Below are 56986 nucleotides of genomic sequence, written 5' to 3'. Positions count from 1 at the left end.
GGTGGTGCAGCTCGACCGGGCCCAGCCCGAGTTCACGCGCCCGCCCTGGGCCTATCTGGATAGCGCCGTCTCCCCCCAGCGCGTGGCGCAGGGGCGCGAGCAGCGCCGCCTGCACGCCGCCGCTCTGGACGCCGCCGCGCAGCGCTACGGCGTGCCGGCCAGCGTGATCACGGCCATCTGGGGCATGGAGAGCAACTACGGCCGCAACTTCGGCAGCTTTCGCACCGTGGATGCGCTGGCCACGCTGGCCTACGACGGCCGGCGCCGCGACTGGGCGCGCGGCGAGCTGCTGGCGGCGCTGCGCATCGTGGACCGGGGCGACATTGCGGCCGACGCGCTGCTGGGCTCCTGGGCCGGCGCCATGGGGCACACGCAGTTCCTGCCCTCGGTGTTCCTGGGCTATGCGGTCGATGCCGACGGCGACGGCCGGCGCGACATCTGGGGCAGCGTGCCCGACGTGACGGCATCCACGGCACATTTCCTCGCGCAGTCGGGCTGGCGCGAGGGCGAGCCCTGGGGCGCCGAGGTGCGGCTGCCCGCGGGCTTCGACTACGCGCGCGCCGAGCTGGGCGTGCGCCAGAGCAGCGAGGCCTGGGCCGCCGAGGGCGTGCGCGGCATCGACGGTGCGGCCCTGCCGGCGCTGCAGGCGGCCTCCATCCTCACGCCGGCGGGCGCGCGCGGCCCGGCCGTTCTGGTGGGGCCCAACTTCCGCGCCCTGCTGCGCTACAACAATTCGGTCAGCTACGCCCTGGGCGTCGGCCTGCTGGCGCGCCAGATCGACGGCGGCGCGGGCCTTGCCGCCGCCTGGCCACGCGAGCTGGAACCCCTGTCGCGCACCGAGGTGCGGGCGCTGCAGGAAGGGCTGAACGCCCTGGGCATGGACACGGGCACGCCCGACGGCGTGGCCGGCCCCGCCACGCGCGCGGGCGTGCGGCGCTACCAGCAGAGCCTGGGCCTGCCGGCCGACGGCTTTGCCACACGCGAGCTGCTGCAGCGGCTGCAGGCGCCCCGATGAGGCACAGAAATGCTATTATTTTTATAGCTTATTGCGCTTGATGGACGGGCGGTAGAGGCTTATTTCACCTCAAATCCTGCCTTCCACCCCCCGCCGAAAAGAGAAAAACCCCGCAGCCAAACGCTGCGGGGTTTTTCATGGTGGGTCCAGTCAGGCCGTTCAGTCCGCCGTGGCTTCCTCCGGCTCGGCGGGCTCGGACTTGGCACCGCGCTCCTTCTTGGGCAGCGGCTGAATGTCCAGCAGCACCTCGGAAGTTTCTGCGCCCTTCTCATCCGTCTTGAGCTCGATGTCCACCGTCAGGCGCCCGCCCTCGGTGAGGCGGCCGAACAGCAGCTCGTCGGCCAGCGCCTTGCGGATCATGTCCTGGATCAGGCGCTGCATCGGGCGCGCGCCCATGAGCGGGTCGAAGCCCTTCTTGGCCAAGTACTTGCGCAGTGCGTCGGTGAAGGTGACCTCCACCTTCTTCTCGGCGAGCTGGGTTTCGAGCTGCAGCAGGAACTTGTCCACCACGCGCAGGATGATCTGCTCGTCCAGCGCCTTGAAGCTCACGATGGCATCCAGCCGGTTGCGGAATTCGGGCGTGAACAGGCGCTTGATGTCGCCCATCTCGTCGCCCGCCTGGCGCGGGTTGGTGAAGCCGATGGTGGCCTTGTTCATGGTCTCGGCGCCCGCGTTCGTCGTCATGATGATGATGACGTTGCGGAAGTCGGCCTTGCGCCCGTTGTTGTCCGTCAGCGTGCCGTGGTCCATGACCTGCAGCAGCACGTTGAAGATGTCCGGGTGCGCCTTCTCGATCTCGTCGAGCAGCAGCACCGCATGCGGCTTCTTGGTGACAGCCTCGGTCAGCAGGCCACCCTGGTCGAAGCCCACGTAGCCGGGAGGCGCGCCGATCAGGCGGCTCACGGCGTGGCGCTCCATGTACTCCGACATGTCGAAGCGGATCAGGTCCACGCCCATGATGAAGGCCAGCTGCTTGGCCGCCTCGGTCTTGCCCACGCCCGTGGGGCCGCTGAACAGGAAGGAGCCAATCGGCTTGTCACCCTTGCCCAGGCCCGAGCGCGCCATCTTGACGCTGGACGCCAGCACCTCCAGCGCCTTGTCCTGGCCGAACACCACGCTCTTGAGGTCGCGCTCCAGCGTCTGCAGCTTGCCGCGGTCGTCGTTGCTGACGTTGGCCGGGGGAATGCGGGCGATCTTCGCCACGATTTCCTCGATCTCGCTCTTGCCGATGGTCTTCTTGCGCTTGGACGGCGTCAGGATGCGCTGCGCCGCGCCGGCCTCGTCGATCACGTCAATGGCCTTGTCGGGCAGATGGCGGTCGTTGATGTACTTGGCCGACAGCTCGGCCGCTGCCTGCAGCGCGGCGGCGGCGTACTTGACGCTGTGGTGCTCCTCGAAGCGGCTCTTGAGGCCCTTGAGGATCTCGATGGTCTCGGCCACCGTGGGCTCCACCACGTCCACCTTCTGGAAGCGCCGCGACAGCGCCGCGTCCTTCTCGAAGATGCCGCGGTACTCGGTGAACGTGGTCGCGCCAATGCACTTGAGCTGGCCGCTGGAGAGCGCCGGCTTGAGCAGGTTGGACGCGTCCAGCGTGCCGCCCGACGCGGCGCCCGCGCCGATCAGCGTGTGGATCTCGTCGATGAACAGGATGGCGTTGGGCTTGTCCTTGAGCGACTTGAGCACGCCCTTCAAGCGCTGCTCGAAATCGCCCCGGTACTTGGTGCCCGCCAGCAACGCGCCCATGTCGAGCGAGTACACCGTGGCCTCGGCCAGGATCTCGGGCACCTCGTTTTGCGTGATGCGCCAGGCAAGACCCTCGGCGATGGCGGTCTTGCCCACTCCGGCCTCGCCCACCAGCAGCGGGTTGTTCTTGCGGCGGCGGCACAGGATCTGGATGGTGCGCTCGACCTCGTAGTTGCGGCCGATCAGCGGATCGATCTTGCCATCCTTGGCGGCCTGGTTGAGGTTGAGCGTGTACTGCTCCAGCGGCGACGCCTTTTCGCTGCGCTCGCCCTGCGCGCCCTCCTCGCCCTCGGCCTGGCCCTCGGCCTTGGCGGGCTCGGGCGGCTCGCCCTTCTTGATGCCGTGGGCGATGTAGTTCACCACGTCCAGGCGCGTCACGCCCTGCTGGTGCAGGTAGTACACGGCATGCGAATCCTTCTCGCCGAAGATGGCCACGAGCACGTTGGCGCCCGTGACTTCCTTCTTGCCATTGCCTGTGGACTGCACGTGCATGATGGCGCGCTGAATCACGCGCTGGAAGCCCAGCGTGGGCTGCGTGTCGACCTCATCGGTGCCGGCCACCTGGGGGGTGTTGTCCTTGATGAAGTTCGTCAGCGATGCGCGCAGATCGTCGATATTGGCCGCGCATGCGCGCAGCACCTCGGCAGCGCTGGGGTTATCGAGCAGCGCAAGCAGCAGGTGTTCCACGGTGATGAATTCGTGGCGCTGCTGGCGGGCCTCCACGAAGGCCATGTGCAAGCTGACTTCCAGTTCTTGGGCAATCATGTGAGAACTCCTTTGTGCTTGCGTATTGGTGATAACTGTAGTTCGGGGGCAAAGGCCATTTATTCAACAGGCTCACTGAGGCATTGCAGCGGGTGCCCCGCCTTGTGCGCCGCGTCCAGTACCTGTTCCACCTTGGTGGCCGCCACATCCCGCGTATAGACGCCGCAGACGCCCTTTCCGTCCAGGTGGATCTTGAGCATGATTTGCGTGGCAGCCTCGCGATCCTTGTTGAAGAACTCCTGCAGCACGACGACCACGAACTCCATGGGCGTGTAGTCGTCATTGAGCATCACCACCTGGTACATCTGGGGTGGCTTGGTTTTCTGGGTGCGCCGCTCCAGCACGACCGTCCCGCCGTCGTCCCAGGAAGGGGAACGAGGCGCGGGCACTGGTGCCGGTGTGGGAGGGTTGGTTGCCATGAATTTCATTCTAGCGAGCCACGACGCAGCACGGCTTGTCAGCAGCTGGTGGTGTTGCGGCTTTTTTCAAGCGCTGCCGTCCGTGGGGCCTTATTCGTAGATCACGTTCACGCTGCCGCTGCCGGCCCGCGCGCTCCAGGCGGCCAGGGCCGCGTCGCTAGGGAAGAAGCGGCTGGCTTCGCCCAGCTGCAGTTCGGCCGTGGCCGCGCCCTCGGGCGCCGTACAACGCACGCCCATGCGCACGCGCAGGCCATGCGCCAAGACCTCGCCCTGCTCGGTCTCCTCGCGCCGGGGCGGGAACTCGCGCACGATGCCCGCCACATCGGGCGGCGAGCCATTCACCTGCACCTGCAGATAGCGCCCGAAGCGCGCACGCGCAGCCGCCAAGTCCCAAACCTGCTGCACCTTCACGCGCAGCCCGCCGCTGAAGTGGTCGAGCTGCAGCCGCCCGCTCACGACGACGAATTCGTCGTCCTTGAGCATGCCACCGCTGGCGTTGATCACCGCCTCGTCGGCTGACGCCTCAATCGCCCTGGATTTGTCGTCCAGTTTGAACAGAGCCAGCTTGCCGCGCTGCCCGCTGATCACGCGGCAGTCGCTCACGATGCCGGCAAGCACCTGGGTTTCACGGCTGTCGGCCAGCTCGTCGATGGGGGTGCGCACGAAGCGGCGAACCTCCTGCTGCACCTCATCGAACAGGTGGCCCGACAGGTAGAAGCCCACGGCGGTCTTCTCCTGCATCAGGCGCTCCTTGATACCCCAGGGCGTGGCCTCCACCAGGTCGGGCTCCTGCGTGCTGGAGCCATGCGCATCGTCGCCCATCATGTCGAACAGCCCGCCCTGATTGGCATTGGCAATCGTGGCATTGGCAAAGTCGAAGGCCCTGTCGATGGAGGCCACGAGCGCGGCGCGGTTCAGGTGCAAGGCATCGAAGGCGCCGGCCTTGATCAGCGCCTCCACCGTGCGCTTGTTGATGCGCGCACGGTCCACGCGCACGCAGAAATCGAACAGGCTCTTGAATGGCCCGCTGGTATCGCCCTGCGGCCCGGCTCCCCGCCCCGCCCGCGCGGCGATGATGGCCTCGATGGCCTGCTGGCCCGTGCCCTTGACGGCACCCAAGCCGTAGCGGATGACCTTGTCCGTCACCGGCTCGAAACGGTAGTTGCCGCGGTTGATGTCCGGCGGCTCGAAGGTGATGCCGAAGTGCTTGACCGCATCTTCGTAGAGCACTTTGAGCTTGTCGGTGTCGTCCATTTCCACGGTCATGTTGGCGCAGTAAAACTCGGCCGTGTAGTGCACCTTGAGCCAGCCCGTGTGGTAGGCCAGCAGCGAGTAGGCGGCGGCGTGCGACTTGTTGAAGCCGTAGCCCGCGAACTTCTCCATCAGGTCGAACACCTCGTCCGCCTTGTCCTGGCTGATGCCCTTCTCGGCCGCGCCCTTGCGGAAGATGGTGCGGTGCTCGGCCATCTCCTCGGCCTTCTTCTTGCCCATCGCGCGGCGCAGCATGTCGGCGCCGCCCAGGCTGTAGCCGCCCAGCACCTGGGCAGTCTGCATCACCTGCTCCTGGTAGACCATGATGCCGTAGGTTTCGGCCAGCACCGGCTCCACCAAGGGGTGCGGGTACTCCACCACTTCCTTGCCGTGCTTGCGGTTCACGAAGCTGGGGATCAGGTCCATGGGCCCCGGACGGTACAACGCGTTCAGGGCGATCAGGTCTTCCAGCCGGCTGGGTTTGGCCTCCTTCAGCATGCCCTGCATGCCGCGGCTTTCAAACTGGAACACGGCCTCGGTCTTGCCTTCGGAGAACAGCCGGTAGGTGGGCGCGTCGTCCAGCGGGATGTTCTCGAACGCGAAGTTCTCCCGGCCCTTGTGGCGCTTCATGATGAATTCGCGCGCGATTTCCAGGATGGTCAGCGTGGCCAGGCCCAGGAAGTCGAACTTCACCAGGCCGATGGCCTCCACGTCGTCCTTGTCGTACTGGCTCACGGCCGACTCGCTGCCGGGCTGCTGATACAGCGGGCAGAAGTCGGTGAGCTTGCCCGGCGCGATCAGCACGCCACCGGCGTGCATGCCGATGTTGCGCGTCATGCCTTCGAGCTTTTGCGCCATCTCGATGATGGTGCGCACGTCCTCTTCCTTGCGCACGCGCTCGTAGAGCATGGGCTCCAGCTCCAGGGCGTAATTGTTCTTGTCGCCTTCCTTCTTGGGTTCGGGCGGATAGGCCAGCGTATAGGTCTGGCCGGGCTTGCCGGGAACGAGCTTGGAGATACCGTCGCAGAACATGTAGCTCATATCCATCACGCGGCCCACGTCGCGGATGGCGGCCTTGGCGGCCATGGTGCCGAAGGTGGCGATCTGGCTCACCGCATCCTTGCCGTACTTCTCCTTCACATAGTCGATCACGCGGTCGCGGTTGGACTGGCAGAAGTCGATGTCGAAGTCGGGCATCGAAACCCGCTCGGGGTTCAAGAAACGCTCGAACAGCAGGTTGTATTGCAGCGGATCCAGATCGGTGATCTTGAGTGCATAGGCCACCAGCGAGCCGGCGCCCGACCCCCGTCCAGGCCCCACGGGGCAGCCGTTGTTCTTGGCCCACTGGATGAAATCGCCCACGATGAGGAAGTAGCCCGGAAACCCCATCTTCAGGATGGTGGCCAGCTCGAACTCCAGCCGCTCCACATAGCCCGGGCGCTTGCGGTCGCGCTCCGCCTCGTTGGGGAACAGGTGCCGCAGTCGCTCCTCCAGCCCCTCGTAGGATGCGAAGCGGAAGTACTCCTCGATGGGCATGCCATTGGGCGTGGGAAAGTCCGGCAGGCGGGGTTTTCCCAGTACCAGCGTGAGATTGCAGCGCTTGGCGATCTCCAGCGTATTGGCAATGGCCGATGGCAGGTCGGCAAACAGCGCCTCCATCTCGGCGCTGCTCTTGAAATACTGCTCGCGCGTGAAGCGGCGCACCCTGCGCTGATTGCCGAGGATCTCCCCTTCGGCGATGCACACCCGCGCCTCATGCGACTCGTAATCGTCCGGCGTAGAGAACTGCACCGGATGCGTGGCCACCACCGGCAGATTGAGCCGCGCAGCCAGCTGAACGGCGCCGACGACATGCGCCTCGTCATCGGCACGGCCCGCGCGCTGGAGTTCGATGTAGAAACGGTGCGGGAACAGGCCAGCCAACCGCAGAGCCAGGGCCGCCGCGCCAGCCTCGTCGCCCTTCATAAGCGCCTGCCCCACGGGGCCCATCTGGGCGCCCGCCAGGGCAATCAAGCCCTCGCCCAGTTCCTGCAGCCAATCCCAGGTGCACAGCGGCTGATTTTTGACCACATTGCGCGTCCATGCGCGCGCCAGCAGTTCGGACAGATTCAGGTAGCCCTGGCGGCTTTGCACCAGCAGGAGCATGCGCGAGGGCGGTGCGCCGGCCTCCCCCTCCAGGAAAATCTCCGCTCCCAGGATAGGTTTGACCCCCTTGCCGCGCCCTTCCTTGTAGAACTTGATGCCGCCGAACAGGTTGCTCAGGTCCGTGATGGCCAGGGCCGGCTGTCCATCCCGGGCGGCGGCCTTGACGACTTCATCGATACGGGTGGTTCCGTCCACGACGGAAAATTCGGTGTGCAGGCGCAGGTGGACAAACATCCCGGCATTGTAGGAACGCAGGCTTGTCCCTCGCTGCTGGTCGGCAGCCCGGTCCGCTTACATACAATGTCGCGTTGCGAAACGGCTGGGCCTACAGGCCGGGCCGTCGCCGTTGCCACCCCTATTCCTTGTCCGAGAGCCGCCGCCATGCCGCGTTATCCCTTGCCTCTGATCCCCGCCCTGCTGGCCGCCAGCCTGCTGGCCGCCTGCTCCAGCACGCCCGAAGACAAGACCGCCGGCTGGAGTACCGACAAGATCTATTCTGAAGCGCGCGAGGAACTCAACGGCGGCGCCTATGACAAGGCCGTGCCACTGCTGGAAAAGCTTGAGGGCCGCGCCGCCGGCACGCCGCTGGCCCAGCAGGCGCAACTGGAAAAAGCCTACGCCCAGTACAAGGGCGGCGAAAAGGCCCAGGCGATTTCGACGCTGGACCGCTTCATGAAGCTGCATCCGGCCAGCCCCGCCTACGACTATGCGCTGTATCTCAAGGGCCTGGTGAACTTCAACGACAACCTGGGCCTGTTCTCCTGGATCGCGCGCCAGGATCTCTCCGAGCGGGACCAGAAGGCGGCCAAGGACTCCTTCGAGTCCTTCCGCGAGCTGGTGACGCGCTTTCCCGAGTCCCGCTACGCACAGGACGCGCGCCAGCGCATGACCTACATCGTCAACTCGCTGGCGCAGTACGAAGTGCACGTGGCCCGCTACTACTACGAACGTGGAGCCTATGTGGCAGCCGTGAGCCGCGCGCAGAGTGCGCTGGCCGACTACAAGGAGGTGCCCGCCACCGAGGAGGCGCTGTATATCCTGGTGCGCTCCTACGATGCCCTGGGCATGACGCAGCTGCGCGACGACGCCCGCCGCGTGATGGAGACCTCGTACCCGCAGAGCACGATGCTGCAAAGCGGCTTCAAGACCAAGGACAATCCGTGGTGGAAGTTCTGGTGAGCGCGTCCAGCGCCTCATCGAACGCTTCCTGAGACTCCAGCCTGCGCATCGCGGGCAAGGCCCGCAGCAGGCGTTTTCCGTACCCCATGCGTACCAGGCGGGTGTCGGCCACCACCAGCACGCCGGCATCGCTTTCGCGCCGTATCAGGCGCCCAGCCCCCTGTTTGAGGGCTACGGCCGCGGACGGCAGGGCGTGGTCGCGAAAGGCGCTGCGGCCCTTTTGAACCAGTTGCCGGCCACGGGCCTGTACGACCGGATCCCCCGGCGAAGGAAACGGCAGCTTGTCAATCACGACGAGTTGCAGCGCATCGCCGGGTGCATCGAAGCCCTCCCAGAACGTGGCGGAGCCCACCAGCACATGGCCCACGGCATTGGCCTGCGTGCGAAAGCGTTCCATGATCTGCCGCTTGGGAGCCTGCCCCTGCACCAGCACCTCAATGCCACATCCCAGCGCAAAGCGCAGGCGCAGAGTGCAGGCGATCGCCTCCAGCGCCCGCAGGCTGGTGGTCAGCACCAGCGTGCGCCCACCCAAGCGCGCCACGGCATCGGCCACCCAATGCGCCAGCTGCTCGCTGTGGGCGGCATCCGTCGGCGGTGGCAGCTGCTCGGGCACGAAGAGCGCTGCCTGGCGCGCATAGTCGAACGGGCTTTCCACCCGCAGCGTACGGGCATCTTCCAGGCCGCAGGCCTCGGTGAACCAGCGCAGATCGGCTGCATCGCCCAGCGTGGCCGATGTGAAGACCCATGCGCGCCCATCCGTACCCGAAGAGGCCTGGGGCGTGGCGGGTTCGGGTGCCTCATCCCATGCGCCGGGCTCCGCGGGGAGGCCCTGCCACAGCGCGCGCAGTGCGGGCGCCACGTCCAGCGGTGACTCGGTCATGCGCAACTGCCCCCCCACATCCAGCCAGCGCACGCTCCCCTCTTCCTCTTCTGCGGAGAACCGCGCAAGGCACCCCAGCAACGCCACCACCCGTCCATGCAAATGCGCCAAGTCGGGGGCGAGCACCGTCACGCCATCCAGCCCTGCCAGGGTTGCGCGCAGCGCATCCACGGCGCCCTGCAGCGCGCCCGCCCATCGTGCGGCATCCACGCCATCGGGAGCCCGGCCCACCCAGGCCACGCGCCGCGGTATGGCGGTACCCACAGCGGCATCGCCGGGGCTGGCAGCGACCAGCCGCAAATCACGCGCCGCCTGGCGCAACCGCTCCCGCAAGCCACTCCAATCCGCCAGGCCACACGCACACCGCATGCCCGTGCTCAGCAAATCCTGCCCCAGGTCCAGCAACTGCCCCGTGCCGAACTGCGTGCCGAAGAACTGCATTCCCGTTTCGGCCAATTGATGCGCCTCGTCGAATATCACCACGCGCGCGCTGGGCAGCAACTGGGCCGAGCCCGATTCGCGCACGGCCAGATCGGCGAAGAACAGGTGGTGGTTGATGACTACCACATCGGCCGACAGCGCCTCGCGCCGGGCCTGGTACAGGTGGCATTGGCGAAAGTGCGGGCACTCCTGGCCCAGGCAGTTGTCCCGCGTGGACGTGACGAGCGGCACGACGGGGGAATGCTCATCCAGCTCGGGCAACTCCGCCAGATCGCCCGTACGGGTGGCCTGCGCCCAGAGTTCGATTCCTGCCAGCACCTGCGCAAGATCGTCCCTTCCGGCCATGCCGCCCTGGCGGGTCTGTTCCAGGCGCAAACGGCACAGGTAGCTGGCACGCCCCTTGAGCAGCGCCAAACGCAAAGGAAGCGCCAGGGCGCGCTGCAGCAACGGCAGATCACGGCCGTACAACTGATCCTGCAAGGCCTTGGTGGCCGTGGAAATCACCACCCGCTCGCCGCTGTGCAGTGCCGGAACCAGGTAGGCAAAGGTCTTGCCCACGCCGGTGCCCGCCTCCACCACCAGGCGCTCGCGCGCACCTATGGCGCCCGCCACCGCCAGAGCCATGTCCACCTGGCCTTGCCGGGGACGGAAATGCGGCAGTGCGCGGGCCAGCGGCCCATCATCGGCAAACGCCTGGGCGACAAGATCGTTCAGCAGCATGCAATGCCACCGCAGGCAACGGGGATGGGCGGAAGAAACAGCACGGCTAGCGCTTGGGGGACGTTGGCACGCATGGCAGTAGAGACGCCGCGGCGCGCTTGATCATAATAGGCGCTTCATTCATGCCCCTGCCGTTGCGGGGCAGCAGCCTGCCTACCTACCAGCCCATGACCAAAGCGTTCCGCCTCATTGCTTCGACCGGCATCCACAGGGGTGACCGTGAGTACCAGCAAGACCAGGTCGCCCTGCTCTCCCATCCCCGTTTCAACGGCTGCGTGCTGGGCGTGGTGGCCGACGGCATGGGTGGGCGCAGCGGCGGGCGCAAGGCCTCGGACCAGGTCATGCTCACGGCGCGCCAGCTGTTCGAGCGCTATTCGCCCGAGACGGACGATGCCACGGCGCTGCTCAAGCACATCGTGGAAGAGGCGCATATCGTGATCCGCCTCACAGCGATCTCGGCCGAGCAGGAACCCCACAGCACGATTGCGGCGTTCGTGATCAACCCGCGTGGCGACTGCCACTGGGCGCATGCCGGCGACTCCCGCATCTACCACTTCCAGGGCGGGCGCCAGATCTTTCGCACCAGCGACCATTCCTATGTGCAGGCCCTGGTGGACCGTGGTGAACTCACCGAGGCCGAGGCCAACAACCACCCGCATTCCAACATCCTGGTGGGCTGCCTGGGCACGGAAAGCGACCCGCCCATCGCGGCGCACCTGATCCCCCAATTGCAGCCGGGCGACGTGCTGCTGGCCTGCAGCGACGGCGTGTGGCACTACTTCTCGCCCACCGAACTGGCTTCGGTGCTGGACTCCCTCACGCCGCGCGAGGCCACGGAGTTTCTGATCGATAAGGCGCGCAGCCGCGCGCGCGGCGGCGGCGACAACCTCTCGCTGGTGATCGTGAAGATCGAAACCCTGGTCGAGGGGAAAAAGGCGCAGCGCCTGTCCCCGCTCACAACCGCCGGCTGACTCCGCCTGCGTTCAGGGCTTCGGTGCGTCGCCGGCCTCGCCCGGCGCGGGCAGCGATGCCGGCTGCGAGCGGCCCGAGGCGGCCGCCTCTGCCTGCTGGCGCTCATGCCGCTCGCGGCGCTCGCGGGCCTTTTGCTGCTTGGCCTCGTAGCGGGCGCGCGATTCGGAAATGCGCCCAGGCTCTTCCACCTTGCGGCGTTCCGCATCGGCCGCATGTTCTGCCGCACGGCGCCGCTGGTTGTCCGCACGCTGGCGGGCCTCCTGCTCACGCACACGCGCATCGGTGCGCGAGGTAGCGCGCATGGGCGCGGGCCGCTCGCCGGACTCCAGCCGCTCGCGCTGCTCCTGCTGCTTTTCCTCGATGGTGCGCAGGCGCTGCCCGGCCTTTTCACGGCGCTCGGCATCGTTGAGCTGCAACTCCTGGCTGCGCAGCGCCTTGTCGGCCTCGCGGGCCTTGGCGCGCACACTGCGCAGGCAGTCCTCCACGGCGAACTGCTGGTAGCAGGCGGCCTCATCCTTGCCGCGCTGCAGATCGGCAGCCTTGCGCTGCCTCTGGATCTGCTCGCGCGACTCCTGCCGCTGGGCCTGGACCTGGCCTGCCGCGGCATCCTGCGCCGCCGGCTGCTCGGCCCGCAGTGGCACCGATGCGACGCCGCCCAGGAGCAGCGACAGGATCAAGAGAGTGCGTGGCAGTGCAGGCATCAGGTCAACCCGGTATCGACGACGCGCCGCTCCAGCGCCAGGAACTCCTTGGACTGCATCTCATTGAGACGCGAGACCGTGCGCGGAAACTCGTGCGCCAGCGGCCCCTCGGTATAGAGTTGCTCGGGCGGCACGGCGGCGGAGACGATGAGCTTCACGCGCCTATCGTAGAGCACGTCCACCAGCCAGGTGAAACGGCGCGCCGGAGAGGCCATGTTGACCGGCATGTACGGCACGTTGGACAGCAGCACCGTGTGGAACTGCGAGGCGATCTCCAGGTAGTCGTTCTGCGAGCGCGGCCCCATGCACAGCTCGCGGAAGTCGAACCACACCACGCCGCCGGCACGCCGCACCGAACGGATCTCGCGAGCCTCGATGCGCAGCACCGGGTCTTCGTCGCGCACCTCGGCCAGTTGCTCGAAGGCCTGCGCCATGGCCGCCTCCGCGTCTTGCCCGAGTGGCGTGTGATAGAGCTGCACCAGCTCCAGCGCCCGGCGGCGGTAGTCCGTGCCGTTGTCCACGTTCACCACCTCCATGCGCTCGTTGAGCAGCGCGATGGCGGGCAGGATGCGGTCGCGGTGCAGGCCACCGGGGTACAGCTCGTCCGGCTTGAAGTTGGAGGTCGTGACGAAGCCCACGTCGTTGTCGAACAGCGCCACCAGCAGGCGGTGCAGGATCATCGCGTCGGTGATGTCGGCGACGTGGAACTCGTCGAAACAGATCAGCTTGTAGCGCTTGGCGATGCGCGCACCCAGCACGTCCAGCGGGTTCTGCGTGCCCTGCAGGGCTGCCAGCTCGCGGTGCACCTCGCGCATGAACTCATGGAAGTGCAGCCGCACCTTGCGCTTGATCGGCACGGCGTTGAAGAAGCAATCCATCAGAAAGCTCTTGCCCCGCCCCACGCCGCCATACATGTACACGCCGCGCGGCACCGAGGGGCGGTTGATGAGCTTTTTCAGGGCGTTGGAGCGGCGCTGCTTGTAGCCCGCCCATTCCTGCGCGCAACGCTCCAGGGCATCCACCGCACACAGCTGGGCGGGATCGCTCTTGAAACCCTTGGCGGCCAGTTCGGCCTCGTACGCCTGCCTGACATTCACCGGCACTCTCCCTATGCTTCAAAAACAATAGCTTCCAGCGCTTGATACACAAGCGCTGGAAGCTATTTTTACCTCAAACCAATCAGAAATTGAGGGTGCGCTTGTCCACGGCCAGGGCCGCTTCCTTCGTGGCCTCGGACAGCGAGGGGTGGGCATGGCAAATGCGCGCAATGTCTTCGGCGCTGGCCTTGAACTCCATGGCTACCACGGCCTCGGAGATCAGCTCGGAGGCCATCGGGCCCACGATGTGCACGCCCAGGATCTCGTCCGTGGCGGCATCGGCCAGGAACTTGACCATGCCCGTGGTGTCGCCCAGCGCGCGTGCGCGGCCGTTGGCCAGGAACGGGAAGGTGCCGGCCTTGTACTTCACGCCGTCGGCCTTGAGCTGCTGCTCGGTGCGGCCCACCCAGGCTATCTCGGGGCTGGTGTAGATCACCCAGGGAATGGTGTTGAAGTTCACATGGCCGTGCTGGCCGGCGATGCGCTCGGCCACGGCAACGCCCTCTTCCTCGGCCTTGTGCGCCAGCATGGGGCCGCGCACCACGTCGCCCACCGCCCACACGCCGGGCAGGTTGGTCTTGCAGTCGCCGTCCACCACAATGGCGCCGCGCTCGTCCAGCTGCAGGCCCACGGCCTCGGCATTCAGGCCGACGGTGTTGGGCACGCGGCCGATGGAGACGATCAGCTTGTCCACCTCCAGCTGCTGGGCTTCGCCCTTGGCATTGGTATAGGCCACGGACACGCCCTTCTTGCCGTTCTTGATCTCGCCGACCTTCACGCCCAGCTCGATCTTCAGGCCCTGCTTGTCGAAGGCCTTCTTGGCTTCCTTGGCGATCTGCTCGTCCACGGCGCCCAGGAACGTGGGCAGGCCTTCGAGCACCGTCACCTCCGCGCCCAGGCGGCGCCAGACCGAGCCCATTTCCAGGCCGATCACGCCCGAGCCGATCAGGCCCAGCTTCTTGGGCACCGCGCCGACGCGCAGCGCGCCGTCGTTGGAGAGAATGTTCTCCTCATCGAACGCCACGCCGGGCAGCGCGCGGGCGTTGGAGCCCGTGGCGACCACGACCTGCTTGCCCATCAGGGTTTCCTCGGCGGCTCCGGTCACCTTGATCTCGTAGCCGCCTTCGACGGCCTTGGCGAACGAGCCACGGCCATGGAAGAACGTGACCTTGTTCTTCTTGAACAGGTACAGGATGCCGTCGTTGTTCTGCTTCACGACGGTGTCCTTGCGGGCAATCATCTTGGCCACGTCCATCTTCACGTCCTTGGCCGTGATGCCGTGGTCCGCGAAGTGCAGGTTGGCGTGCTCGAAATGCTCGGATGACTGCAGCAGGGCCTTGGACGGGATGCAGCCCACGTTGGTGCAAGTGCCGCCGGGTGCGGGGCCGCCCTTGTCGTTCTTCCACTCGTCGATGCAGGCTACGTTGAAGCCCAGCTGGGCCGCGCGGATGGCGGCGATGTAGCCGCCGGGACCTGCGCCGATCACGATGACGTCGAATTGTTTGCTCATGTTCAGAAATCTCTTGGTAGGGGATGCTGGAAAAAACCCACCACAGGGCCGGGCCGAGGGTGGGTTTTCGTGGATCGAACCCTGTAAGGCTTACAGGTCGAACAGCAGGCGCGACGGGTCTTCCAGCGCATCCTTCATGGCGACCAGACCCAGCACGGCTTCGCGGCCGTCGATGATGCGGTGGTCATAGGACATGGCCAGGTAGTTCATCGGACGCACGACCACTTGGCCGTTCTCGACCACGGCACGGTCCTTGGTGGCGTGCACGCCCAGGATGGCCGACTGGGGCGGGTTGATGATGGGGGTGGACATCATCGAGCCGAAGGTGCCGCCGTTGGAGATGGAGAAGGTGCCACCGGTCATTTCTTCGATGCCCAGCTTGCCTTCTGCCGCCTTCTTGCCGAACTCGGCGATCTTCTTCTCGATGTCGGCGAAGCTCATCTGGTCGGCGTTGCGCAGGATCGGCACCACCAAGCCACGGGGCGAACCCACGGCGATACCGATGTCGAAGTAGCCGTGGTAGACGATGTCATTGCCGTCCACCGAGGCGTTCAGCACCGGGTACTTCTTGAGCGCATGCACGGCGGCCTTCACGAAGAAGGACATGAAGCCCAGCTTGACGCCGTGTTCCTTGGTGAACGCGTCCTGGAACTTCTTGCGCAGGTCCATCACGGGGGCCATGTTCACTTCGTTGAACGTGGTCAGGATGGCGTTGGTGGACTGCGACTGCAGCAGACGCTCGGCCACGCGGGCACGCAGGCGGCTCATGGGCACGCGCTGCTCGGGGCGGTCGCCCAGATCCTGCTTGGACGAGGGTGCCGCCACCTGGGCCAGCGCCTTGGTGGGCACGCCCGTGGGGATCACGGCGGCGGTGGACTTCACGCCACCGGCCACGGCGGCCAGCACGTCACCCTTGGTCACGCGGCCATCTTTGCCTGAGCCGGTCACGTCGCCCACCGACAGGTTGTTGTCAGCCAGCAGCTTGGCGGCGGCGGGCATGGCCACGTCGCCCTTGCTGCCGCCGGCTGCGGCGGGGGCCGCTGCCACGGGCGCTGCCGCGGCAGCGGGAGCTGGTGCGGCAGCGGCAGGAGCGGCGGCGCCGGCCTTGCCTTCGGAGTCGATCTTGGCGATGACCTGGTCGGAGGCCACGGTGCCGCCATCGGCCACCACGATCTCGGCCATAACGCCGGCGGACGGTGCGGGCACTTCCAGCACCACCTTGTCGGTTTCGATCTCGATCAGGATTTCATCGATCGCCACGGCCTCGCCGGGCTTCTTCTTCCATTGCAGCAGCGTGGCCTCGGCCACGGACTCGGACAGCTGGGGGACTTTGACTTCTACGATAGCCATTTGATTCTTTCCAATGAGGTGTTCTGTACTGAAGTTGGGGGTTGCGGCCTTACTTGGTCAGGACAAAACCCTTGAGCTTGGCGAACGCCGCCTCGACCAGCGCCTTCTGCTGGTCCTGGTGCAGGTGCGAGTAGCCCACGGCCGGCGAGGCCGAAGCGGCGCGGCCGGCGTAGCCGAGCTTCTGGCCGTCCAGCATGTTCTCGTGGATGTTGTGCTGGATGAAAAACCAGGCGCCCTGATTCTGCGGCTCGTCCTGGCACCACACGATGTCGGTGGCGTTGGCGTACTTCTTGATCTCAGCGGCGAAGGCCTTGTGCGGGAACGGATAGAGCTGCTCCACGCGGATGATGGCCACGTCGCTCTGCTCCTTCTCGGCACGCTTCTTCACAAGGTCGTAGTACACCTTGCCCGAGCAGGCGATCACGCGCTTGACCTTGTCAGCGTTCTTCACGACAGCCTCGTCCTGCTCCGGAATCACCGTCTGGAAGCCACCCTTGGTGAACTCGGACAGCGGCGAGGTCGCGTCCTTGTTACGCAGCAGCGACTTGGGCGTCATGATGACCAGGGGTTTGCGCAGGTTGCGCACCATCTGGCGGCGCAGCACGTGGAAGATCTGGCTGGCCGTGGTGGGCTGCACGATCTGCATGTTGGTGTCGGCGGCCAACTGCATGAAACGCTCCAGGCGGGCAGAGCTGTGCTCGGGACCTTGGCCTTCGTAGCCGTGCGGCAGCATCAGCGCGATGCCGTTGATGCGGCCCCACTTCACTTCGCCCGAGGCGATGAACTGGTCGATCACCACCTGCGCGCCGTTGGCGAAGTCGCCGAACTGCGCCTCCCAGATCACCAGCGTGTTGGGGTCGTTGGACGCATAGCCGTACTCGAAGGCCAGCACGGCCTCCTCGGACAGGATGGAGTCAATTACTGTGAACGGAGCCTGGTTGTCGGCCACGTTGGACAGCGGGATGTAGGTGCCTTCGCTCCACTTTTCACGCTTCTGGTCGTGGATCACGGCGTGGCGGTGGGTGAAGGTGCCACGGCCACAGTCTTCGCCGGACAGGCGCACGGGATAGCCCGAAGCCACCAGCGAGGCAAAGGCCATGTGCTCGCCCATGCCCCAGTCCACGTTGACTTCGCCACGGCCCATGGCGGCGCGGTCGTCATAGACCTTTTTCACCAGGGCGTGGGGGTTCACGGTCTCGGGCAGCGTGGTGATCTTCTCGGCCAGGCGCTTCCACTCGGCCAGCGGGATGGCGGTGTCACCGGCATCGGTCCACTTCTGGTTCAGGAAGGGGCTCCAGTCCACGGCGTACTGGCTCTTGAAGTTGGTCAGCACCACGTCCTGGGTGTGACGGCCTTCGTCCATCGCGGTGCGGTAGGCCTTGGCCATATCGTCGCCCAGCGACTCGCCCAGGCCCTGCGCTGCCAGCTTGTCGGCATACAACTTGCGTGTACCGGGGTGGGCCGCGATCTTCTTGTACATCAGCGGCTGGGTCAGCGCGGGCGTGTCCTGCTCGTTGTGGCCCAGCTTGCGGAAGCAGACGATGTCCACCACCACGTCCTGCTGGAACTCCATGCGGTATTCCAGGGCCAGTTGCGTGGCCAAGGTCACGGCCTCCGGGTCGTCGCCGTTCACGTGCAGCACGGGGGACTCCACCATCTTCACGATGTCCGTGCAGTAGGTGGTCGAGCCCTTGTCGCGCGGGTCCGACGTGGTGAAGCCGATCTGGTTGTTGATGATGAGGTGCACCGTGCCGCCGGTGGAGTAGCCACGGGTCTGCATCAGTGCCAGCGTTTCCTGGTTCACGCCCTGGCCGGCAAAGGCCGCATCGCCGTGCACCAGCACCGGCAGCACCTGCTTGCCATGGGGGTCGGCACGGCGGTCCATGCGCGAGCGCACCGAGCCCTCGACCACGGGGTTCACGATTTCCAGGTGCGAGGGGTTGAAGGCCAGCGACAGGTGCACGGGGCCGCCTGCGGTGGACACATCGGAGCTGAAGCCCTGGTGGTACTTCACGTCACCGGCGGGCAGGTCTTCGGGCGCCGTGTGGTCGAACTCGGCAAACAGATCCTTGGGCATCTTGCCCAGGGTGTTGACCAGCACGTTCAGGCGGCCGCGGTGGGCCATGCCAATCACCACTTCCTGCACGCCCTTGACGCCGGCGGAGTTGATCAGCTCATCCATGGCGGCGATGAAGGACTCGCCACCTTCCAGAGAGAAGCGCTTCTGGCCCACGTACTTGGTGTGCAGGTAGCGCTCCAGGCCTTCGGCGGCCGTCAGGCGCTCGAGGATGCGCTTTTTCTTCTCGGCCGAGAAATTGGCCTTGCTGCGGATCGACTCGAGCTTTTGCTGCCACCAGCGCTTCTGGTTCTGGTCGGTGGCATACATGTACTCGACGCCGATGGTGCCGCAGTAGGTTTCGCGCAGAGCGTTCATCAGCTCGCGCAGGGGCATCTTGTCCTTGCCGAAGAAGGTGTTGCTGGCATCGAACACCGTTTCCTGGTCGGCATCGCTGAAGCCGTAGAACGAAGGCTCCAGCTCGGGGATCGTGGGGCGCTCGGTGCGCTTGAGGGGATCCAGATCGGCCCAGCGCTGGCCCACGTTGCGGTACGCGGCGATCAGCTGCTGTACGGCGGTGCGCTTGCGGCCCATTTCGGCGTCTGCGCTGGCCACAACGACCTTGGTGCCGCCGGCCTTGGCGCGCTCGGCGAAGGCGTTGATGACGGGAAGGTGGGGAACGTCCTTGGCATTGCTGCCGTCTACCGCGGGCACATGTTGCAGTGCATCAAAGTATTCGCGCCAGGAATCGGGCACGCTGCCGGGGTTGGCAAGATAGTTTTCATACATCTCTTCGACGTAGGGCGCGTTGCCGCCGAAGAGGTAGGTGTTGCCTTGGTAGGCTTGGTAGACGGATGTCGGTTCGCTCATATGTCCGCTGACCTCTGCTTCCCTGGGGGAAACTTTAGCTGGTTGGTAAACCTTCCGCGTCACGGCTGAACCGGTTGGCGGATGCGACTGTGGCAGGGGAAGGGCCTGGTTGCGGGCGTTATTGTGCCATCGAACCCGGCAAGGCGCGGTGGGCCGCCGCATGCCGCAGTCATGTTGTCTGGCTTACATTTGGGCCCTCATCCCCTCTGCGCACCCATGAACCCGCCTTCGCTCCAGAACCGCACACTGCTGCTTTTGCTTTCCGTTGTCACACTGGCCTTCGGCGCCATCCTGTGGCCGCTCAACGGTGCCATCTTCTGGGGCGTGGTGCTGGCCATCCTGTTCACTCCGCTGCACCGCCGGCTGCTGCGGCGTATGCCCCGGCGGCGCAATCTGGCGGCTCTCGCCACGCTGTGCGTGTGCCTGGTGATCGTGATCCTACCCATGACGCTCATCGGCGTCTCCCTGGCGCAGGAGGCCAGCGTGGCCTACGAACGCGTGCGCTCGGGGCAACTGAACTTCGGCGCCTACCTGCGGCAGGTGCTGGCCGCCCTGCCCGACTGGGCTCTGGAGCTGCTCGACCGCTTCCACCTCACCTCCCTGACCGAGCTGCAGGCCCGCCTGACGGCCATCGGCGCCCAGGCCAGCCAGTTCCTGGCCACCAAGGCGCTGGACGTGGGGCAGAACACGCTGCAGTTCATCGTGAGCTTCGGCGTGATGCTGTACCTGCTGTTCTTCCTGCTGCGCGACGGCCCCCAGCTGGCGGCGCGCATGCGCCAGGCCATTCCGCTGGACACCCGGCACAAGGAGCAGCTCTCGCTCAAGTTCACCACCGTGATCCGCGCCACCGTCAAGGGCAACATCGTGGTGGCAGCGGCGCAGGGCGCCCTGGGCGGCTTCATTTTCTGGGCCCTGGGCATCCAGGGCCCGGTAATGTGGGGCGTGCTCATGGCCTTTCTCTCTCTGCTGCCGGCTGTGGGGGCCAGCCTGATCTGGGGCCCCGTAGCCATCTACTTCCTGGCCACGGGCGCCACGTGGCAGGCTGTCACCCTCACCGCCTACGGCATCTGCGTCATCGGGCTGGTGGACAACCTGCTGCGCCCCATACTGGTCGGCAAGGACACCAAGATGCCGGACTACGTGGTGCTGATCTCCACGCTGGGCGGCATGGCCCTGTTCGGTCTCACGGGCTTCGTCATCGGGCCGGCCATCGCGGCCCTGTTCATGGCCACCTGGGACCTGTTCGCACCGCCGGATGCCGAGCCCCCCCCGCCGGGGCCGTAGCGCACGGCCGCCGCACCGCACATGCGCCGCCTCTCGTCCCGCCACCTCATCCTCTGGGCCCTGGTGCTGGCCATCGGGATCGGCGTGCTGTTCGCGCGAGCGGTGCTCACCATACGCGACGACCAGTGGGCGCATGCCAAGGCTACCAACGCCATGCTGGCCCACACCATCGAGCAGAACATCACCCGCACCATCGACGGCTTCGACCACTCCCTGGCCGGCGTGGTCAACAGCCTGGGCAGCTTCGACCTGCCCAGCCTGTCGCCAGAGCTGCGCTCCGCACTGCTGTTCGACCATTCGCTGCGCATGCGCGGACTGGGCACGGTGGCCGTACTTGACCTGCACGGCAACATCCTCATGGAATCCGGCTCGCCGGTGCCGCGCAGCGGCAACTTTGCCGACCGCGACTACTTCCGCGTCCACCTGCGCGATGGCTTCCAGGGCCTGTACATCGACCAGCCCGTGCAGGCCCGGCTGTCCGGTGGCGCGCCCAGCCTGCCGATGAGCCGCGCCTACTACCACAGCGACGGCACCCTGGCCGGCGTGGTGGTGGGCACCATCCGCATCGAATACTTCCAGGAACTCTTCGCCTCGGTGAACCTGGGCCCCAACAGCCGCATCGTGCTGTGGCGCCAGGACGGCACCAGCCTGGCGCATTTCCCGGGCAAGGCCTTCGACGCGGATCCCGAGCGGCTGCCCGCCAGCCAACTGGAGCGCATACGCGCCAGCACCCAGGGCACATTCACCGACACCCATGCCGACAACGGCACGCGCTTCCTGCACGCCTTTCGCCACCTCAACGGCTACCCGCTCATCGTGAGCGTGGACCAGCCGGTGGAGACCGTCGTCGCCCAGTGGCGCAGCAGCGCCCTCAGGCTGGGCGCCTTCGCGCTGCTGCTGATGCTGGCCTGCGTGGGGCTCATGCTGCTGTTCGTGCACGAGCTGGAGCGGCGCCAGTCCGTCAGCGCCCAGCTGCGCGAGGCTGAGCACGACCTGCGCACCATCCTCAACAACCTGCCCTCCCTCGTGGCCTACTGGGACCGGCGGCTGCACAACCGCTTCGCCAACGAAGCCTACCGCCAGTCCCTGGGCGTCACGCCGGAGCAGCTGCGCACCCAGAGCCTGCCCGAGCTGGCCAGTGCCGACACCTACGGGAAGGTGCGCCCCCATGTGGAGCGCGCGCTGCAGGGCCACAAGCAGGTGTTCGAGCGCAGCCTGCTGCTGCCCTCGGGCCAGCGCCGGCATGTGCTCACCTCCTACATCCCCGACCAGGAGGACGGTGTGGTGCAGGGCTTCTTCGTGCAGATCGACGACCTTACCGAGCGCAAGCACATGGAAGACCTGCTGTTCGAGGAAAAGGAGCGCGTGCGGCTCACGCTGCAGGCCATCGGGGACGCGGTGCTGTGCGCCGACGCCGAAGGCCACGTCACCTACATCAATCCGGCGGCCGAGGCCCTGACCGGCTGGCAGGCCTTCCACGCCGCGGGCAGGCCCGCCGCGGAAGTGGCCCCGCTGCAAATGCCGCAGGCCCAGTCCGCCCAACCCCACCCCATCGCGCGCGCGCTGAGCGAGGGCACGGGCCATGGCGCCCAGCGCGGCCTGGTGCTGCAGCGGCGCGACGGGCAACAGGTGGACATCGAGGAATCCTGCCGCGCCATCACCGACCGGCACGGCCAGGTCACGGGCGCGGTGATGGTGCTGCGCGACGTCACCCAGGTCATGGCCCTGTCGCGCCGCATGGCGCACCTGGCGCAGCACGACGCGCTCACCGGCCTGCCCAACCGCGTGCTGCTGCAAGACCGTGCCGAGCAGGCCATCGCCCAGGCCCAGCGCGGCGGCCACCGGCTGGCGCTGCTGTACCTGGACCTTGACGGATTCAAGCAGGTCAACGACACGCTGGGCCATGATGCGGGCGACCTGCTGCTCGTGCAGGTGGCCCAGCGCCTGCGGGCCGCCGTACGCGAGTCCGACACGCTGTCCCGCCAGGGCGGTGACGAGTTCATCGTGCTGCTGCCGATGGTGGCGCGGCCAGCCCAGGCCGCCACGGTGGCCCGCAAGCTCACGGCAGCCTGCGCGAGCGCCTTCGTACTGCCCCATGGCGAGGCCCATGTGGGGCTGAGCGGCGGCATTGCGCTCTACCCCGATCACGGCCGCAGCTTCGAGGAACTGGCGCGCTGCGCCGACACGGCCCTCTACGCCGCCAAGCGCCAGGGACGCAGGCAATTCCGCCTGTATGCCGGCCCCACCCGCCAGCCCGAGCCGCTGCCAGATGCGGACTCGGAAGCCGGCACGGAAGCTGACTCGGAAGCCGCACCCGCCCCAGGCCATCAAAAACAATAGCGCCTCGCGCTTTATACAAGGGCGCTACAGCCCTATTTGGCATCAATCCGACACCCGCAGCCTAGCGGCCGTCGGCACGGCCGGGCATCAGCGCCGCGCCCTCCTTCTGCCCCACCTCCTTCAGAAACCCCCACACCGCCTGCATGCGCGCCAGGTGCTTGGCCTCGGCGGGCATGCTCATCCAGAAGGTGCGCGTGAACTCGGCCTCCTGCGGCAGCACGCGCGCCAGGATGGGGTCGCGGTCGGCCAAAAAAGCCGGCAGCACGGCCAGGCCGGCGCCGGCGCGCACGGCCTCGTACTGCGCGGTGATGCTGGTGCTGCGCAGCGCGAAGCGCTCGGGGGGGTAGAGCTGGTCGATGAACTGCAGCTCCTTGGTGAACAGCAGGTCGTCCACATAGCTGATGAAGGCGTGGTGGCGCAGGTCCTCGCGCGTGGCCACCAGGGGGCGGCGGGCCAGGTACTCGCGCTGGCCGTACAGGCGCAGGGTGTAGTCGGCCAGCTTGGTGACGATGACCGAGCCGCGCTTGGGCCGCTCCAGCGAGATGACGATGTCCGCCTCGCGTCGGCTCAGGTGCAGCATGCGCGGCAGCGCCAGCAGGTCGATGGACAGGTGCGGGTGCTTCTGCGTCAGCCGCGCCAGGTACGGCGCCAGGATCAGCGTACCGAAGCCCTCGGTGGCGCCCACGCGCACCAGCCCGGACGGCCCGCTGGCGGACGAATTGGCGGGCGACGCGCGCTCCACCCCCAGCACGGCAGCCTCCATGGCCTCCACGGCGGGCAGCAGGTGGCGGCCCGCCTCGGTCAGGCGGTGGCCGGCCGCCTCGCGCGCGAACAGGGGCGCGCCCATCTGCTTTTCCAGCGCCTGGATGCGCCGCGCCACCGTGGTGTGCTCCACCCCCGTGCGGCGGGCCGCGGCGGCCAGGGTGCCGGTGCGCGCCAGCTCCAGAAAGTAGCGCAGGTTGTCCCAATCCATGGCGGCGTCGCTCCCTGTGTATGAATGTGCAAATCTGCAAAGCCAAGGTGCATGATTGTCTATTGTCTGAACAATTTCGCACAACTACCATGCGTGTCATGACGGGCTTGCGGCACGCCGCCGCTCCCCAAGCCACTGGAGCCCGGCTTCACCCCACCTCATTGCAGACCATCCAAGGAGACAACCATGGACGCATCCACCTCCCAAGCCGTGCAGGCCCCTACCGTCAAGCTGCTGATCGGCGGCCAGTTCGTCGAGTCCAAGACCACCCAGTGGCGCAACGTGGTGAACCCCGCCACGCAGGAAGTGCTGGCGCGCGTGCCCTTTGCCACGCCCGATGAGATCAACGCCGCCGTGGCCAACGCCAAGGAAGCCTTCAAGACCTGGAAGAAGACGCCCATCGGCGCACGCGCCCGCATCTTCCTGAAGCTGCAGCAGCTGATCCGCGAAAACATGAAGGAACTGGCCGCCATCCTGACCGCCGAGCAGGGCAAGACCCTGCCCGACGCCGAAGGCGACGTGTTCCGCGGCCTGGAGGTGGTGGAGCACGCCAGCGCCATCGGCAACCTGCAGCTGGGCGAGCTGGCCAACAACGTGGCCAACGGCGTGGACACCTACACCGTGATGCAGCCGCTGGGCGTGTGCGCGGGCATCACCCCGTTCAACTTCCCGGCCATGATTCCGCTGTGGATGTTCCCCATGGCCATCGCCACCGGCAACACCTTCGTGCTCAAGCCCTCCGAGCAGGACCCCATGGTCACCATGCGCCTGTGCGAGCTGGCGCTGGAAGCCGGCGTGCCCCCGGGCGTGCTGAACGTGATCCACGGCGGTGAAGACGCCGTGAACGCAATCTGCGACCACCCCGACATCAAGGCCATCAGCTTCGTGGGCTCCACCAAGGTGGGCACCCATGTCTACAACCGCGCCAGCCTGAACGGCAAGCGCGTGCAATGCATGATGGGCGCCAAGAACCACGCCATCGTGCTGCCCGACGCCAACAAAGAGCAGACGCTCAACGCCATCGCCGGCGCCTCGTTCGGCGCGGCCGGCCAGCGCTGCATGGCCCTGCCGGTGGTGATGCTGGTGGGCGAGGCGCAAAAGTGGCTGCCCGACCTGGTCGCCAAGGCCCAGTCGCTGAAGATCAGCGGCGGCAGCGAGCCTGGCACCGACGTGGGCCCCGTGATCTCCTGCGCCGCGCTGTCGCGCATCGAAGGCCTGATCGAGCGCGGCGTGGCCGAAGGCGCCAAGCTGGAGCTGGACGGCCGCAAGCCCACCGTGCCCGGCTATGAAAAGGGCAACTTCGTCGGCCCGACGATCTTCAGCGGCGTCAAGCCCGGCATGACCGTGTACGACCAGGAAATCTTCGGCCCCGTGCTGTGCGTGGTCGGTGCCGCCAACCTGGACGAGGCCATCGAGTTCATCAACGCCAACCCCAACGGCAACGGCACGGCCGTGTTCACCCAGTCGGGCGCCGCCGCGCGCAAGTTCCAGGAAGAGATCGACGTGGGCCAGGTCGGCATCAACGTGCCGGTGCCCGTGCCCGTGCCGCTGTTCTCGTTCACCGGCTCGCGCGCTTCCAAGCTGGGCGACCTGGGCCCCTACGGCAAGCAGGTGGTGCTGTTCTACACGCAGACCAAGACCGTCACGGCCCGCTGGTTCGACGACAGCACGGCCAGCCACGGCGTGAACACCACCATCAGCCTGAAGTAAGCGGCGCCGCGCGGCGCGTGCATGGTGAAATCCAGGGCATGACCCGATGCTTGACTCTCCATGCTGCCCGCCGGGCCACGCGCCTGGGTGCCCTGGCCGCCGCGTGGGCGCTGCTGTCCATTCCGCAGGCCCATGCGCAGGCCGGCGCCGCCTGCCGCCCCGGCGGCACGGTGGATGAAACCAACGCCTGCGCCATCCAGGCCTACCAGGAGGCGGACACCGCCGTCCAGGTACTGTACGGCGACGTGATGCGCGCCCTGTCGGCCCACGAACGCCCCGCCCTGCGCCAGGACCACGCGGCCTGGCAGCGCGCGCGCACCGCGCAGTGCAAGCAGGCGCAGCGCGCGCAAGAGCCCCGGCCCGAATGGCCGCGCCTGTACCACGCGTGCCTCACCGCGCAGACCCAGGCCCGGCGCGACGCCCTGATGCACTGGCTGCACCACGGCGAAGCGCCGCAGCCATCCACAACCCATAAGCAATAAGAGAAGGAGACCGGCCATGGACTTTGAACTCAGCGAAGACCAGCGCGCCTTTGCCGACACCGCGCGCCAATTTGCCGAAGGCCAGTTGGCCCCGCACGCCGCCCACTGGGACGCCGAGGGCATCTTCCCGGTGGAAGCCATCCAGCAGGCGGGCGAGCTGGGCTTTTGCGGCCTGTACGCCCCCGAAAGCGCCGGCGGCCTGGCCCTGCCCCGGCTGGACGCCACCCTGGTGTTCGAGGAACTGGCCGCCGTGGACCCCAGCACCACCGCCTTCATCACCATCCACAACATGGCCACCTGGATGCTGGGCACCTGGGCCACGGATGCAGTGCGCGCCGAATGGGGCGAGCAGCTGACCAGCGGCCGCAAGCTGGCCAGCTACTGCCTGACCGAGCCCGGCAGCGGCTCGGACGCGGCCTCCATCAAGACCCGCGCCGAGCTGGTGGGCCACGAATACGTCATCAACGGCAGCAAGGCCTTCATCAGCGGCGCCGGCAGCACCGATGTGCTGGTGCTCATGGCCCGCACGGGCGACGCGCAGTCGGGCGCGGGCGGCATCAGCGCCTTTGCCGTGCCGGCCCACCTGCCGGGCATCCAGTACGGCAAGAAGGAAGAAAAGATGGGCTGGAACAGCCAGCCCACGCGCACCATCAGCTTCGACAACGTGCGCATTCCCGCCAACCACCTGCTGGGCAAGGAAGGCGAAGGCTTCAAGATCGCCATGAAGGGCCTGGACGGCGGGCGCATCAACATCGCCACCTGCTCGGTGGGCGCCGCGCAGGGCGCCCTGGGCCACGCCCAGCGCTACATGCAGGAGCGCAAGCAGTTCGGCAAGCCCATCGCCAGCTTCCAGGCGCTGCAGTTCAAGCTGGCCGACATGGCCACCGAACTGGTCGCCGCGCGCCAGATGGTGCGCCTGGCCGCCAGCAAACTCGACGCCGGCGCGCCCGACGCGTCCACCTACTGCGCCATGGCCAAGCGCTTTGCCACCGACGTGGGCTTCACCGTGATCAACGAAGCCCTGCAACTGCACGGCGGCTACGGCTACATCCGCGAATACCCGCTGGAGCGCCTGCTGCGCGATGCGCGCGTGCACCAGATCCTCGAGGGCACGAACGAGATCATGCGCGTCATCATCGGCCGGCGCATGCTGGACGGCGACGCACCGGAGGCCATCCGCTAGCCATCAAAAACCATAGCTACTCGCGCTTGATGGACGGGCGCCAGCGGCAGTTTTGACTACAAACCCACCATGCCCGCCCGCCCGCTGACCGACGAAGCGCTGCAGCTCATCGCCGCCGTGCAGGACGCCCTGGCCGAGCGCCTGGGCGCGCAGGCCACGGTGGACGAGCGCCCGCTCTTCGGCTGCCACGCCTTCATGGTGGACGGCAAGCTGTGTCTGGCCGTCAAGGGCGACGAGCTGCTGGTGCGCCTGCCGCCCCCGCAACACACCGCCATCGCCGAAACCCCCGGCGTGCGCGAACTGGACCCGCGCGGCGGCATGCCCGGCTACTTCTGTGTAGAGCCCGCCGCCTACGCCACGCGCGCGCAGTGGCGCCACTGGATCGACGCCGCCCTGGCCTACAACCCGCAGGCCAAGGCCACGCCGCCCCGGCGCGCCAAGGCCAAGGCCCCAACCCAGGCCGCGCCGCCATGACTCATAGCCTTTTCAGGCTGCAGCGCCCGTCCAACAAGCGCTAGCAGCTATCAAAACCGTAGTACCACTTTCACACACCACAGGAGACAGCACCATGCAAATCGCATTCATCGGCCTCGGCAACATGGGCGGCCCCATGGCCATCAACCTGCAAAAGGCCGGCCACAGCGTCAAGGCCTTCGACCTGAGCGCGGACGCCTGCGCCAAGGTCAAGGCCGAGGGCCTGCAGATCGCCACCAGCGCGCAAGACGCCGTGCAGGGCGCCGAAGCTATCGTCACCATGCTGCCCGCCAGCCAGCACGTCGAGGGCCTGTTCCTGGGCCGTGACGGCCAGCCCGGCCTTCTGGCCCACACGCCTAAGGGCGCGCTGATCATCGACAGCTCCACCATCGCCGCCGCCACCAGCCAGAAGGTAGCCAAGGCCGCCGAGGCCGCGGGCGTGGCCTTCATCGACGCGCCCGTCTCCGGCGGCACCGGCGGCGCCATCGCCGGCACCCTCACCTTCATGGTGGGCGGCAGCGACGCCCACCTGGAGCGCGCCCGCCCCCTGCTGGAAAAAATGGGCGCCAACATCTTCCACGCCGGCAGCGTGGGCGCGGGCCAGACCGCCAAGATCTGCAACAACATGCTGCTGGGCATCCTGATGGTGGGTACCAGCGAAGCCATCGCCCTGGGCGTGGCCAACGGCCTGGACCCCAAGGTGCTGAGCGAGATCATGCGCCGCAGCTCGGGCGGCAACTGGGCGCTGGAAAAGTACAACCCCTTCCCCGGCGTGCACGAGAACGCCCCCGCCAGCAAGGGCTACACCGGCGGCTTCGGCACCGACCTGATGCTGAAAGACCTGGGCCTGGCCCAGGAAAACGCCATGGCCGTGAAGGCCAGCACCCCCCTGGGCGGCATGGCCCGCGCCATTTATGCGGCGCACAGCATCGCCGGGCATGGCGGAGAGGATTTCTCGGGCGTGATCAAGATGCTGCAGAAGAAGGGGTAAAACCCCACCTGGTGTAAACCGGGTTTACCTGTAGGTTTTATGCCAAAAGGGCGCTACAGCACCATGCTGCAGCGCCCTTTCCTCGTTCCAACCCGAAAAGCCTCGCGCCTAGTCGCATTGCCAGCGCAGAAAATGGTCGATTATTAACTTTATCAATGGCGCCCAGCCACCAAGACTGCGCTGAAACCACAGAATATCCAACCTTCAGGATCGGTAAAGCCGCTCCTGGCAGCGTGACCGTCTGGCCAGAGATCCTCCCGGAAGGTGGAAGCCCCACTCCATTCATTACCAATGGATTTTCAGCGGCCGTGAGCCAGAGCAGACGCACAGCCGTGCCGGTGTGGCGAACCTCTTAGGCTCATCGGCAAGTCGTTTAGTTCACACGACATCGTTGGCAGATGTGCATGATGCCTTCTGGAATTCAACGCAACCTATCGAACCAATTTCGGCATTATCAATGCGTCCATCTGCTATTTTGGGTGTCGTTTTATCCGCAACCTCCCTGTGGGGGCACGCGGCCATGGTCCAGGTCGGCTCGGGGTCTCGCGTTGATTTCGGAGATGCCAGGGTGAATCTCGGCTGCGCAGATTTCCGCATCGCCGGAACAGCGGCTACCAATACTGCGCAATTGGCGGGCATCAACAACGTGACCGTTGGCGGTCAATTGACTGGGGGGGCGGGACACATCTCTCTGGCGGGAGACTTCGCAAGCCCGGGCAATTTTGACGCCGGCACCTCTACCGTCACCCTCGGCGATGGGTGTGGCCGCACGACTTCCCAGATAGGAGCCGGCCTCACGTTTCACGGGCTGAGCGCCATCACCGCCACGGGCAAGACGCTGCAGTTCATCGGGGGCGCCACCACCACAGTCGCTGGACAGCTGACCCTGCAGGGCGCATCGGGCCATCTTCTCCAAATCAGAAGCAGCAGTCCGGGCACGCCTGCGCACTTATCAGCCACATCGCTGCAGTCCATTCAGTTCGTTGACGTGGCCGACAACCGAGCGGTGGGCGAAGTCATCGCCTTTGGCATTCCACAGAACTACCAGTCAAGAACCAGTGGCAATATTTACCGCTGGTTCCAGTATGACCATGCCGGCGGCATTGATCCGAGAGCGCTGCCTGGCGGGTTATCAGGCATGAGAAGCATCCCATCGCTCTCGTCACTAGGCACCGGCGTGCTGGCCGCGCTGCTGGCGCTCGCCGCCGCCCTGCATATGCGTCGCCGCGGCCTCTTCGGCAGCGCCCAGTAAATACCTCCGGTGTTCAACATGTTTCATCGCACGCAGAGATTACTGTGCGTCTTCGCCGCACTGATCCCCTTTTCGAGCGGGGGCGCCTCTGAGGCCATGCCACGGCTCGCATCCGACCAGCCGGCGCCTGCTGCACCGGCTGGTTTCGAGAAATCAGCAGCGCCTGCCTCGCAGCGCCCCGCCCTTGCATCGGAACAAGACCTGCCCGTGCCTCGCAAGGCCCTGGCGCCAAGTGAATCAGGGGCGCCCAGGACTGCCGAGCCCCCCATTCGCCGCCCCTTGGCATCTGAATCTGATTCTCCAGCGCCGTAAGTCCTGTTGATCGGCAGCGCATCCCATTCACATCTCCGAGAAAGAACCCCCATGTCCTCCAAGCACTTGAAGCTGCAACTGACGGCCGCTGCGTTGACTGCCACGTTGTCAATGGCCCACGCTGCCGACGTGGTGGTTCAACCGTCGGCCGGTAGTGCACTCGTGGTCACGGACAGCACCGGCGGGTCGCCTCGTTTGCGCGTGCAGGAGGACGGAAAGATCTCCATCCCCGGATGGCAATCCCTGCCACCCCAGTCGGGCCCCATGTGCATTGACCTGACGCTCGGGTTGATCGGCCCCTGCGCATCCACCAGCGGATTTTCGTTGCCGTTTGCCGCCACAGCCGCAAGCCCTGGAGCGCTCTTTGCCCTCACGCAAGCGGGGGCGGGAGGAGGTATTCAATTAACGTTACAGGCCGCAAGTATCAATAACGCCATTAAAGTGCAGCACCAGGGGACGGGGACCGGTGTACATGCGCAAACGGAGGCCGGCTTCTCGGTCTGGGGTCAGACGAATGTCCAAACGAGCGCCGCCATTGTGGGGGACAACTCTGCCGGCGAAGCAGTTGTTGGCCGCCAAAGCGGTGCCGGGTGCAACAGCTCCACCAATAAGTGCAAAGGGATCGGCGCCGTGGTCGGCCGGCACGATGGCGAAGGGGGGTATGGCGTCAGAGGGTTTGTGACCCACCCCAACGGCGCTATTGGTGTGCTGGGCCAGGCGGGGATCAATGGTGGGCAGGGCGTGGCCGGCCGCTTCGAAAATCTCAACTCGGCGAACACGCACGAAACCCTTCAGGTCGAGACGAACGGAGTTGGCGCCGCAGCCGCGATCCGCGGCGGGACCGCCACCCAGGATCTTTTGGTTCTGGCGTCTAGCGGAGTCAACGTAGCGCGGATAGACAAGACCGGCAGAGGATTCTTCAACGGCGGAACCCAGACAGGCGGCGCCGATATTGCGGAAATCATAGACACCACGGGCCGGCTTCCAGAGCCCGGCGAGGTGGTTGAAATCGATCCGGAGCACCCGTCGCACTACCGTCTGTCATCCATGGCAGAAAGCACCCTGGTGGCTGGCGTCGTGACCACCCGGCCAGGCGTTCTCATGAACGCGGGTGTGGAGGACGTCGCAGGCCTCCCGGCCCTTGCGCTGGCCGGAAGAGTGCCGGTCAAGGTGACTGCCGAGGGCGGAGCCATTCGTGCCGGCAACCTCCTTGTCTCGGCCAGCACGCCAGGCCACGCCATGAAAGCGCCGGCGCAACTTGTGCCGGGAACGGTGATTGGCAAGGCTTTGCAGGACTTTTCATCGCACGACCCCGGTGTCATTGAAATGCTTGTGATGCTCCGGTGAAATCAGCACAACGGCCCTGAATGCCAGCCGCTTTGGGACTCCATCAATCTGGTGGAGGTCTGAAAAACCGCTCGTCCATCCCAGCGTTGCCGGGCCGGATTGCAGGGTTTGCCGCCCGCCCCCAAGGCAGCAGCAGCCCTTGCGATGACGGCCCGCCGTGAAATACACCCGCAACCGGCGTGAGAACTGGCAGGCCAACAATTACCGCATTTTTCGCCATCCGCGAGAAGGATTGAAGTGAACACCGCAAGGACCTCCATTCATATCGTTGCCTTCACCTTTTTCTCTTTCGGCACCCATGCGGCTGAAGACTGCCCCAAGCTGACCCGAATGGAAATATCCGGGAAATACGAAGCGCCCGCCAAGACCTCATGGAATCACGAGGTCATTCCAGATCGGTTCATTTTTGATATTGAGAAAATCAAGCGCAGCGACAAAAGCGGAATAGAGCGCACCGCAGAAAAATACGCATTCCCCAATCCGAAGAGCATCGCAAGATACACCATCGACGACGACAGTCGTGCAGGCGTTGTTTACACCACAGCAATTGGGAAAGTATTCCATTCAAAGATTTTCATGAAAAGAATGAATGGATACTCCTGCATGCCAGGCTCATCCATCAATATGGGCATTGACGGCCTGCCTGCGGTGCTGACCTATTTATCCGGCCAAGAAAACAAAAAGAAATGCATGTGGAACCTGGAAGTGGTGGGTGTCCGCGATGACGTTCAGTACTCGTTCCACTACCCTGTGAACTGTGCACCGCCCCCCACTACGCAGAATGCATCGAGAATGCTGTCCATCATGAAGAGCTTGATGCCGACATCGGCGTTCAAGTCGTAAAGCCACAACCTTCTCTGGCGGCCACATCCCGGTCGATTGCGTCGCCCCCCCAACGCCATCTTCCCTCCATGGCCGGAGTGCTACCCGTTGCAGGGTCTGCCTCGCGTTACTTCATCAGGACCATATTCACCTTGCGGATTGACTGAAGCCTCCGTGCCATTCAGGGCAGGTAGTTGTCTTCGCAAGGAGTTTTATGAAGCTCGCAAAATCTTTCCTTTGGCTTTTGCTGCAGCACTCGCAACTGGCTGCGCAAGCGCTGGAAATGAGCAGCGAAGGAATGAGACAGAGGCATCCACTCAAGGAAAGATCACAGAGGGACAAACAACCAAAGCGCAAATTCGCTCAGCATTTGACTCCCCTCTTAAGACGTCATTTACTGATGGCGGACTTGAAGTTGCAACGCACTAGTTCACCAATGTCTCTGCTGACGCAATACCGCATTTCCCGGTCGTAAATTCCTTTGGCGCTTCTGTCAGCGACAAAAATAGAATTCGTAGTTGTTTTTGACAAATCAGAAATAGTTCAGCATTATTTCATGAGCGAATACCAAACAAATAATAATTGGATTACTTAACAACCAAATTCAGCACTCAAGCCGGTCTATAGTGGCAGGCCGGTTTAATGAAATGCTCAGAGGCTAATATTTAGCCATTCCCTGCAACCACTGCGTTGTCTTAATAACGAATACCCTTGCTTTAGCTGAACCACAAAAACCCTAACCACCTCGGTGCTGTATCATGGGTTCCTATTCCAACTTTTAAGAGGTGAGCGTGGCCAAAGTCAACTATTCATTCGAGAAACGTCAACGCGAGCTGGGAAAGAAGAAAAAAAAGGAAGAAAAGAACCAGCGCAAGCTGGCCAAGGGCTCCGAGCAAGACGCCTCAGTGGTTGAGGAACCACCGAAGGCGCCGGCAGCTGTCGATGCTCGCATATCGACAGAGAATATCCAACCTGAGACATAGACAACCTTCAATTCGACAAAATCATCCATTCACATGGATTCTTTCTTGTCGAGATGGCCTCAAACGGAAGTGCCCATTGCCTCCCACTGCGGCAGGCAATGCCGCGCCAGCGCCGTCACCCAGCAGGGCTGGCCCGGCACGAAGGCCAAGCCGTACCGGGGGCTGACGAGAAAGCCCGCGCACTCGAAGGCCGCGCCGTCGCTCTGCCGCACGAATGCCGCCAGGTCGCGAAACGGCACGGCCACGGTACCCAGGTGCAACACCTCGGCGCGGGCCGTCACCTCTTCCAGCCGGCCGCTGTCCTGAAAGCGGTAGACCACCTCGCCATAGTCCAGCGCCGTCAGGCCCACGGCGTTGCGCGCCGCGCTGCGCGGCGGGCCGTGGGCGCGGATGACGTCTTCGCGCGTGGCGGTGAACGGCATGCCGTTCACCCGCAGGTAGGGTTGCAGGTGCATGGCCATTGGTGCGGCGGCGTGGCGGGCCCGTATATATTGCGCCGTACCGCCCGCGGCGGCACGTAAGCGCGCCGCAAAGCTTTGGCATAAAAATAGCCCCTAGCGCTTATCCATCAAGCGCCAGCAGCTATCAAAATTGATAGCCCACTGATTTTCAACCACCCTCCTGCACTGCGATGACCGCCTCCACCACCTTCGCCCCCATGCCCGATGCCGCCGGTTTCTTTGGCCACTACGGCGGCCAGCTGGTGCCGCCGCACCTCAAGCAGGCCATGGACGACATCAACACCGCCTATGCCGAGATCACGCAGCGCCAGGACTTTCAGGACGAACTGGCCCAGCTGTTCGCCGATTACGTGGGCCGCCCCAGCCCCATCTTTCACGCCAAGCGACTGTCGGCCCAGTTGGGCGGCGCGCAGATCCACCTCAAGCGCGAGGACCTGAACCACACCGGCGCGCACAAGATCAACCACTGCCTGGGCGAGGCGCTGCTGGCCAAGTTCATGGGCAAGAAGAAGGTGATCGCCGAGACGGGCGCCGGCCAGCACGGCGTGGCGCTGGCCACGGCCTGCGCGCTGGTGGGCATTCCGTGCGAGATCCACATGGGCCAGGTGGACATCGAGAAAGAGCACCCCAACGTCACCAAGATGCGCATCCTGGGCTGCAAGCTGGTGGCGGTGACGCGCGGCGCCGCCACGCTCAAAGAGGCGGTGGACAGCGCCTTCGAGGAATACCTGACCAACCCCACCGACTACCTGTACGCCATCGGCTCGGTGGTGGGGCCGCACCCCTTCCCGATGATGGTGCGCGACTTCCAGGCCATCATTGGCCGCGAGGCGCGCGAGCAGTTCCAGGCCAGGCACGGCCGCCTGCCCGACTACGTGGCCGCCTGCGTGGGCGGCGGCAGCAACGCCATGGGCATGTTCACCGCCTTCCTGAAGGACGCGGACGTGAAGTTGGTGGGCGTGGAGCCCTCGGGCGAAGGCACCGACAAGCCCGGCCGCCACGCGGCCACGCTGACCATGGGCAAGCCGGGCGAGATCCACGGCATGAAGTGCTACGTGCTGGAAGACGCCCCAGGCGTGCCCGCCGCCGTGCACAGCATCGCCTCGGGCCTGGACTACCCCGGCGTGGGGCCGCAGCACAGCTACCTGAAGGACCTGGGCCGCGTGCAGTACGAGGGCGTGACCGACAAGGAATGCCTGGATGCGTTCATGCAGCTGTCGCGCGTGGAGGGCATCATCCCCGCGCTGGAGAGCGCCCACGCCGTGGCCTGGGCCATGCGCGTGGCGCCCACGCTGCCCCGGGACCAGCACATCCTGGTGAACCTGTCGGGCCGCGGCGACAAGGACGCGGACTACGTCGCCAAGGTTCTGGGGCTTTGATGCGGCGCGGGTGGCGGCGGTCTGCCATCATCCGGGCCTTGATTCATTGGACTGAAAGAACCTGACCATGGCATTGCCACCCAACAAGCAACGCAGCCGCCGCCTCCGCAAGAAGATGCGCGTGGGCGAATTCCAGGAATTCGGCTTCGAGTACGAGCTGGAGGTGAAGGCCCCCCTGGCGCCCGAGCAGGAAGAGGCACTGATGGACCGCTTCGTGCAGGAGCTGCTCGTGCCCCGCAACCTGGCCGCCGCCGGCTGGGTGAGCGAAGGCTTCGTCACCGCCTTCGAGCGCGGCTCCGCCACCGAGGACGACCGCCAGGCCACGCAGGCCTGGCTGGCCGCCCAGCCCGAGGTGGCCCAGGCCACGGTGAGCGACCTGAAGGACGCCTGGTACGTGGAAGACTGAGCCCCTGGCTTCAGGCCTTTTATGGCCACAGCGCATGCGTAGCAAGCGCGAATAGCTATATATTTAATAGCATACAACAGCCGCCTTGGCCGCCAGGCCCCGGCGGCTGTTCGTTGTGCGGAGGCGGCGCCTGCCTAGAATGGCCCGCTCACCGACGCACAAGGAGCGCAACGATGGAAACACAGCAATTGCACCGCGGCCGCCTGATCGACCACATTCAGCTGGTGGTGCGCGACCTGCCCGCCAGCCTGCGGTTCTACCAGGCGGTGCTGGACGTGCTGCAGATTCCGCTGGGCGGCCAAGCCGACAGCTATTTCTGGGCCGATGAACTCTTCGTCTCCACGGCCGACAGCCCCGCCGCCACGGGACAGCTCACGGGGCGGCACCACCTGGCCTTCCAGGCGCAGGACCGCGCCATGGTCGACGCCTTCCACCGCGCGGCGCTGGCCCATGGCGGGCGCGACAATGGCGCGCCGGGCGAGCGCCCCTACCACCCGGGCTACTACGGCGCCTTCGTGCTCGACCCGGATGGCAACAACATCGAGGCCGTGTTCCACGGCGAGGCGCAGCGCAGCGCGCCCTCGGTGGTCGTCACGTTCTGATGGCGGCGGCCGGTGGCATGCGGCAGGCGGGTGACAATCGCGGCTGACGCGCGAGTCCATTTGCCTGCATGACCACACCGCTGCCCTGGCTGGGGCCAGAAGATCCCTTTCCGCCGGCCTTCGAGAGCTGGGGCCCCGAATCGCCCGCCCCGGGCCTGCTGGCCGCCGGCGGCACGCTGGACGTGCCGCGCCTGGCGCAGGCCTATGCCCACGGCATCTTTCCGTGGTTCAGCGCCGGCCAGCCCATCCTGTGGTGGAGCCCCGACCCGCGTATGGTGCTGCCCGTGGACGAGTTCCGCCTGCACCGCTCGCTGCGCCGCACGCTGCAGCGCTTTCGTGCCACGCCGGGCTGCGAGGTGCGCATCGACAACGATTTCTCCGCCGTGATCCACGCCTGCTCCCAGACGCCGCGCGCCGGCCAGTCGGGCACCTGGATCGTGCCGCCGATGGTGGAAGCCTACGAGGCGCTGCACGCCGCCGGCATCGCCCACAGCGTGGAGACCTGGGTGAACGGCCGGCTGGTGGGCGGCCTGTACTGCATCGCGCTGGGCCGGGCGGTGTTCGGCGAGTCGATGTTCGCCCACGCCACGGACGCCTCCAAGATCGCGCTGGCGGCGCTGGTCTGCCTGTGCCGGCACGCCGGGGTGCGCCTGATCGACTGCCAGCAAAACACCCGGCACCTGGCCTCGCTGGGCGCGCGCGAGATCGAGCGCGCGCAGTTCCTGCGCCACGTGGCCCACGCACGCGGGCAGCCCGCCTGCAGCTGGCGGTTTGAATCCGTATACTGGGACGAACTTTTGCATTCCACCCCAGCGGCGTGACCCAGCTCAACGATCTTCCGCTGCAGAGCCTGCAGTTCTACGCTACGGCGCCCTACCCGTGCAGCTACCTGGCGGGGCGGCAGGCCCGCTCGCAGGTGGCCACGCCCAGCCACCTGATCCAGAACGCGGTGTATTCCGACCTGGTGGCCCGTGGCTTTCGGCGCAGCGGCATGTTCACCTACCGGCCGTACTGCGACGGCTGCCAGGCCTGCACGCCGCTGCGCGTGCTGGCCGATGCCTTCCGCCCCGACCGCAGCCAGCGCCGCGCCTGGAAGCGCCACGCCGACCTGCAGGCGCGCGTGCTGCGCCTGTGCTACCTGCCCGAGCATTACCAGCTCTACCTGCGCTACCAGACCGAGCGCCACGCGGGCGGCGGCATGGACCACGACAGCATCGACCAGTACACCCAGTTTTTGCTGCAAAGCCGGGTCAATTCGCGGCTGGTGGAGTTCCGCGAAACCACGGCGGACGGCCAGCCCGGCGCGCTCCGTATGGTCTCCATCCTCGATGTGCTGGAGGACGGCCTGTCCGCCGTCTACACCTTCTACGACCCCGACCCGGCCGCGAGCTACGGCACCTACAACGTGCTGTGGCAGGTGCAGCAGGCCCGCGCGCTGGGCCTGCCCCATGTCTACCTGGGCTACTGGATCGCGCAGAGCCCGAAGATGAACTACAAGGCCCGCTTTCTGCCGCACGAGCTGTGCATCAACGGGCAGTGGCAGCAGCCCGCGGGCGGCTGATTTCAAGCCAAATCAGCCTCAAAGGTCCATCTAAAAAGCGTGAAATGCTCTTATTTCAGGAGCATAGCGCAAGAGCTCACGGCGCCAGGTCGAACACCAGCACCTCGGCATCGCGGCCGTTGGCCAGCGTGATACGCGGTTCGCCCTCCAACTGGGCCGCATCGCCCGCCTGCAGCGCCGTGCCGTTGACCTCCAGCGCGCCGCGCACCAGGTGCACATAGGCCTTGCGCCCGGGCGCGATGTCCAGCGCGGCCGACTCGGCGCCGTCGAACAGGCCGGCGTACAGCGACGCATCGGCATGGATGCGCACGGCGCCCAGCCCGCCCGTGGGCGACGCCACCCGCCGCAGCGCGCCGCGCTTGTCGGCCTCGGGCACGGACAGCTGCTCGTAGCTGGGCGCGATGCCTTGCACGTTGGGCTCGATCCAGATCTGCAGGAAATGCGTGGTCTGGCCCTGCGCGTGGTTGAACTCGCTGTGCATCACGCCCGAGCCGGCGCTCATGCGCTGCACGTCGCCCGGCGGAATGCCCTGGACATTGCCCATGCTGTCCTTGTGCGCCAGCTCGCCCGAAAGCACGTAGCTGATGATCTCCATGTCGCGGTGCCCATGGGTGCCAAAGCCCGTGCCGGGGGCGATGCGGTCCTCGTTGATGACGCGCAGATTGCCCCAGCCCATGTGGCGCGGGTCGTAGTAGCCCGCGAACGAGAAGCTGTGGTAGGAGTTGAGCCAGCCATGGTCGGCATGGCCGCGGTCTTGCGATTTGCGAAGGGTCAGCATGGAAGTCTCCTGAAATGGCGGTGCATGGGCTTCACTGTAGGCCGCGCGGGCCGGTTGCGGTGCCTGCCCGCTTGAAGGCATCATTCAAACCAATTGAACTGATCACCGCCCGATCATGCAAAACACCCGCGATGCCCTGACCCCCGAGAACCTCACCATGCTGCAGAGCATTGCCGACACAGGCAGCTTCGCCGCCGCCGCGCGGCAGCTGGGCCTGGTGCCCAGCGCGCTCACCTACCGCGTGCGCCAGATCGAGGATGCGCTGGACGTGCTGCTGTTCGACCGCAGCGCGCGCCAGGCCCGCCCCACCGACGCCGGCAAGGAACTGCTGCGCGAGGCCAGGCGCCTGCTGGAGGACGTGGACGCCATCGCCAACCGCGTGCGCCGCGTGGCCACGGGGTGGGAGCCGCAGCTCACCCTGTCGGTGGACGGCGTGATCTCCCCCACCACCATGCTGGAACTGGTGGAGGCGTTCTACGCCCTGGCGCCGCCGACGCGGCTCAAGTGGAGCGACGGCATCCTGAGCGGCACGGCCGAGGCCCTGACCTCGGGCCATGCGGACCTGGCCATCGGCGTGACCGTGGGCGCCACCCATGTGGCGGGCCTGCAATCCGCGCCGCTGGGCGAGATGCGCTTCGTCTTCGTCGTGGCGCCGCACCACCCGCTGGCGCGCGAGAGCGAGCCCATCGCCGACACCACGCTGCGCGAGCACCGCCTGATCGCCGTGGCCGATTCCGCGCGGCACAGCAACGTGACCATGGGCATCCTGGCCGGGCAGGACGTGTTCACCGTGGACAACATGCGCGCCAAGGTCCACGCCCAGCTGCGCGGCCTGGGCGGCGGCTTCCTGCCCGAACCCATGGTGCGCCCCTACGTCGAAGCAGGACACCTGGTGGTGCGCGAGGTGGCACGCCCCGCGCGCACCGTGCGGCTGAGCTACCAGTGGGGCGGCCCCGGCCGCGCCGCGCCGGGCCGCGCGCTGCAATGGTGGCTGGCCCAGCTGCAAAGCGACGCCACGCGCCGCGCCTTGCTGGAAAACCACCACCACTTCTGATCGCTACCGACGCCGCAGCGCGTGTAGAGTATTTGCTGTGCCGCGCCGCATGCGCGCGGGCATCCTCATTCTGCGAAGGCCTGCCATGACACGACCCCTCCCCCGTTCAAGCAACCGGCTGCGCGACGGCAGCCTGCCCGGCCCCGGTGGCCCTGCGCGCCGTTTTGCCGTGGTCGGCGCGGGCATGGCCGGCGTGGCCTGCGCGCGCACGCTGGCCCAGGCGGGCCATGCTGTCACCGTGTTCGAGAAGGCCCCTCACCCGGGCGGGCGCACCAGCGCGCTGGAATCGCCCTGCGGCAGCTTCGATGCGGGCGCGCAGTATTTCACCGTGCGCGACGAGCGCTTTCAGCGCGCACTGGACACCGTGCCCGGCCTGTGCCGCGCCTGGAGCGCCACCACCATCCGCGTGCTGGACGCGGCGGGCCGCGTGGCCACCGCAGCGCCCCCGCCCAGCGAGGCGCACTGGGTGGCCGCCCCCACCATGGACGCCCTGGTGAACGCCTGGGCCGCGCCGCTGGCGCAGGAGGGCCGGCTGCATGCGCGCACGGCCGTCACGCACATCGAGCGCGACGCCATGCGCCCCACGGCCTGGCAGCTGCGCACCGAGTCGCTGGACGGCGGCACCCGCGTGCATGCGGGCTTTGACGGCGTGGTGCTGGCCCAGCCGGCACCGCTGGCGCTGGCGCTGCTGCGCCAGTCCGGCGTGGCCGCGTCCTGGGAGCAGGCGCTGGAAGGTGTGGACATCGCCCCCTGCTGGACGCTGATGCTGGCCTTCGCCCAGGCCGTGCGCCCAGGGCTGACGACGCTGGGCCCCCAGTGGAACGCCGCGCGCAGTACGCACCACCGCATCGCCTGGCTGGCGCGCGAATCGTCCAAGCCCGGCCGCACCCAGATCGAACGCTGGACGGTGCAGGCCAGCCCCGCCTGGTCGCGCGAGCACCTGCAGGACGATGCCGCCCGCGTGCAGGCCAAGCTGACCAAGGCCTTCGCCGAGGTCACCGGCATACGCGCCACGCCCACCCACACCGAGGTGCGCCGCTGGCAATACGCCCAGACGCAGCAGCCCCTGGGCCAGAGTTTTCTGTGGGACGCGGCCACGGGCCTGGGCGCCTGCGGCGACTGGTGCCTGGGCCACCGGCTGGAGGACGCCTTCGTCTCCGGCCTGGAGCTGGCCCTGACCGCCGCATGAGGCCCGGGTCCGCACGCGGGGCACGCGCATGAGCGGTGCCCCGCACCATGGCGGCCCCTACGTCGGCCGCTTTGCTCCCTCACCCACGGGCCCGCTGCATGCGGGCTCGCTCGTTGCGGCCCTGGCCAGCTGGCTGGATGCGCGCGCGGCCCACGGCGGGCGCGGCGGGCACTGGCTGGTGCGCATCGAGGACGTGGACCTGCCGCGCTGCGTGGACGGCGCGGCCGAGCGCATCCTGGCCCAGCTGGCCGCCTGCGGCCTGCGGCCCGATGCGCCACCGCTGTACCAGTCCACCCGCGACGCGCGCTACCGCCAGGCCCTGGACGGCCTGGTGGCGCAGGGCCTGGCCTACCCCTGCGCCTGTACCCGGCGCGACATCGAGGCGGCCCTGTCCGCCCAGGGCCTGCCGCATGAGCGCCATGTGGAGCGCCCCTACCCCGGCACCTGCCGCCAGGGTTTACAAGGCCGCGCACCGCGTGCCTGGCGCTTCCATGCCGCACTATTTCAATCAAAACAACCCCTAGCGCTTACCAGTAAAGCGCAATACGCTACACATTCAATAGCAAACACCGGTATCCACTGGACGGACAGGCGCCTGGGCCCGCAGTTCCAGGACGTGGCGCGCCAGGTGGGCGACTTCGTGCTGCTGCGCGCCGACGGCCTGTGGGCCTACCAGCTGGCCGTGGTGGTGGACGATGCCGACCAGGGCGTGACCCACATCGTGCGCGGTGAGGACCTGGCGGACAACACGCCGCGCCAGATCCTGCTGCAGTCGGCGCTGGGCGTACCCACGCCGCGCTACCTGCACACGCCGCTGGTGCGTGCCGCGGACGGCGAGAAGCTGTCCAAGCAGCACGGCGCCCCACCCATCGACGACAGCCGCCCGCTGCAGGCGCTGGCCGCCGCGGCGCAGGTGCTGGGCCTGCCGCCGCCACCAGCAGGTGACGGTGACGGCGCCGCCCAGGTGGCCGAAGCACTCGCACTGTGGGCCAGGGCATGGCCGCGAATCTACAATCCAGCACCGTGATTCAAACGCCCCTCCCGCAAGACCCCCAGGCCCCAGAGGCCTCCCCCGCCATCCCGGCCGCCGCCCACACCACCGGCGGCGCACCGGCCAACGTCGCTCACCCCAAGGGCATCAAGAGCTACGTGCGCCGCGCAGGCCGCACCACCACCGGCCAGTCCAAGGCCCTGGAAGAACTCGGCCCGCGCTATGTGCTGGACTATCGCCCCGCCCTGCTGGACGCCCCGGCCGCCTTCGGCCGCAGCGCGCCGCTGGTGCTGGAGATCGGCTTCGGCATGGGCGAAGCCACGGCCCACATCGCCCGCGTGCGCCCCGGCGACAACTTCCTGTGCTGCGAAGTGCATGAGCCCGGCGTGGGCGCGCTGCTCAAGCGCATCGGCGAGCAGGACATCACCAACATCCGCATCCTGCAGCATGACGCCGTGGAGGTGCTGGAGCACATGCTGGCGCCGGGTTCGCTGGATGGCGTGCACATCTTCTTTCCCGACCCCTGGCACAAGAAGCGGCACAACAAGCGCCGCCTGATCCAGCCGCCGCTCGTGGCCAAGCTGGCCGCGCGGCTGAAGCCCGGGGGCTACATCCACTGCGCTACCGACTGGCAGCCCTATGCGGAGCAGATGCTCGAGGTGCTGTCCGCAGAGCCGCTGCTGGCCAACACCGCCGAGGGCTACGCCCCCCAGCCCGAGTACCGGCCCCTGACCAAGTTCGAGAACCGCGGCATGCGGCTTGGGCATGGCGTGTGGGACCTGGTGTTCACACGCCGCTAGCCCCACCAGCCACCGCACCGAGAGCCGCCACCGATGAAGCCCCTCCTGCAGAACCTGGCCGAAATGACCGCGCACCGGGACCATCTGCGGCTGGAGGTGTCGGTGCTGTCCACGCTGCTCAAACTGGGCCACATCGTGCAGGTGCGGGCGCTGGAGCTGTTCACCCAGGACCAGGCCCTCATGCTGCGGCCGCGCTGCTGGAGCCAGGACCAGAAGATCGTCTCCAGCGAACACGACGCGGCCTGCGACACGCGGCGCACGCCGCTGCTGCAGGAGCCCGAGCTGGCGCGGTGCATCGAGGCCGGCGGGGAAAGCGCCGAGCGCTCCGCACCCGGCCGCCACACCCTGTGGCTGCCCGTGTGGCTGGCGGGCCGCGCCACCGCCTGCCTGGAGATCACGCAGTCGCGCGCCTTCACGCGCCACCAGCGCGACGTGATCATGGGCGTGTTCCTGGTCTACCAGAACTACCAGAGCCTGCTGGACTACAGCGAGCGCGATGCGCTCACCGGCCTGCTCAACCGCAAGACCTTCGAGGAACAGTTCGCGCGCCAGGCCGGCGGCGACGTCGCCGCGCAAGAGGACGCCGACCTTCCGCGCCAGTGGCTGGCCGTGATCGACATCGACCACTTCAAGCTGGTCAACGACCGCTTCGGCCACCTGTACGGCGACGAGGTGCTGATCCTGGTGGCCAACCGCCTGCGCACGCTGTTCCCGAGCCGGGACCGCATCTTCCGCTTTGGCGGTGAGGAGTTCGTGGTGCTGCTGCGCTCGGTCACCCTGGCTCAGGCCCGGCAGGCGCTGGAGCACCTGCGCGCCGCCATCCAGGCGCATGCCTTCCCGCAGATCGGCCACATCACGGTGAGCATCGGCTTTGCCGCCACGCAGTTCGGCTCACCCGTGGAAATCCTGGGCCGCGCCGACCAGGCGCTCTACCACGCCAAGGAACACGGGCGCAACCAGGTGTGCTTCTACGACGACCTGGTGCGCAGCGGCGCGCTGCAGACCAAGTTCTCCCACGACGAAGTGGAGCTGTTCTAGCCCTTCCCCTTCCTGGGTGGGGCCGTCTCAGGCCAGGTCGCTGCGCACGCAGTCGCGCCCGTCTTCCTTGGCCTTGTAGAGCAAGGCATCCACCCGGGCCAGCAGTTGCTCGACGGTCTCCGGCGAGCGGTACCCGGCCACGCCGAAGCTGGCGGACACGCGGATCTGGCGCCCCTCGAACGGAATTTCCAGCGCGCGGGTGATCAGCAGCAGCCGGCGGGCAAAGGCGTCGGCCTCGCTGGCCGTGCTTTCGGGCAGCAGGATCACGAACTCCTCGCCACCATAGCGCGCGATCCAGTCGATGCCGGCACGCAGTTCGCCCGCATAGATTTGCGCCAGGGTGCGCAGCACGGCGTCGCCCGCGGCGTGGCCCAGTTCGTCGTTCACGCTCTTGAAATGGTCGATGTCCACGAACACCACGCCCAGCGGCCGCCCGTAGCGGCGGCAGCGCAGCACCTCGCTGGGCAGGCGCTCATCGATGAAGCGCCGGTTGGCACAGCCCGTGAGCGCATCGGTGAGCGACAGGCGCATGACCTTCTCCATCGTGCGCTGCAGTTCCTGCGTGCGCTGCGCCACGCGCCGGTCCAGCAGGTCGATGTGCTGGCGAATGTCCTGCTGCATGTGCTTGAAGCCCTGGGCCACCAGGTCGATCTCGTCCATGCGGCGCAGCCGGGTGCGCTGCAACTCCAGCGGCTCGCCCATCTGCCCCGGCTGCAGGTTCTCCACGAACCGGGCGATGCGGCGCAGGGGGCGCAACAGCTCGCGCCGCAACACCCACGCCACCATGATGCAGATACAGGCCGTGAACAGCACGAAGCTGCCCAGGATGGCCAGCACGCGCCCCAGCGTGTGCCGGCGAATGTGCCCCTCGTCAAGCCAGATCTCCAGCACCCCCAGGTCGTTGCGCCCCTTGACGGGCGCGGGTACGTGCAGCGCCAGGACGGGCACCACCCGCATGCCCTCTGCCCCCTGGCTCCCTGCCGAGAACACCGGCCCGGTGGCCATCCTCAAGCGGACATGGCCGACTTCAGGAATGTCGGCCACCCGCTGGAGCTGGCGCTCCACGGTTTCGGTCTCGACATCCCACAGGGCCGTGGACAGAACGGGCAGGCTGCTTTGCGCCAGCAGCCGCACCATGCGTTCCCGGCTGGCGCGGCTGCTCTCGTACTCCAGTGCGGCCAGCGCGCCTCCCAGGACCACGGTGACCAGAATGGCCAGCAGCACCACACGCTGGATCAGCAGCGTGACGATGGAGCGAAATGGGCGCGGCACGCGAGCCGGTGCGGCAGACATGGGGCTTCAGCGCAGCAGCGCCCGCAGGTCGAAGCTGTAGCGGCGCAACCGGGGGTTGAGCGCTTTGCTGTAGCGACGGAAGTCGATCACGGCGGAGGGATCGGCCACGCGCCGGGTGAAGCGGTCCGCCAGATCCGGATCGAACATGATGACCATGGGCCGCGTGATCTCCAGCCCCTCGTCGAGAAAATCCGCGCCGTGGGCGTGGTCGTAGATCATCACCAGCGCCCATGCACCCACCATGAAATGCCCGCCCGCCAGGGCCGCCATGTCGCCGCGGCGCAGCGATGCGAAAGCCTCGGCAGAGGTGTTGATGCCGCTGAACCAGGCCGTCTTGCCCGGCTCATGGCCCAACGCCCTTGCGGCGTCCATGGCGCCAAAGGCGATCTGGTCGTTGGCCGACCACACCAGCCATGCCTGCGGGTAGCGCCTGAACAGCCACAGCGCCTGTTCGCGCGCCTTCTCCCGGCCCCAGTCCGCATAGACGGTTTGCAGCAGGGTCACCCGGCCGTCTTCACGCACCGCCCGCTGCATGCCTTCAAGGCGGGCCAGCGAGCTGGGCGTGCTCCGGTCGCCGCAGATCACCAGCAGCTGCAGCATGCCCTTGGCATCCACGCCCGCGTCCGCGGCGCGCGCCCTGGCAATGAGCCTGCGGGCCGTGAGGTATCCGGCCTCGTCCATATCGGGCGTCAGGCTGCCCAGCCAGAAGGGGTGGCGCGTACGCGGCTCGCCCGTCTGCTCGCGCTGCACGCCATGCACGGAGCTGAACGCCATCACGACCAGGATGCCCGCCTCATCCAGCGCATTCAGCATGTCGGGTGCCGCGCCATAGTCGTTGGTCAGGACCAGATAGGCCGGGCGCTGCGCCGGCGGGCGCGCGGCCAGCCCGCGCGCCAGTTCGACAGCGCGCACGGGGTCGCGGCCCGCATGGAGCACCTCCAGCTCCATGCCCAGGCTGCGCGCGGCCTTGTCCATGGCCTGCGAGGCGGCGAGCCAGTACGCCTCCCCCACCATGCCGGGGTTGATGAACGTGACCGAGAGAGCGTGGGCCGGCGATCCTGCCCCGAAACCCAGCAGCAGCATCCCCAGGGCTGTCCACATGCCGCGCCAGGCCCTGGCCCAGGCCATACGCACCCCGCTCGCCAGCGCCTGCCGCGGCAGGCGGCATGGGGCAACGGCCGCAGACGGCTGGTGATCGAGGACCCACATGCTCAACATTTTGGAGCGCCGGAACCTTTCGGCAGTGCCCATGCCCGCGGGGTTGAAGATTGTTGATGTTTTGCCCGTCCGCCCCCGCCGTTACCGCCGGGCGGCACCCGCCGGCCAGCGGGTGCTGTCACATCAGACCGGCGTGCGCCGCATCACGCGCGCTCGCCCACCCATGCAGCGACCGAGGCCAGTGCCTGCGGCAAGGCGCGCGCATCGGTGCCGCCGGCCATGGCCATGTCGGGCTTGCCGCCGCCCTTGCCGCCGACCTGGCTGGCAACGAAGTTGACCAGCTCGCCGGCCTTGACCTTGGCGATGCTGTCCGCCGTCACGCCGGCGGCCAGTTGCACCTTGTCGCCATCGACGGCGGCCAGCACGATGGCGGCCGTCTTGAGCTTGTCCTTGAGCTTGTCCATGGTCTCGCGCAGGGTCTTGGCGTCGGCGCCGTCCAGCTTGGCGGCCAGCACCTTGATGCCCTTCACCTCCACGGCCTGGCTGACCAGCTCGTCGCCCTGGCTGGAGGCCAGCTTGCCCTTGAGCTGCGCCAGTTCCTTCTCCAGCGCCTTGATCTGCTCCAGCGCGCCACCGATGCGGGCGGTCAGCTCGGTGGCCGGCGCCTTCAGCACGGCGGCTGCCTCGTCCACGGTGGATTCGAGCGATTGCAGGTAGGCCAGCGCGTTCTCGCCCGTCACCGCCTCGATGCGGCGCACACCCGCGGCCACGCCGCCCTCGGCCACGACCTTGAACAGGCCGATGTCGCCCGTGCGCTGCACGTGCGTGCCGCCGCACAGCTCACGGCTGGTGCCAATGTCCAGCACGCGCACGGTCTCGCCGTACTTTTCGCCAAACAGCATCATGGCGCCAGTCTTCTGGGCCGATTCGATGTCCATCACGCGCGCGTCGGTGGCCGTGTTGGCCAGCACCTCGGCATTCACGCGCTGCTCGATCTCGCGGATCTGCACGGCAGTCACCGGCGCGTTGTGCGCGAAGTCGAAGCGCGTGCGCTCGGCGTTCACCAGGCTGCCCTTTTGCTGCACATGATCGCCCAGCACCTCACGCAGCGCCTTGTGCATCAGGTGAGTCACCGAATGGTTGCGCATGGTGGCGGCGCGCAGCTGCGTGTCCACCTGGGCCTGCACGGTGTCGCCCACGTTGAGCGTGCCGGCCTCCAGAACACCGTGGTGGCCGAACACGTCGGCCTTGATCTTTTGCGTGTCCGCGACCACAAAGCATGCCGAGCCGGCGGAGACCACGCCCTGGTCGCCCACCTGGCCGCCGCTTTCGGCATAGAACGGGGTGCTGTCCAGCACCACCACGCCACTTTGACCTGCATTCAGGGCTGCAGCGCTTACCCCATCTACGTAGAGTGCTATGATTTTTGCAGTTTCCGCCAGATGCTCGTAGCCGGTGAACCTGTTGGCCTCGCCCGCGTATTCCAGCGCACGGTCCATCTTGAACTTGCCGGCGGCGCGGGCCTGGGACTTCTGCTTTTCCATCGCGGCGGCAAAGCCGGCCTCGTCCACCGACACACCGCGCTCGCGGCACACGTCGTTGGTCAAATCCAGCGGGAAGCCGTAGGTGTCGTGCAGCTTGAAGGCCACGTCGCCCGGCAGCACTTGCGCGCCGTTGCCCAGGGCCGTGTCCAGGATGTCCATGCCATGCGCCAGGGTCTCGAAGAAGCGCTCTTCCTCGACCTTGAGCACATCGGTGATGCGCGCCTCTTGCTCGCGGATCTTGGGATAGGCATCGCCCATCTGCAGCACCAGGTCCTTGACCAGCTTGTGGAAGAACGGCGTCTTGCAGCCCAGCTTGTAGCCATGACGGATGGCGCGGCGCACGATGCGGCGCTGCACGTAGCCGCGGCCCTCGTTGGAGGGAATCACGCCGTCAGCCACCAGGAAGGCTGTGGCGCGGATGTGGTCGGCGATCACCTTGAGCGAGGGCGTGGCTAGGTCGGCAATGTTTGTCTCGCGGGCTGCCGCCTTGATGAGCGCATCGAACAGGTCTATCTCGTAGTTGCTGTGCACATGCTGCAGGATGGCGGCCAGGCGCTCCAGCCCCATGCCGGTGTCCACGCAGGGTGCGGGCAGCGGCGTGACGGAGCCGTCCTCCTTCATGTCGAACTGCATGAACACGTTGTTCCAGATCTCGATGAAGCGGTCGCCGTCCTCGTCGGGGCTTCCCGGAGGGCCGCCGGGGATCTCGGGGCCGTGGTCGTAGAAGATCTCCGAGCACGGTCCGCAGGGGCCGGTGTCGGCCATCATCCAGAAGTTGTCGCTCTTGTAGCGGCCGCCCTTGTTGTCGCCGATGCGGATCACGCGCTCGGGCGGCAGGCCGATTTCCTTGGTCCAGATGTCGTAGGCCTCGTCATCTTCGGCATACACGGTGGCCAGCAGACGGTCTGCGGGCAGCTTGTAGACCTCGGTCAGCAGCTCCCAGGCCCATTTGAGCGACTCGCGCTTGAAGTAGTCGCCAAACGACCAATTGCCCAGCATCTCAAAGAACGTGTGGTGGCGCGCGGTGTAGCCCACGTTCTCCAGGTCGTTGTGCTTGCCGCCGGCGCGCAGGCAGGTCTGTACCGAGGCCGCGCGCTTGTAGGGACGCTTGTCGGTGCCCAGGAACACGTCCTTGAACTGCACCATGCCCGAGTTGGTGAACATCAGCGTCGGGTCGTTGCCCGGCACCAGCGGGCTGGACGCCACCACGGTGTGCCCCTTGGCGGCAAAGAAGTCCAGGAAGGTCTTGCGGATGTCCGCAACGGAGAATTTGGGTGTGCTCATGGTGGTGTAGGGTTTCGTGGGCGGGAGCGAACAGCGCGGGGCGTCCCGTCGTGACCAACCCGCCATTATAGATTTCGCCCTCTCTACCATGAGGCCTGCACTCTGACCGCTCCCATCCATGCACGCAGCAACCAAGGGTCACGAGGCTTACGCGCCGTAGCTCCTGAGCAATCCTGTCAGCGCCTGCAGGAAAAAAGGAGCCCAACTAACCTTCTGGCCTTGCGGCCGCCTCCCCCAAACCATGTATTGGCACCCCGCCCCACTGGTCGGACGATAGCGGCAGAGAACCGTCTCCCAAGGGCCACATGCCCCCTTGAGGGCGCCCAGCCACAACCCCAAGGAGCACACCATGTCACGCCAGTACATCGACTGCAGGGAGTTTCCGAGCACCATGCATTGCAGCGTCGCCATCAGCGCCGACAGCCCCAAGGAACTCCTGGAAGCGGCCGTCCAGCACGCGGTCACCGTGCACGGCCATGAAGACACGCCCGACTTGCGGCACCAGTTGGCCCGCATGTTCAAGCAGGGTACGCCCCCCGTAGCCGTGCCCACGGCCAAGAAGCCATAGGGCAAACGGTCGTCGGCCAAAGGCTGCATCGCCCTGGCCCCTGCGCAATGCATGGGGCAAGCCAACTCATGCAACAGATTCCCGCAACGGGGGCAACTCGGTTATAGAATCGCGCATTCCGTTGCGGTCTGGAGAGACGGGGCAGATGCCCCGACCCGAAAGGGAGCAGCCTCCACAGCACCAAGGGTTGCCACCCCTCGGTGCCTGATCGCCCCTCGGAATTCCTGCGGGCGTCGTTCAATGGCAGGACCTGACCTTCCCAAGGTCAAGACGTGGGTTCGATTCCCATCGCCCGCTCCACTTCTCTCCATGGCACAGCTTTCACCGACAGGTCGGCGCTTGGCGCCAGAGCACGGCCGCCGTGAACCCACCAGCCAGGCCATCCGCCCTCAGTGGCCGACCGACTTGGACAGCAGCTGAATCACCAGCACGCCGCCCACGATCATCGCCATGCCCGCGATGGCCGGCAGGTCCAGACGCTGGCCGTACAGCAGCCAGCCCACGAGCGAGATCAGCACGATGCCCAGCCCCGACCAGACCGCGTACACCACGCCCGTGGCCATGTGGTTCATCACCTTGGAGACCAGATAGAACGCCACGCAATAGCCCAGCACGGCCAGTACGCTGGGCCACAGGCGCGTGAGCCCCTGCGAGGACTTCAGCGCCGAGGTGGCCACGACCTCGGCCACGATGGAGATGCCGAGCAGGATGTAGGGATGCATGGTGCGGGTGCGCTCTTCGGTGCCACAAAGGGCGCCACTATAGGCAAACAGGCACGCAGGCCGCCCACAGCGCGGCTTCATCCCTCCACACAGGTCAGGCGCTGCTCTCCCAGTCCAGATGCTCCCAGCCGCATCACATCGCCAGCGCGCAGAAAGCGCGGCTCGGGCTTCTGGCCCAGGCCCACGCCGGCCGGCGTGCCGGTGAGCACCAGGTCGCCCGGCTCCAGCGTCATGAACTGGCTGATGTAGGCCAGCACCGCGGGCACGCCGAAGATGAAGTTGCGCGTGTTGCCATCCTGCATACGCTCGCCGTTCACCTCCAGCCACAGGTTGATGCCGTGCGGGTCGGGGATGTCATCGGCCGTCACCAGCCACGGGCCCACGGGTGCGAAGCTGTCGCAGCTCTTGCCCTTGTCCCACTGGCCGCCGCGCTCCATCTGGTAGCTGCGCTCGGACACGTCATTGGCCAGCACATAGCCCGCCACATGGCGCAGCGCCTCGGCCTCGGGCACCTGCCGCATGCGCGTGCCGATGACGATGCCCAGCTCCACCTCCCAGTCGGTCTTGAGCGCGCCCGGCGGAATGCGCACCGGATCGGCGGGGCCGCAGAGCGCGCTCGTGGCCTTCATGAACAGCACGGGCTCGGCCGGCGCGCTCAGGCCGGCCTCGGCCGCGTGGTCGGCGTAGTTCAGGCCTATGCAGACGATCTTGCCGATACCGGCCACGGGGCAACCCAGGCGCGTGCCCTGCTCCACCGCGGGCAGGCGGCCCGCGTCGATGGCCGCCAGCGCGGACAGCGTGCGCGGCGCAAGCTGGGCCGGGCCAATGTCCGGCAGCAGCATGGACAGGTCGCGCAGCACGCCCTGGGCGTCGATCAGGCCCGCGCGCTCGGCGCCGGGGGGGCCGTGGCGGACGAGTTTCATGGTGTGTCTCCCTCTGATGGTGCGGATGGTGGGCTGGCCATCTTATGCCCGCTGGCCGCGCACGCCGGGCCTGGCAAGCCGCCTTGCGGCTATGCGCTGGCGGTGCCGCCCAGCAGCGGGGGTAGCAGTTGCGCGGCCGTGCCGCGCAGCACGGCGTGGGCGATGCCGTCCAGCTCGCTGGGCGCGGGGTTGAGCACCACCACGCGCGCGCCGCCCTGGCGCGCCAGATGCGCCAGGCCGGCGGCGGGATAGACGGCACCGGCCGTGCCCACCACCAGCATCAGCGCACAGTCCTGGGCGGCCCGCTGCGCCGCATCCAGCACGGCAAGAGGCAAGGCCTCGCCGAACCAGACCACGCCGGGGCGCACCAGATTGCCGCAGGTGGCGCAGCGCGGCGGGTGGCCCGGCTCGGCCCGGGCCAGGTCGCAGCAGGGCCGGGGCCGGTCCAGCCAGCGGTTGGCCGCCAGGTCGCCGTGCAGGCACAGCACGCCCTCGCTGCCCGCCTGCTGGTGCAGGCCGTCCACGTTCTGGGTGATCAGGGTCAGCCGCCCCGGATGGCGCCGCGCGAAGGCCGCCAGCGCCTTGTGGCCGGCATTGGGTTGCACGCCCTGCAGCATGGCCCGGCGGTGCTCGTACCAGTCCCACACACGCTGGGGCGCAGAGCGAAAGCCGCGCTCGCTGGCCATGTCCCGCGGGTCGAACTGCGCCCAGTAGCCCGTCTGCGCATCGCGGAAGGTGGGCACGCCCGATTCGGCGCTTACGCCCGCGCCGGACAGTACGGCGATGTGCCGGGCGCCATCCAGCCAGGCGCGGGCCTCGGCCAGCGCCCTTTCTGCGTCATCGGGCATAGAAGCTCATCAGCCGCCGCGCTGGCGCAGGGCCTCGTACAGGCAGACGGCGCTGGCCACGGAGACGTTCAGGCTCTCCACCGCGCCCTTCATCGGGATGCCGACCAGTTCGTCGCAGGTCTTGCGCGTGAGCTGGCGCATGCCCGGGCCCTCGGCGCCCAGCACCAGGGCCACGGGGCCCTTCAGGTCCATCTGGTACAGGGTCTTGTCGGCATCGCCGCTGGTGCCTATGACCCAGATGTTGCGCTCCTTGAGCTCGTTCAGGGTGCGCGCCAGATTCGTGACCATGAAGTACGGCATGGTCTCGGCCGCGCCGCTGGCCACCTTGGCCACGGTGGCGTTGATGCCCACCGCATGGTCCTTGGGCGCGATCACCGCGTGCGCGCCCGCGCCGTCGGCCACGCGCAGGCAGGCGCCCAGGTTGTGCGGATCGGTCACGCCGTCGAGCACCAGCAGCAGCGGGTTGGTCACCCCGTCTGCCTCCAGCTGCTCCAGCAGGTCGTCCAGCGAGCGCACCTGCGCCACGGCCTCGACCCGCGCGGCCACGCCCTGGTGGCCGTGGCTGCCGGCCAGCTTGGCCAGGCGCAGGCCGTCGGCCTCGATCAGGCGCGTACCGGCCTCGCGCGCGCGCTCCAGGAACTGGCGCATGCGCGCGTCGCGGCGCGTGGGCTCGTAGTAGATCTCGATGATGCTCTGGGGCGCGGTCTTCAGGCGCACGCCGACGGCGTGAAAGCCGAAAAGGACTTTGGGGGAGGACATGGCGCAATTATCCAGGCTGCGGCCCGCCGGGCAGGCCGGCGCAGGCCGAACAGGACGCAAACAGTAGAATTCGCGCTTCTCCCATTGACAACACGGTTTCAGCCTGACGAAACCCCGCTTGACCGCACCCCGGCCGCGATCGCATGGCAGCCGCTTCCGGTGCGACGTGCGGCGCGGCCCGCGCCTTGCCAAGCCTTTACTCCTGTTCGCATCATGATTCTCTCGCCCCTGCTGCGCTGGGTGCAGCGCACCAGCCTCGTCACCCAGATCGCCATCGGCCTGGTCGCCGGCATCGTGCTGGCCATCGTCTGGCCCGCCTCCACGCCCCACCTGGCCATTCTGGGCACGCTGTTCATTTCGGCCCTGAAGGCGGTGGCGCCGGTGCTGGTGCTGGTGCTGGTGATGGCCGCCATCAGCAACCACACGCCCGGCGAGACCACGCACATCCGCCCCGTGCTGCTGCTGTACATCGCCGGCACGCTGGCGGCGGCCATCGTGGGCGTGGTGGCCAGCATGTGGTTTCCCAGCACGCTCACGCTGCAGGCTCCGGCGCAGGCGGCCGCGGCGCCCGGCTCGGTGTCCGAGGTGCTGCTGAACGTGCTCAAGAACGTGGTGGACAACCCGGTGCGGGCGCTGCTGGAGGCCAACTACATCGGCATCCTGGCCTGGGCCGTGGGCCTGGGGCTGGCCCTGCGCCACGCCAGCGCGGGCACGCGCACCCTGCTGCAGGAAGGCGCGCAGGCCATCACGCAGATCATCCAGCGCGTGATCCGCTGCGCGCCGCTGGGCATTCTGGGCCTGGTGGCCAGCACCTTCGCCGAGGCGGGTGCCGAGGCGCTGTGGGGCTATGCGCAGCTGCTGGCCGTGCTGCTGGGCTGCATGCTGTTCGTGGCGCTGGTGGTCAACCCGCTGATCGTGTACCTGACGATTCGCCGCAACCCCTATCCGCTGGTGCTGATGTGCCTGCGCGAAAGCGGCGTGACGGCCTTCTTCACGCGCAGCTCGGCCGCCAACATCCCGATCAACCTGGCGCTGGCCAAGCGCCTGCGCCTGAACGAGGACACCTACAGCATCGCCATTCCGCTGGGCGCCACCATCAACATGGCGGGCGCGGCCATCACCATCAGCGTGCTGTCGCTGGCCGCGGCGAACACGCTGGGCATCCAGGTGGATCTGCCCACCGCCATCTTGCTGTGCGTGGTGGCCTCGCTCAGCGCCTGTGGCGCCTCGGGCGTGGCCGGCGGCTCGCTGCTGCTGATTCCGCTGGCCTGCAGCCTGTTCGGCATCTCCAACGACGTGGCCATGCAGGTGGTGGCCATCGGCTTCATCATCGGCATCCTGCAGGACTCGGCCGAAACGGCACTCAACTCGTCCACCGACGTGCTCTTCACCGCCGCCGTCTGCCTGGCCCAGGAAAAGAAGGCGGGCGCCGCCTGATCCCCCACGCGGCGGGCGGACCGGCGCGCCCGGCCGCCGCTATCAAATATGGAGCTTTTCGCGCTTGCCTGCAAACGACTTCAGGCTCATATCAGCCTGAAGTCTTTACCCATAAAGCGCTGACAGCTATCAATTTTCAAGCCGCACCGTCCGCCACCCGCCCGGCCTCGATGGTGATGCGCCGGTCGCAGCGCGCGGCGATGCCGCGGTCGTGCGTCACCAGCACCAGCGTCGTGCCCTGCTCGCGGTTGAGCGCGAACATCAGCTCCATGATGGTCTCGCCGGTGGCGAAGTCCAGGCTGCCCGTAGGCTCGTCGGCCAGCAGCACGGCGGGCTCCACGACGAAGGCGCGCGCCAGCGCCACGCGCTGCTGCTCGCCGCCGGACAGCACCTTGGGGTAATGCCCCAGCCGCTGCGCGAGGCCCACGCGGCCCAGCATGTCGGCGGCGCGGCGGCGCGCATCGCGCACGCCCGCCAGCTCCAGCGGCAGCATCACGTTCTCCAGCGCCGTGAGGTTGCCCATCAGCTGGAAGCTCTGGAACACAAAACCCACCTGGCGCGCGCGCAGCGCGGCGCGCTCGTCCTCGCTCAGCGCGAACAGGTCCTGCCCGCCCAGGCGCACCGTGCCGCGCGTGGGCGTGTCCAGCCCGGCGATGATGGACAGCAGCGTGCTCTTGCCCGAGCCCGAGGCGCCGACGATGGCGGCGGTTTCCCGCGGCGCCAGGCGGAAATCAATATCCCGCAAAATCTCCAGCGTGCCCGTGGAGTCCGTGACGGACTTGTACACATGCTCCACCGCGATGATGGGCTGCTCCGGTGCGCAGTTCGGGGTGGAAGCGGGTGCGGCGACGGTTTCGGACATGAAAGGTTCTCGACAGTGACTCGTATGTATCGGCGTGACTTTATCGTGGCTGGCGCAATGGCCCTGCTGGGCACCGCGCAGGCCAGCGCGCAGCCCGGCGGCAAGAGCGCCGCCAAGCCTCCGGTGATCCTGGTGGTGGGCGACTCGCTCAGCGCCGAATACGGCCTGCCGCGTGGCACCGGCTGGGTGGCGCTGCTGGAAAAGCAGCTCGCCCAGGACAAGATCCGCGCCACGGTGGTCAATGCCAGCGTCAGCGGCGACACCACGGCCGGCGGCCGCGCGCGCCTGGGCGCCCTGCTGCAGCAGCACCGGCCCACGCAGGTGGTGATCGAGCTGGGCGGCAACGACGCGCTGCGCGGCCTGCCCTTGAGCAACACCGCGCAGAACCTGGCCTGGATGACCGAACAGTCGCAGGCCGCCGGCGCGCGCGTGCTGCTGGTCGGCATGCAGGTGCCGCCCAACTACGGCACCGACTACGCGCGGCGCTTTGCCGCCACCTTCGAGACGGTGGCCCGGGAGCACAAGGCGGCGCTCGTGCCCTTCCTGCTCAAGGGCGTGGCCGACGGCCCCGACCCCACGCGGTTGTTCCAGCCCGACCGCATCCACCCCAAGGCCGAGGCCCATCCCCTCATGCTGGCCAATGTCTGGCCCGAGCTGAAGAAGCTGCTGCGCTGAAGACGCCACCGGCCGCCAGGGGAGCAAGGCTATGGCTATCACACCGGGCCGCTCCATGAAATCCATTCAGATCAACAGCTTGCAACATGTTTGACACGGGAACAGGGGGATTCCCGTGTTACCCTCGCGCCCCATGTCCCGTTGGTTTTGCCTCCTGTTACTGCTGTGCGCAAACGCTTACGCCACTCCCGCCGATGAGCCGGAGCGCACCGAGCGCCGACTGATCGCGCAGCTGCAGGACGTGCGCCACAGCGTGGCCGACCGCACCTCCGAGCTGGTGTCCACCGCCATGGGCTTCATCGGCGTGCCCTACCGCCGCGGCGGCAACAGCGCCGAAACCGGCTTTGACTGCAGCGGCTTCGTGCGCGCCATCTACGAACAGGCCAAGGGCCTGGCGCTGCCCCGCCGCGCCAACGAGCAGGCCGCAGCCACCGAAGTCATCGACAAGAAAGACCTGCAGCCCGGCGACCTGGTGTTCTTCAACACCATGCGCCGCGCGTTCAGCCATGTGGGCATTTACCTGGGCGACGGCAAGTTCATCCACGCACCGCGCTCCGGCGCCCAGGTGCGCGTGGAAGACATGAGCGTGTCCTACTGGCAGCGCCGCTTCAACGGCGCCCGCCGCGTGACGCAGGACGATGCGGACGCGCAGGCCCTCGACCTCCCCACCACCGCGCCCTGACTCTCCCCCTGCGGCCGCCCCTTGCGGCCCGGGCCGCGCCTGAAGATTGTTGACAGTCCGATGGCCGGATGTGCGCTTGTCCGACACGGACATGCCATGCGGCCCGCTTAGAGTGGCACCTCTCGCGGCGCCGCCCCGGTGCGGCGCCGCCCCACCCATTCCTGCGAAAGCGTTTTCCATCATGATGAATTTTCTCGGCGTAGTGCTGATCGGTTTCGTCGTCGGCCTGCTGGCCCGCGCCATCAAGCCGGGCGATGACAAGCTCGGCTGGTTCCTGACCACCTTGCTGGGCATTGCCGGCTCCTTCATCGCCACCTACGTGGGCGTGGCCATGAACTGGTACCAGCAGGGCGAGGCCGCCGGCTGGATCGCCTCCATCGCCGGCGCCATCGTGCTGCTGGTGCTGTACGACCTGCTGCGCCGCAAGTCCTGACCCCTGCCGCCATGGGCCTCGGCCGCAAGCTCCCCAGTGCCCGCACGCTGGCCGCGGGCGACGCCCCTTTGCTGGCCGCGGTGGAGCGCGCCCACCGCCTGCTGCACCGGCGCGCGCTGGTGGCTGCGGCGGCCGGCACCGTGCCCGTGCCGGGGCTGGACTGGGCGGTGGACGCGGCCATGCTCTCGCGCCTGATCCCGCTCATCAACGCCGAGTTCGGCCTCAGCCCACAGCAGTTGGACCAGCTCACGCCGCACAAGCGCGAGCAGGTG

The 56986-nt window shown here is 67.1% G+C and carries 50 protein-coding genes and 1 tRNA gene (2 of these 51 running past the window's edge); 31 read left to right on the top strand and 20 right to left on the bottom strand.

All coding sequences use genetic code 11. The features are described from left to right. Positions 1 to 1015 carry the 3' portion of a lytic murein transglycosylase gene (locus tag BP68_RS01305; protein ID WP_496368287.1) on the top strand. The gene continues 305 nt to the left of window position 1, outside the view, so only the last 1015 of its 1320 coding nucleotides appear in the window; its start codon lies off the left edge, out of view; it ends in the stop codon at positions 1013 to 1015. Positions 1016 to 1174: 159 nt separating this feature from the next. Here BP68_RS01305 and clpA read toward each other — a convergent pair whose 3' ends face one another. From clpA to dnaE, 3 genes are all read right to left on the bottom strand, one after another. Next, entirely contained in the window at positions 1175 to 3523 is a 2349-nt protein-coding gene (clpA, locus tag BP68_RS01300; RefSeq protein WP_496368286.1) for an ATP-dependent Clp protease ATP-binding subunit ClpA, read from the bottom strand. Between the two features lie 59 nt (positions 3524 to 3582). Then, entirely contained in the window at positions 3583 to 3951 is a 369-nt protein-coding gene (clpS, locus tag BP68_RS01295; RefSeq protein ID WP_496368284.1) for an ATP-dependent Clp protease adapter ClpS, read from the bottom strand. Positions 3952 to 4032: 81 nt separating this feature from the next. Further along, positions 4033 to 7572: a DNA polymerase III subunit alpha gene (gene dnaE / locus BP68_RS01290; protein WP_496368282.1), complete on the bottom strand. Its 3540-nt coding sequence runs from the start codon at positions 7570 to 7572 to the stop codon at positions 4033 to 4035. A 147-nt stretch (positions 7573 to 7719) separates the two neighbouring features. Here dnaE and BP68_RS01285 point away from each other — a divergent pair, with 147 nt between their 5' ends. Continuing rightward, positions 7720 to 8517 (top strand): outer membrane protein assembly factor BamD, encoded by a 798-nt coding sequence (locus tag BP68_RS01285; RefSeq protein ID WP_496368281.1) that lies wholly within the window; start codon positions 7720 to 7722, stop codon positions 8515 to 8517. On the opposite strand, the gene yoaA is transcribed toward BP68_RS01285, so the two are convergent. Next, a complete protein-coding gene (gene yoaA / locus BP68_RS01280; RefSeq protein WP_496368279.1) occupies positions 8480 to 10558 on the bottom strand; it encodes a DNA repair helicase YoaA in 2079 nt (692 codons plus the stop codon). The genes BP68_RS01285 and yoaA overlap by 38 nt on opposite strands. A 167-nt stretch (positions 10559 to 10725) precedes the next feature. Here yoaA and BP68_RS01275 point away from each other — a divergent pair, with 167 nt between their 5' ends. Next, on the top strand, positions 10726 to 11529 hold the full coding sequence (locus BP68_RS01275) for a PP2C family protein-serine/threonine phosphatase (protein ID WP_496368277.1): 804 nt from the start codon (positions 10726 to 10728) through the stop codon (positions 11527 to 11529). A 12-nt stretch (positions 11530 to 11541) separates the two neighbouring features. On the opposite strand, the gene BP68_RS01270 is transcribed toward BP68_RS01275, so the two are convergent. The 5 genes from BP68_RS01270 to BP68_RS01250 form a co-directional block, all read right to left on the bottom strand. Beyond that, positions 11542 to 12231: a hypothetical protein gene (locus BP68_RS01270; protein ID WP_496368275.1), complete on the bottom strand. Its 690-nt coding sequence runs from the start codon at positions 12229 to 12231 to the stop codon at positions 11542 to 11544. Continuing rightward, on the bottom strand, positions 12231 to 13328 hold the full coding sequence (gene zapE, locus BP68_RS01265; protein WP_496368273.1) for a cell division protein ZapE: 1098 nt from the start codon (positions 13326 to 13328) through the stop codon (positions 12231 to 12233). The genes BP68_RS01270 and zapE overlap by 1 nt, the downstream gene beginning before the upstream one ends. A gap of 82 nt (positions 13329 to 13410) precedes the next feature. Next, entirely contained in the window at positions 13411 to 14838 is a 1428-nt protein-coding gene (lpdA, locus tag BP68_RS01260; protein ID WP_496368271.1) for a dihydrolipoyl dehydrogenase, read from the bottom strand. A 90-nt stretch (positions 14839 to 14928) separates the two neighbouring features. Next, positions 14929 to 16188: a 2-oxoglutarate dehydrogenase complex dihydrolipoyllysine-residue succinyltransferase gene (odhB, locus tag BP68_RS01255; RefSeq protein WP_496368269.1), complete on the bottom strand. Its 1260-nt coding sequence runs from the start codon at positions 16186 to 16188 to the stop codon at positions 14929 to 14931. Positions 16189 to 16237: 49 nt separating this feature from the next. Continuing rightward, positions 16238 to 19114, bottom strand: coding sequence for a 2-oxoglutarate dehydrogenase E1 component (locus BP68_RS01250; protein ID WP_496368268.1), 2877 nt, complete (start codon positions 19112 to 19114; stop codon positions 16238 to 16240). A gap of 216 nt (positions 19115 to 19330) precedes the next feature. Here BP68_RS01250 and BP68_RS01245 point away from each other — a divergent pair, with 216 nt between their 5' ends. Continuing rightward, positions 19331 to 20398, top strand: a complete 1068-nt coding sequence (locus BP68_RS01245) for an AI-2E family transporter (RefSeq protein ID WP_496368266.1) — start codon at positions 19331 to 19333, stop codon at positions 20396 to 20398. A gap of 21 nt (positions 20399 to 20419) precedes the next feature. After that, the gene (locus BP68_RS01240) at positions 20420 to 22738 is read left to right on the top strand and encodes a diguanylate cyclase domain-containing protein (protein WP_496368264.1); all 2319 of its coding nucleotides are present in this window, start codon (positions 20420 to 20422) and stop codon (positions 22736 to 22738) included. Positions 22739 to 22799: 61 nt separating this feature from the next. Here the strand turns inward: BP68_RS01240 and BP68_RS01235 are convergent, their stop codons facing one another. Continuing rightward, positions 22800 to 23711, bottom strand: coding sequence for a LysR family transcriptional regulator (locus BP68_RS01235; RefSeq protein WP_496368262.1), 912 nt, complete (start codon positions 23709 to 23711; stop codon positions 22800 to 22802). 186 nt (positions 23712 to 23897) lie between these two features. Between BP68_RS01235 and BP68_RS01230 the strand changes: the two genes are divergently transcribed. From BP68_RS01230 to BP68_RS01190, 9 genes are all read left to right on the top strand, one after another. Further along, positions 23898 to 25421 (top strand): CoA-acylating methylmalonate-semialdehyde dehydrogenase, encoded by a 1524-nt coding sequence (locus BP68_RS01230; protein ID WP_496368260.1) that lies wholly within the window; start codon positions 23898 to 23900, stop codon positions 25419 to 25421. A 38-nt stretch (positions 25422 to 25459) separates the two neighbouring features. After that, positions 25460 to 25903: a lysozyme inhibitor LprI family protein gene (locus tag BP68_RS01225; RefSeq protein ID WP_496368258.1), complete on the top strand. Its 444-nt coding sequence runs from the start codon at positions 25460 to 25462 to the stop codon at positions 25901 to 25903. A 16-nt stretch (positions 25904 to 25919) separates the two neighbouring features. Then, positions 25920 to 27086, top strand: a complete 1167-nt coding sequence (locus tag BP68_RS01220) for an acyl-CoA dehydrogenase family protein (RefSeq protein ID WP_496368256.1) — start codon at positions 25920 to 25922, stop codon at positions 27084 to 27086. A gap of 69 nt (positions 27087 to 27155) precedes the next feature. Then, positions 27156 to 27560, top strand: a complete 405-nt coding sequence (locus BP68_RS01215) for a TfoX/Sxy family protein (RefSeq protein WP_496368254.1) — start codon at positions 27156 to 27158, stop codon at positions 27558 to 27560. A gap of 94 nt (positions 27561 to 27654) precedes the next feature. After that, positions 27655 to 28551, top strand: coding sequence for a 3-hydroxyisobutyrate dehydrogenase (gene mmsB, locus BP68_RS01210; protein WP_496368252.1), 897 nt, complete (start codon positions 27655 to 27657; stop codon positions 28549 to 28551). Positions 28552 to 28951: 400 nt separating this feature from the next. Then, on the top strand, positions 28952 to 29803 hold the full coding sequence (locus tag BP68_RS01205; protein WP_496368250.1) for a hypothetical protein: 852 nt from the start codon (positions 28952 to 28954) through the stop codon (positions 29801 to 29803). 363 nt (positions 29804 to 30166) lie between these two features. Continuing rightward, positions 30167 to 31462, top strand: coding sequence for a hypothetical protein (locus tag BP68_RS01200; RefSeq protein ID WP_496368248.1), 1296 nt, complete (start codon positions 30167 to 30169; stop codon positions 31460 to 31462). A gap of 237 nt (positions 31463 to 31699) precedes the next feature. Further along, the gene (locus BP68_RS01195; RefSeq protein ID WP_496368246.1) at positions 31700 to 32305 is read left to right on the top strand and encodes a hypothetical protein; all 606 of its coding nucleotides are present in this window, start codon (positions 31700 to 31702) and stop codon (positions 32303 to 32305) included. 770 nt (positions 32306 to 33075) lie between these two features. After that, positions 33076 to 33267, top strand: a complete 192-nt coding sequence (locus BP68_RS01190; protein WP_496368244.1) for a hypothetical protein — start codon at positions 33076 to 33078, stop codon at positions 33265 to 33267. A 59-nt stretch (positions 33268 to 33326) separates the two neighbouring features. Here BP68_RS01190 and BP68_RS01185 read toward each other — a convergent pair whose 3' ends face one another. Beyond that, on the bottom strand, positions 33327 to 33722 hold the full coding sequence (locus tag BP68_RS01185; protein ID WP_496368242.1) for a hypothetical protein: 396 nt from the start codon (positions 33720 to 33722) through the stop codon (positions 33327 to 33329). A gap of 176 nt (positions 33723 to 33898) precedes the next feature. Between BP68_RS01185 and trpB the strand changes: the two genes are divergently transcribed. From trpB to BP68_RS01160, 5 genes are all read left to right on the top strand, one after another. Next, positions 33899 to 35107: a tryptophan synthase subunit beta gene (gene trpB / locus BP68_RS01180; RefSeq protein ID WP_496368240.1), complete on the top strand. Its 1209-nt coding sequence runs from the start codon at positions 33899 to 33901 to the stop codon at positions 35105 to 35107. Positions 35108 to 35174: 67 nt separating this feature from the next. Continuing rightward, positions 35175 to 35513, top strand: coding sequence for a YggL family protein (locus BP68_RS01175; RefSeq protein ID WP_496368238.1), 339 nt, complete (start codon positions 35175 to 35177; stop codon positions 35511 to 35513). Between the two features lie 173 nt (positions 35514 to 35686). Then, positions 35687 to 36115 carry a VOC family protein gene (locus BP68_RS01170; protein ID WP_496368236.1) on the top strand — a complete coding sequence of 143 codons (429 nt, stop codon included), beginning with the start codon at positions 35687 to 35689 and terminating at the stop codon, positions 36113 to 36115. Positions 36116 to 36183: 68 nt separating this feature from the next. Next, positions 36184 to 36936, top strand: a complete 753-nt coding sequence (gene aat, locus BP68_RS01165; RefSeq protein ID WP_496368234.1) for a leucyl/phenylalanyl-tRNA--protein transferase — start codon at positions 36184 to 36186, stop codon at positions 36934 to 36936. Beyond that, positions 36933 to 37676 carry an arginyltransferase gene (locus BP68_RS01160; protein ID WP_496368232.1) on the top strand — a complete coding sequence of 248 codons (744 nt, stop codon included), beginning with the start codon at positions 36933 to 36935 and terminating at the stop codon, positions 37674 to 37676. Before aat ends, BP68_RS01160 begins: the two co-directional genes overlap by 4 nt. Before the next feature lie 76 nt (positions 37677 to 37752). On the opposite strand, the gene BP68_RS01155 is transcribed toward BP68_RS01160, so the two are convergent. Next, entirely contained in the window at positions 37753 to 38454 is a 702-nt protein-coding gene (locus tag BP68_RS01155) for a pirin family protein (RefSeq protein WP_496368230.1), read from the bottom strand. Positions 38455 to 38569: 115 nt separating this feature from the next. On the opposite strand from BP68_RS01155, the gene BP68_RS01150 reads away from it, so the two are divergent. From BP68_RS01150 to BP68_RS01130, 5 genes are all read left to right on the top strand, one after another. Beyond that, a complete protein-coding gene (locus BP68_RS01150; RefSeq protein ID WP_496368228.1) occupies positions 38570 to 39508 on the top strand; it encodes a LysR family transcriptional regulator in 939 nt (312 codons plus the stop codon). An 85-nt stretch (positions 39509 to 39593) separates the two neighbouring features. After that, the gene (locus BP68_RS01145; RefSeq protein WP_496368226.1) at positions 39594 to 40697 is read left to right on the top strand and encodes an NAD(P)/FAD-dependent oxidoreductase; all 1104 of its coding nucleotides are present in this window, start codon (positions 39594 to 39596) and stop codon (positions 40695 to 40697) included. Positions 40698 to 40725: 28 nt separating this feature from the next. Further along, positions 40726 to 41724, top strand: a complete 999-nt coding sequence (gluQRS, locus tag BP68_RS01140) for a tRNA glutamyl-Q(34) synthetase GluQRS (RefSeq protein WP_496368224.1) — start codon at positions 40726 to 40728, stop codon at positions 41722 to 41724. After that, positions 41694 to 42488, top strand: a complete 795-nt coding sequence (gene trmB / locus BP68_RS01135; RefSeq protein WP_496368222.1) for a tRNA (guanosine(46)-N7)-methyltransferase TrmB — start codon at positions 41694 to 41696, stop codon at positions 42486 to 42488. Before gluQRS ends, trmB begins: the two co-directional genes overlap by 31 nt. 33 nt (positions 42489 to 42521) lie before the next feature. Next, positions 42522 to 43526 carry a GGDEF domain-containing protein gene (locus tag BP68_RS01130; RefSeq protein ID WP_496368220.1) on the top strand — a complete coding sequence of 335 codons (1005 nt, stop codon included), beginning with the start codon at positions 42522 to 42524 and terminating at the stop codon, positions 43524 to 43526. A 27-nt stretch (positions 43527 to 43553) separates the two neighbouring features. On the opposite strand, the gene BP68_RS01125 is transcribed toward BP68_RS01130, so the two are convergent. From BP68_RS01125 to alaS, 3 genes are all read right to left on the bottom strand, one after another. After that, the gene (locus BP68_RS01125) at positions 43554 to 44819 is read right to left on the bottom strand and encodes a GGDEF domain-containing protein (RefSeq protein WP_496368218.1); all 1266 of its coding nucleotides are present in this window, start codon (positions 44817 to 44819) and stop codon (positions 43554 to 43556) included. A 6-nt stretch (positions 44820 to 44825) separates the two neighbouring features. Beyond that, positions 44826 to 45920 (bottom strand): ABC transporter substrate-binding protein, encoded by a 1095-nt coding sequence (locus BP68_RS01120; RefSeq protein ID WP_496368216.1) that lies wholly within the window; start codon positions 45918 to 45920, stop codon positions 44826 to 44828. 260 nt (positions 45921 to 46180) lie between these two features. Further along, positions 46181 to 48805, bottom strand: a complete 2625-nt coding sequence (alaS, locus tag BP68_RS01115) for an alanine--tRNA ligase (RefSeq protein ID WP_496368214.1) — start codon at positions 48803 to 48805, stop codon at positions 46181 to 46183. A 349-nt stretch (positions 48806 to 49154) separates the two neighbouring features. Here alaS and BP68_RS01110 point away from each other — a divergent pair, with 349 nt between their 5' ends. Then, entirely contained in the window at positions 49155 to 49373 is a 219-nt protein-coding gene (locus BP68_RS01110) for a DUF1059 domain-containing protein (protein WP_496368212.1), read from the top strand. Positions 49374 to 49599: 226 nt separating this feature from the next. After that, positions 49600 to 49673 (top strand) — tRNA-Gly (locus BP68_RS01105). 89 nt (positions 49674 to 49762) lie between these two features. On the opposite strand, the gene BP68_RS01100 is transcribed toward BP68_RS01105, so the two are convergent. The 4 genes from BP68_RS01100 to rlmB all read right to left on the bottom strand — a co-directional run bounded on the left by BP68_RS01100 (position 49763) and on the right by rlmB (position 52625). Then, positions 49763 to 50095, bottom strand: a complete 333-nt coding sequence (locus tag BP68_RS01100; protein ID WP_496368210.1) for an SMR family transporter — start codon at positions 50093 to 50095, stop codon at positions 49763 to 49765. Positions 50096 to 50172: 77 nt separating this feature from the next. Next, positions 50173 to 51018 carry a fumarylacetoacetate hydrolase family protein gene (locus tag BP68_RS01095; RefSeq protein ID WP_496368208.1) on the bottom strand — a complete coding sequence of 282 codons (846 nt, stop codon included), beginning with the start codon at positions 51016 to 51018 and terminating at the stop codon, positions 50173 to 50175. An 89-nt stretch (positions 51019 to 51107) separates the two neighbouring features. Beyond that, a complete protein-coding gene (locus BP68_RS01090; RefSeq protein ID WP_496368206.1) occupies positions 51108 to 51866 on the bottom strand; it encodes an SIR2 family NAD-dependent protein deacylase in 759 nt (252 codons plus the stop codon). A gap of 9 nt (positions 51867 to 51875) precedes the next feature. Further along, positions 51876 to 52625, bottom strand: coding sequence for a 23S rRNA (guanosine(2251)-2'-O)-methyltransferase RlmB (gene rlmB, locus BP68_RS01085; RefSeq protein WP_496368204.1), 750 nt, complete (start codon positions 52623 to 52625; stop codon positions 51876 to 51878). Positions 52626 to 52838: 213 nt separating this feature from the next. Here rlmB and sstT point away from each other — a divergent pair, with 213 nt between their 5' ends. Next, a complete protein-coding gene (sstT, locus tag BP68_RS01080; RefSeq protein ID WP_496368202.1) occupies positions 52839 to 54062 on the top strand; it encodes a serine/threonine transporter SstT in 1224 nt (407 codons plus the stop codon). Positions 54063 to 54198: 136 nt separating this feature from the next. Here sstT and BP68_RS01075 read toward each other — a convergent pair whose 3' ends face one another. Continuing rightward, positions 54199 to 54924 (bottom strand): ABC transporter ATP-binding protein, encoded by a 726-nt coding sequence (locus BP68_RS01075; RefSeq protein ID WP_496368200.1) that lies wholly within the window; start codon positions 54922 to 54924, stop codon positions 54199 to 54201. Between the two features lie 24 nt (positions 54925 to 54948). On the opposite strand from BP68_RS01075, the gene BP68_RS01070 reads away from it, so the two are divergent. The 4 genes from BP68_RS01070 to BP68_RS01055 all read left to right on the top strand — a co-directional run. Next, a complete protein-coding gene (locus BP68_RS01070) occupies positions 54949 to 55599 on the top strand; it encodes an arylesterase (RefSeq protein ID WP_496368198.1) in 651 nt (216 codons plus the stop codon). Between the two features lie 133 nt (positions 55600 to 55732). Next, complete coding sequence (locus BP68_RS01065) at positions 55733 to 56281, top strand: C40 family peptidase (RefSeq protein ID WP_496368196.1); 549 nt, start codon at positions 55733 to 55735, stop codon at positions 56279 to 56281. Between the two features lie 181 nt (positions 56282 to 56462). Beyond that, positions 56463 to 56714 carry a GlsB/YeaQ/YmgE family stress response membrane protein gene (locus BP68_RS01060; protein ID WP_496368194.1) on the top strand — a complete coding sequence of 84 codons (252 nt, stop codon included), beginning with the start codon at positions 56463 to 56465 and terminating at the stop codon, positions 56712 to 56714. Between the two features lie 11 nt (positions 56715 to 56725). Then, positions 56726 to 56986, top strand: partial view of a hypothetical protein gene (locus BP68_RS01055; protein WP_496368192.1) — the 5' end (the start) only. Its footprint extends 261 nt past the window's final position; the window shows 261 of its 522 coding nt (coding positions 1-261); the start codon lies at positions 56726 to 56728; its stop codon lies off the right edge, out of view.

The sequence above is a fragment of the Diaphorobacter oryzae DSM 22780 genome (assembly GCF_059568935.1).
Note: the sequence above shows the minus strand (reverse complement) of the source record. Positions and strands in the feature narration are given on the sequence as shown.

Excerpts from the sequence above, each read along its gene's own strand:
- odhB (WP_496368269.1), bottom strand. The coding sequence starts at position 16,188 with ATGGCTATCGTAGAAGTCAAAGTCCCCCAGCTGTCCGAGTCCGTGGCC.
- aat (WP_496368234.1), top strand. The coding sequence starts at position 36,184 with ATGACCACACCGCTGCCCTGGCTGGGGCCAGAAGATCCCTTTCCGCCG.
- rlmB (WP_496368204.1), bottom strand. The coding sequence starts at position 52,625 with ATGTCCTCCCCCAAAGTCCTTTTCGGCTTTCACGCCGTCGGCGTGCGC.
- lpdA (WP_496368271.1), bottom strand. The coding sequence starts at position 14,838 with ATGAGCAAACAATTCGACGTCATCGTGATCGGCGCAGGTCCCGGCGGC.
- BP68_RS01240 (WP_496368264.1), top strand. The coding sequence starts at position 20,420 with ATGCGCCGCCTCTCGTCCCGCCACCTCATCCTCTGGGCCCTGGTGCTG.
- BP68_RS01230 (WP_496368260.1), top strand. The coding sequence starts at position 23,898 with ATGGACGCATCCACCTCCCAAGCCGTGCAGGCCCCTACCGTCAAGCTG.
- clpA (WP_496368286.1), bottom strand. The coding sequence starts at position 3,523 with ATGATTGCCCAAGAACTGGAAGTCAGCTTGCACATGGCCTTCGTGGAG.
- BP68_RS01130 (WP_496368220.1), top strand. The coding sequence starts at position 42,522 with ATGAAGCCCCTCCTGCAGAACCTGGCCGAAATGACCGCGCACCGGGAC.
- BP68_RS01060 (WP_496368194.1), top strand. The coding sequence starts at position 56,463 with ATGATGAATTTTCTCGGCGTAGTGCTGATCGGTTTCGTCGTCGGCCTG.
- BP68_RS01110 (WP_496368212.1), top strand. The coding sequence starts at position 49,155 with ATGTCACGCCAGTACATCGACTGCAGGGAGTTTCCGAGCACCATGCAT.
- BP68_RS01075 (WP_496368200.1), bottom strand. The coding sequence starts at position 54,924 with ATGTCCGAAACCGTCGCCGCACCCGCTTCCACCCCGAACTGCGCACCG.
- gluQRS (WP_496368224.1), top strand. The coding sequence starts at position 40,726 with ATGAGCGGTGCCCCGCACCATGGCGGCCCCTACGTCGGCCGCTTTGCT.
- BP68_RS01245 (WP_496368266.1), top strand. The coding sequence starts at position 19,331 with ATGAACCCGCCTTCGCTCCAGAACCGCACACTGCTGCTTTTGCTTTCC.
- BP68_RS01200 (WP_496368248.1), top strand. The coding sequence starts at position 30,167 with ATGTCCTCCAAGCACTTGAAGCTGCAACTGACGGCCGCTGCGTTGACT.
- BP68_RS01215 (WP_496368254.1), top strand. The coding sequence starts at position 27,156 with ATGCCCGCCCGCCCGCTGACCGACGAAGCGCTGCAGCTCATCGCCGCC.
- BP68_RS01225 (WP_496368258.1), top strand. The coding sequence starts at position 25,460 with ATGACCCGATGCTTGACTCTCCATGCTGCCCGCCGGGCCACGCGCCTG.
- BP68_RS01125 (WP_496368218.1), bottom strand. The coding sequence starts at position 44,819 with ATGTCTGCCGCACCGGCTCGCGTGCCGCGCCCATTTCGCTCCATCGTC.
- BP68_RS01150 (WP_496368228.1), top strand. The coding sequence starts at position 38,570 with ATGCAAAACACCCGCGATGCCCTGACCCCCGAGAACCTCACCATGCTG.
- trpB (WP_496368240.1), top strand. The coding sequence starts at position 33,899 with ATGACCGCCTCCACCACCTTCGCCCCCATGCCCGATGCCGCCGGTTTC.
- BP68_RS01090 (WP_496368206.1), bottom strand. The coding sequence starts at position 51,866 with ATGCCCGATGACGCAGAAAGGGCGCTGGCCGAGGCCCGCGCCTGGCTG.
- BP68_RS01120 (WP_496368216.1), bottom strand. The coding sequence starts at position 45,920 with ATGTGGACAGCCCTGGGGATGCTGCTGCTGGGTTTCGGGGCAGGATCG.
- BP68_RS01095 (WP_496368208.1), bottom strand. The coding sequence starts at position 51,018 with ATGAAACTCGTCCGCCACGGCCCCCCCGGCGCCGAGCGCGCGGGCCTG.
- BP68_RS01235 (WP_496368262.1), bottom strand. The coding sequence starts at position 23,711 with ATGGATTGGGACAACCTGCGCTACTTTCTGGAGCTGGCGCGCACCGGC.
- BP68_RS01285 (WP_496368281.1), top strand. The coding sequence starts at position 7,720 with ATGCCGCGTTATCCCTTGCCTCTGATCCCCGCCCTGCTGGCCGCCAGC.
- BP68_RS01220 (WP_496368256.1), top strand. The coding sequence starts at position 25,920 with ATGGACTTTGAACTCAGCGAAGACCAGCGCGCCTTTGCCGACACCGCG.
- BP68_RS01145 (WP_496368226.1), top strand. The coding sequence starts at position 39,594 with ATGACACGACCCCTCCCCCGTTCAAGCAACCGGCTGCGCGACGGCAGC.
- clpS (WP_496368284.1), bottom strand. The coding sequence starts at position 3,951 with ATGAAATTCATGGCAACCAACCCTCCCACACCGGCACCAGTGCCCGCG.
- dnaE (WP_496368282.1), bottom strand. The coding sequence starts at position 7,572 with ATGTTTGTCCACCTGCGCCTGCACACCGAATTTTCCGTCGTGGACGGA.
- alaS (WP_496368214.1), bottom strand. The coding sequence starts at position 48,805 with ATGAGCACACCCAAATTCTCCGTTGCGGACATCCGCAAGACCTTCCTG.
- BP68_RS01275 (WP_496368277.1), top strand. The coding sequence starts at position 10,726 with ATGACCAAAGCGTTCCGCCTCATTGCTTCGACCGGCATCCACAGGGGT.
- mmsB (WP_496368252.1), top strand. The coding sequence starts at position 27,655 with ATGCAAATCGCATTCATCGGCCTCGGCAACATGGGCGGCCCCATGGCC.
- BP68_RS01155 (WP_496368230.1), bottom strand. The coding sequence starts at position 38,454 with ATGCTGACCCTTCGCAAATCGCAAGACCGCGGCCATGCCGACCATGGC.
- yoaA (WP_496368279.1), bottom strand. The coding sequence starts at position 10,558 with ATGCTGCTGAACGATCTTGTCGCCCAGGCGTTTGCCGATGATGGGCCG.
- BP68_RS01100 (WP_496368210.1), bottom strand. The coding sequence starts at position 50,095 with ATGCATCCCTACATCCTGCTCGGCATCTCCATCGTGGCCGAGGTCGTG.
- BP68_RS01065 (WP_496368196.1), top strand. The coding sequence starts at position 55,733 with ATGTCCCGTTGGTTTTGCCTCCTGTTACTGCTGTGCGCAAACGCTTAC.
- BP68_RS01070 (WP_496368198.1), top strand. The coding sequence starts at position 54,949 with ATGTATCGGCGTGACTTTATCGTGGCTGGCGCAATGGCCCTGCTGGGC.
- BP68_RS01170 (WP_496368236.1), top strand. The coding sequence starts at position 35,687 with ATGGAAACACAGCAATTGCACCGCGGCCGCCTGATCGACCACATTCAG.
- trmB (WP_496368222.1), top strand. The coding sequence starts at position 41,694 with ATGGCCGCGAATCTACAATCCAGCACCGTGATTCAAACGCCCCTCCCG.
- BP68_RS01185 (WP_496368242.1), bottom strand. The coding sequence starts at position 33,722 with ATGCACCTGCAACCCTACCTGCGGGTGAACGGCATGCCGTTCACCGCC.
- BP68_RS01270 (WP_496368275.1), bottom strand. The coding sequence starts at position 12,231 with ATGCCTGCACTGCCACGCACTCTCTTGATCCTGTCGCTGCTCCTGGGC.
- sstT (WP_496368202.1), top strand. The coding sequence starts at position 52,839 with ATGATTCTCTCGCCCCTGCTGCGCTGGGTGCAGCGCACCAGCCTCGTC.
- BP68_RS01175 (WP_496368238.1), top strand. The coding sequence starts at position 35,175 with ATGGCATTGCCACCCAACAAGCAACGCAGCCGCCGCCTCCGCAAGAAG.
- BP68_RS01250 (WP_496368268.1), bottom strand. The coding sequence starts at position 19,114 with ATGAGCGAACCGACATCCGTCTACCAAGCCTACCAAGGCAACACCTAC.